The sequence below is a fragment of the Labilibaculum manganireducens genome, from assembly GCF_002843385.1.
Classification (GTDB): Bacteria; Bacteroidota; Bacteroidia; order Bacteroidales; family Marinifilaceae; genus Labilibaculum; species Labilibaculum manganireducens.
The window spans coordinates 1-57,671 of sequence record NZ_MVDE01000023.1; the positions used below are offsets into that span (position 1 = coordinate 1).

Here is a 57,671-nt window from a genome sequence, read left to right on the forward strand (position 1 = left end):
AAAAAATAAAAACGTGTCGTTGCCGTGAAATTAAAAATCATAGTACATCCTTTTTATGTGAATTTTAAGAATGTAAAAATCTAAAATCTTATCGAAAATCCATATGCGCTATTGTGGAGACGGATACATTTCATTCCCAATTGTTAATTATTTGGGGGGCTTCGGGTCAGGTTTTCCGTTGAACTCTACGGCTAGCCTTCGTACCTCAGGCAATCCAATTTGAAGTGAACCCCAAAAGTTGGACGGTTATAAAATAAATTAATAAGATTGAGTAAAGCTGTTCTTTCGTTACAATCCACGTTGTAAAAAGCCTTATACACCCTTTTCTGCTTGTTTAAGCATCATGGCTAGTTTATTGTTTGCGAATCTTATATTTTCAATACTTGGACAACCTCTTTTTATTCTTCCATTATCCCAATATTCTTCTTTAATTGAGTAATTTGCATTTAAATAAGCCATTTTTGTTTTGTGCCGTAAGAATAATTTTATCGGAAATGTTCCGTCTTTCTTGGCTTTTCGGGTGTCTAAGTTGAGATTTATCGCTACCATAATTTGCACGTTTTTATACTTTTAAAGCTACAAAAAGCATCTTAAACCGCAATATTTAAGTAAAAATAAAGCAAAATAAAAGCGGTTACAGAGGATGTAACCGCTTGATAATCATTAATCTTACATCGTCGGGGCGAGAAGATTCGAACTTCCGACCCCACGCCCCCCAGACGTGTACTCTAAACCTGGCTGAGCTACGCCCCGATATTGCAGGCAACAAATATAGTTTATGTCTAAGAATTGTCAAAATGAAAACAGCTGAAAGATTCGAGTTAATTGATGTGAACATCTACTTTTTCTATGAATAAACACACTTGTAGTTATCTGGATATTTTGTAGATTTGCTACTCGAAAACTTATTTAGAAATAGAATAATTAACATATATGGAATTTAAGTCAATGAATCTGAAGGATACCAATCCTTCTACACCTGAAGGGGATATGGAAAATGTAAAATGTCTGATTGTTGGATCTGGTCCTGCCGGATATACTGCAGCAATTTACGCCGCAAGAGCAAATTTGAATCCTGTTTTAATTGAAGGTTTGCAACCCGGAGGACAATTGACAACAACAACAGAGGTTGATAATTTTCCCGGATATGCAGATGGAGTTACCGGCCCGGCTATGATGGCTGATTTAAAAAAACAAGCAGAAAGATTTGGTACAGATTGTCGTTGGGGGTTAGTAACCGAAGTAGACTTTTCTATTTATCCTCACAAGGTAATTGTTGACGGAAAGAAAGTTATCATGGCAGAGACAGTTATTTTGGCAACGGGTGCTACCGCTAAATATTTAGGTTTTCCAACCGAAGAAAAATATATGGGTTCGGGAGTTTCAGCTTGTGCAACCTGCGATGGTTTCTTTTACCGTGGATTGGATGTTGCAGTAGTTGGAGGTGGCGATACGGCGGCAGAAGAAGCAACTTATCTGGCTGGATTGTGCAGGAAAGTATATTTAATTGTACGTAAAAATTATTTAAGAGCTTCTAAGGCTATGCAGGATCGTGTTGCCCGAACAGAAAATATTGAAGTTCTTTATGAGCACAATACCAAAGAGCTTTATGGCGACGGTGTAGTGCAGGGGGCTAAGTTGATAAAGCGAATGGGAGAGGCCGATGAGACAGAAGTGGACATCAAAATAGATGGTTATTTTGTCGCAATCGGGCACACACCTAATTCAAAGATATTTAGTAAGTATTTAAAAACCGATGAGCAAGGATATGTATTGACTGAACCGGATTCGACCAAAACAAATGTTCCCGGAGTGTTTGCAGCAGGAGATTTAAAAGATCCTCACTACCGTCAGGCAATTACTTCAGCAGGTTCAGGATGTATGGCAGCTATGGATGCTGAGAGATTTATTTCTGAAAGAGAATAAATGCAAATTTTGTTAGATATAGATTACCCGATTACTTGTTAGTCGGGTAATTTTTTTACGCAAAAAAAACGACATTCGAAAGAATGTCGTTTTTTTTATTGTTTAGAATACTATTGATTAAAAATATCAGCAAATTTCTCATTGCTGTATTTTCCTTCGCTCAATTTCTTAGCAACTTCTTTAAATGCGTTAACAGTGTACTCAACATCCTCTAAAGTGTGCATTGCAGTAGGAATCAATCTAAGTAGCAATTGTCCTTTAGGAATTACAGGGTAAACAACGATAGAACAGAAAATATTGTAATTCTCTCTTAAATCCATAGTTACCTGAGTTCCTTCAGCCACACTACCCGATAAATAAACTGGTGTTACAGGAGATTCTGTTACGCCAATGTTTAATCCGGCTTTAGTTAAACCAGTTTGCAGAGCATTGGTTACGTTCCAAAGTTTCTCACGCAATTCAGGAGAGTTTTTCAAAAGTTCCAAACGCTTAATAGATCCTTCCACAATAGGCATTGGCAATGATTTTGCAAAAATCTGAGATCTCATTGTGTATCTTAGGTAAGTACCAACTTCTTCGCTGCAGGCGATAAAAGCACCGATACCAGCCATTGCTTTTGCGAAAGTACTGAAATGCAAATCTACTTTATTTTCAACACCGAAATGCTCAATAGAACCAGCACCGGTTTTTCCCATCACACCAAAACCATGAGCATCATCAACTAGTAAACGGAAATTGAAATCATCCTTAAGGGCACAAATTTCATCTAATTTACCAAGGTCACCAGCCATTCCAAACACACCTTCAGTAATTACAAGAATACCACCACCTGTTTTTTCAGTCCATTTAGTGGCTCTGTCTAATTCTTTACGAAGATTATCCATATCGTTATGAGGATAAACGAAGCGTTTTCCAACATGAAGTCTCAAACCATCCATGATACATGCATGCGATTCAGAATCGTAAACAATCACATCATGACGACCAACAAGAGAATCAATAATAGAAACCATACCTTGATATCCAAAATTAAGAAGGAATGCATCTGGTTTTCCAACAAAATCAGCCAATTGAGCTTCTAACTCTTCATGACGGCTTGTTTGTCCGGACATCATACGAGCTCCCATTGGATAGGCTAATCCCCATCTTGCAGCAGCTTCAGCATCTTCTTTTCTTACTTCAGGGTGATTTGCCAATCCGATATAGTTATTCAAACTCCATGTTAAAACCTCTTTTCCTCGAAATTTCATTCTTGATCCAATTTCGCCTTCCAATTTAGGAAATGCAAAATATCCATGAGCTTGCTTAGCGTATTGCCCTAGATTTCCTTTTTTTGAGGTAACTTTGTCAAATATATCCACAGTCTATGCTTTTTTTGAAATGTTTTAATTGCAACTGTGCAAAAGTAATGTTTTTTGGAATTTTAGCAATAAATTATAAAGAATTGTATAATATGAGTGGAAAGTATCCTATTTTTCGCTTGAAAAATATATCTTTGCAAAATGCAAAAAAATGGAGTAGCTATACCTATGAGAAAAATTGTTTATGTTTTTTTACTGTTCACCTTTGTTTTAGGTGGATGCAGTGAGTATCAAAAACTTCTTAAGAGTAACGATAATCCTTTGAAATATAAGAAGGCTGTTGAATACTATAATGCAGAAGAATATGTAAAAGCGTCAACTCTTTTTGAGGAGTTGTTACCAATTTATAGGGGAACAAGTAAGGCGGAAACAATCAGCTACTATATTTCTTACTGTTCGTATGGTTCGGGAGATTATATTTCTGCGGGGTATTTCTTCAGGAATTTCCTGAAAACATTTCCGGATAGTCCATATTCAGAAGAGAGTTTGTATATGAGTGCATATTGCTACTATTTGGAGTCACCAAAACCAAGATTGGATCAGACATCAACAAAAGATGCGATTGATGCTTTTCAATTATACATTAACCGCTATCCGAATTCTACCCGAATTCCAAAATGCAACGATTATATTGATGAGATGCAGGATAAGCTGGTGCTGAAATCATTCCTAAGTGCAAGAAATTATTATGACAGAGAACATTTTCCTGCAGCAATTGTTTCCTTGCAAAATGGATTGAAAGATTACCCTGGTTCTTCTTATCGGGAAGATTTAATGTTTATGTTGTTGGAATCTCGATATGAATTGGCCTTATTAAGTGTTGAAGACAAAAAAAGAGAAAGATACAATCTCGCAAAGGAAGAATATTTTTCTTTTGTTGATGAATTCCCTGAAAGTAAGTATCGAAAGCGTGCTGAAAAAATGATTGAAGGTATAGAAGCCTACTTGAGTAAGTTTAATACGAATATTTAAAATAGATCTAATTCTTTTATAGTATGGATTACAAGAAAACAAATGCAGCAAGTTCTACAATTACCCGTAACATGACTGAGTTAAGTGAAGAAGTGGGTAATGTTTACGAATCTGTGGTGATTATGGCAAAACGTTCTAATCAGATTGCTGTTGAACTGAAAAGTGAACTGAATAAGAAGTTGCAGGAGTTTGCATCTTATACAGATAACTTGGAAGAGGTTTTTGAAAATCGCGAGCAAATTGAAATCTCTAAATATTACGAGAGATTGCCAAAGCCATCATTAATCGCGGTTGAGGAATTTATTAATGGAGAAATCTATTACAGAAATCCTGCAAAAGAGGTACAAACAGAAGATTAATTACAAAATAGTTTATTAGTTCCCTTTGCAGCAAAAGGGAACTTTTTATTTTTAAGTCTGATTTATGTTAAAAGATAAAAACATTATTCTTGGAGTTACCGCAAGTATTGCTGCTTATAAAGCGGCTTCTTTAGTGCGTTTATTGGTGAAAGAAGGAGCAAATGTAAAAGTGATCATGACTACCTATGCAAAGGAGTTTATTTCTCCTGTAACCATGGCCACCTTATCCAAAAATACCGTATTATCAGATTTCTTTAAGCATGATGATGGATCATGGAATAGTCATGTAGATTTAGGTATTTGGGCAGATTTATTGATTGTTGCACCAACTACAGCCAATACAATGGCTAAAATGGCGAATGGTATTTGTGATAATTTGCTTTTAACAACTTATCTTTCAGCCAAGTGTCCGGTTATTCATACACCTGCAATGGATTTGGATATGTTTAAGCATCCTGCCACATTGCGGAATATGGAAATTTTAAGATCCTACGGCGATCTGTTTATAGAACCTTCGAGTGGTGAATTGGCAAGCGGACTTTACGGAAAGGGAAGAATGGAAGAACCGGAAATTATCGTTAAGAAAATTATCGAATTTTTCGAATCTAAAAAAAAAAACTAAGCAATAAGAAGATTTTAATTACCACAGGACCAACTTACGAAAAGATTGATCCTGTGCGCTTTATTGGTAATTTTTCATCTGGGAAAATGGGCTTTTCAATAGCCGAAGAATTGGCTTCCCAGGGAGCTCAGGTTGTTTTGGTAAGCGGACCTACCTCTTTAAGTACTCAAAATTCAAATATTAAACGTATTGATGTTGTTTCCGCTCAGGAAATGTACGAGGCATCGCTAAAGGCATTCCCAAACTGCGATGGGGGAATTATGACCGCTGCTGTGGCCGACTTTACACCTGTAACAACCGAAAATACCAAGGTGAAAAGGGGAAAGGAAAATTATACCATAGAGCTTACTCCCACAAAGGATATTGCAGCATCTTTGGGTGTCATTAAAACAATAAATCAATTTTTGGTCGGATTTGCATTGGAAACAAATGATGAAGAAACCAATGCCAAATTGAAGTTGGAGAAGAAAAATCTGGATTTCGTAGTTCTTAATTCATTGAATGATAAAGGTGCCGGTTTTCAGTACGATACCAATAAGATAACGATAATAAATAAGAGTGGGGAGTGTAAAAAATACGGATTGAAAAGTAAAGCAGAGGTGGCAAAAGATATCGTTAATGAATTGATTGCATATTATGAAGAATAAATATTGGTTCACTTCCGTTTAAATTTTTAACTTTAGCTGGTAACTTTTGAAATCGAATTATGCGAAAACTCATTGTATTGCTATTTGCTTTTATCATCTCCATTCCTTTGTATTCTCAGGAGTTAAGGTGTAATGTTCAGATTGTGAGTCAGCAAATCCAGGGAACCAATAAGCAGGTATTTAGAACGCTTCAGACTGCGGTTTACGAGTTTATGAATACTACCCGATGGACAGATCACGTTTATAGTTACGATGAGAGAATTGAATGTACAATTCTAATTAATTTAACCAATCAAATATCGGCTGATGAGTTTAAGGGCACCGTTCAGGTTCAGGTTAGCCGACCAATATTTAATTCTTCTTACAATAGTGTATTGCTGAATTTTAAGGATGATGATGTTCAGTTCAAGTACGTAGAGTATCAAACTTTAGAGTTCAACGAGGCAACTACACCTACTAGCTTAACTGCATTGTTATCGTACTATGCTTATATTGTTTTAGGTTTGGATTACGATACTTATTCGATGGATGGCGGGAGTGTTTATTACGCAAAAGCCGAGGAGATTGTAAATAAGATGCAAAATTCAAATGTAAAAGGTTGGAAGGCTTTCGAAAGTAGGAAAAACAGATATTGGTTGGTCGAGAACATATTAAACAATGCTTATAGTCCAGTTCGAGAGTGCCTTTATCGCTACCATCGTTTAGGGTTGGATAATATGGCAGAACGTTTAACTGAATCGAGAGCCGAAATAGCAGAAAGTTTACGATTACTTCAGAAAGCATATAGAGCAAAACCAGGATCATTTATTCTTCAAATATTTTTTGATGCAAAAGCCGATGAGTTGGTAAATATTTTTTCAGAATCCTTTACGGATGAAAAGAAAAGGGTTTTTAATATACTCAGCGAAATTGATCCTGCCAATATTTCAAAATACAATAAAATAATAGGGCAAAAAGAGAAGTAATTCTATTTTAGGAATAAGCTTGTTTTGCCGAGTTACCATGATCATTTTTTAGATTCCTATGCTTCAATCCATATCAATTCAGAATTATGCTTTAATTACAAAGCTGGATATTGAATTTTCAGATGGTTTCTCAGTAATAACGGGAGAAACAGGTTCTGGTAAGTCAATACTTTTAGGAGCCTTATCCTTGGTTTTAGGTCAAAGAGCTGAGGTGAATGTACTTAAGGATAAAGAACAAAAGTGCATAATCGAAAGTTCATTTTCAATTGAACGGTATCAATTAGAGAAGTTTTTTGCTGACAACGAATTGGATTACGAAAAGGAAACGCTGCTGCGAAGAGAAATACTTCCTAATGGTAAGAGCCGGGCTTTTGTGAACGATTCACCTGTAAGTGTAAAAATTTTAAAAGAGTTGGGTTTGCGCCTGATTGATGTGCACAGCCAAAATCAGAATTTGGTGATTGGAAGTTTCGAATATCAGGTTGGAATTGTAGATACTTATGCAGGCAATTCGGAGATCTTAAAAAAGTATCAGGAGTGTTTTGATAAATTCCAAAAGCTAAAGCAGGAGTTGCGTAAACAAGAAGAATTGGCTGCCAAGGAAAAGGCTGATTTGGATTATTTTCAGTTTCAGTTGGAACAATTGCTTGAGGCAAAATTAGTTGCCGGTGAACAAGTTGAAATGGAAGCTGAGTTGGAAACTCTGACTCATGCCGAGGAGATTAAGTCGGGTTTGGTTAAAGCGTATGAAAATCTGTCGGAAGGTGAATTCCCGATTGTTACGCAGTTGAAAGAGGCGCGGAATGCAGTAGCTCAAATCAAAAACGTATTTCCGGATGCTGAAAGTTTTTTTGAACGATTGGAGAGTGCATATATCGAATTGAATGATCTTGCGCAAGAATTGGATCGAAGCAATGAGTCTGTTGAATTGGATCCTTCAAGAATTGAATTTTTAAATCAGAAATTAGATGCTATTTATTCCCTGCAACAGAAACATCATGTGAATTCTGGTGAAGAACTAATTCAAATACGGGAAGAATTGATACAAAAGGTGGATAAAATTGTTTCTGGTGATGATTTCATTGAAGATTTGAAGAAGCAATTAAAAGCGCAGGAAGAATTGGTTCTTAAATCAGCTAAAAAGCTTACAGATAGTAGGGTAAAGGTAATTCCTGCTATTGAGAAAACAATCGTTTCGCAGCTGGTTCAGCTCGGAATTCCCAATGCAAACTTTAAGGTCTCTACACAAATTAAAGAAGATTTTCAGTATTTGGGATGCGATTATTTGAGTTTTCTGTTCAGTGCCAATAAGAATGGTCAGCTAGAGGAAGTGCAAAGAGTTGCTTCAGGGGGAGAGTTGTCCCGACTCATGTTGAGTATCAAGTATTTAATATCTTCGTCGACAGCATTGCCATCCATCGTTTTTGATGAAATTGACACGGGAGTTTCCGGTGAAATTGCAGCTAAAATGGGGACTATGATGAATAAAATGGCAGAAAATATTCAGGTAATCAGTATTACTCACCTTCCTCAGATAGCAGGAAAAGGAAAAAATCATTATAAGGTTTATAAGGCAGATGATGAGCTGGAAACCTATTCAAATATTGTACTTCTCGACCAGCAAAGCCGAATAGAAGAGCTTGCTAAAATGCTAAGCGGAGCTGACCTCACTCAGGCAGCTTTGGATAATGCTAAAGTGTTGTTATCTAATTGATTATTTCATATCTGATTGAATTAAAGAATTTATTCAGTCTTAATTAATGAGCTTATTTAGGATCATTCTTAATTTAATGTGTTATCTTTGAAGCTGAAAAAAATGATAATTACTAAGTATGTCGTATAATTTATTAAAAGGAAAAAGAGGGATTATTTTTGGTGCCTTGAATGAAATGTCTATTGCATGGAAAGTTGCAGAACTTGCCGTGGCAGAAGGAGCTGAGATTGTTTTAACAAATACTCTTGTTTCCATCCGAATGGGTACAATTGATGAATTGGCTAAAAAATGTAATGCTCAGGTAATTCCTGCTGATGCTACAAGTCCTGAGGACTTGGAAGTGTTGTTTACAAAATCAATGGAGATTTTAGGTGGTAAGATTGACTTCGTTCTTCATTCAATCGGTATGTCGCCAAATGTTCGTAAAGGACTTGCTTACGATGAATTGAACTACGAATACTTGAAAAAAACATTGGATATTTCGGCTATTTCATTTCACAAAGTATTGCAAACAGCAAAGAAGCTTGATGCAATGGCTGAGTGGGGATCAGTAGTTGCTTTATCTTATGCCGCTGCGCAAAGAACAATGTACGAATACAACGATATGGCTGATGCTAAATCGATGTTGGAATCAATCGCCAGAAGTTTTGGTTACATCTACGGACGTGAAAAAAGTGTGCGTATTAATACTATTTCGCAATCACCAACAATGACTACTGCCGGCAGCGGAGTTAAAGGATTCGATTCATTAATTGATTTCTCGGAACGAATGTCGCCTCTTGGAAATGCTACTGCTGAAGAATGTGCGAATTATTGCATCACTTTATTCTCAGATCTGACAAAGAAAGTTACCATGCAGAATTTATTTCATGACGGAGGTTTCTCAAGTATGGGTATGAGTTATAGGGCTATGAGTCAATATAATAAGAGTTTTAATCCTTGTGATTGTAAAGAATAATAAAAAGCTAAATATTATCTTTTGAATCCGGATTGAAAAATCCGGATTTTTTTTTGCAGAAAATCATGAATTGAAAAATGCGTAGATTTTTAAAATCTACTGATAATATGTACATTTGCCCTTACTTTTCAAAAATCAGAATTGTAAGAAAATAGCAAAACAAAAAATAGTTAATGACCACAAAGGCAACAAATATCCATCCTGTGTTTGATCGGATTTTAGGAAGGGAAGATAAAGAGGGGGTTTTAAATCAGAATTCTAAGGTTATTTGGATGACTGGACTTTCCGGATCAGGTAAAACCACTATTGCTATCGGATTGGAGAAGGAACTTCAGAAGAGGGGTTTTTTAACCCAGATTCTTGATGGAGATAACATCCGAACAGGAATCAATAAAAATTTAGGCTTTTCGGAAGAAGACAGGACTGAAAATATCAGGCGAATTGCCGAGGTGTCTAAGTTATTTTTGAATTGTGGTATCATTACAATTAATTGTTTTGTGAGTCCTACTATTGATATTAGGGATGTAGCAAAGGAAATAGTTGGGAAAGAAGATTTTTTAGAGGTGTATGTAAATGCATCTTATAAAGTATGTGAAGAGAGAGATGTAAAAGGATTGTACAAGAAAGCCAGAAATGGAGAAATTAAAAATTTCACTGGCCTTGATTCACCTTTTGAAGCACCTGAGAATCCTTTTTTGGAAATCAAAACCTCTGAAATGACGCCTGAGGAGTCGGTAGAAAAAGTTGTAAATGCAATTTTACCTCGGTTAATAAGAAATTAGTGAAGTTGAAAACTAAGTAGACTTTATTGTAAATGACTGTTTCAATAAATAGTCTGTTAGAAAGCAAATAAAATATTTTCGAATGAAGGAATACAATATTAATCATTTAAGAGAACTGGAAGCTGAATCTATTTTTGTGATTCGTGAAGTTGCTGCTCAATTTGAAAATCCGGTCATGTTATTTTCCGGAGGAAAAGATTCTATTATCATGTTTCACTTGGCTCGTAAGGCTTTTGCTCCTGCAAAGGTGCCTTTCCCAATGATGCATATTGATACGGGACATAATTTTGCAGAAACCATCGAGTTTAGAGATATGCTGATGGAGAAAACAGGAACCCGTATTATTGTGCGTTACGTTCAGGATTCTATTGATCAGGGAAAAGTTGCAGAAGAAACTGGATTTAATGCCAGTAGAAATAAGTTGCAAACAGTTACACTCTTGGATGGTATCGAAGATTTAAAAGTAGATTGTGCAATGGGCGGTGGTCGTCGCGATGAGGAGAAAGCAAGAGCTAAAGAACGTTTTTTCTCTCATAGAGATGAGTTCGGTCAGTGGGATCCAAAAAATCAGCGTCCTGAATTGTGGAACCTTTTTAACGGGAAGAAACACATTGGAGAACATTTTAGAGTATTTCCTATTTCGAATTGGACTGAAATGGATGTGTGGCAATACATCTATCTTGAAAATATTGAAATTCCTAATCTGTATTTTTCCCACGAACGTGAAGTGTTTCAAAGAAATGGAACTCTTTTGGCTAAAAGTGATTGCATACCGATGCGTCCAGGAGAAAAGACAGAGAAAAGAATCGTTAGATTCCGTACCATTGGAGATGCTACCTGCACCGGAGCTGTTGAATCGGAGGCACATTCTTTAGAAGAAATTATCGAAGAAGTTGCTGCTACAAGAACAACCGAGCGTGGAACAAGAGCCGATGACAGAAGGTCGGAAGCTGCGATGGAAGATCGTAAGAAAGAAGGATATTTTTAAAAATTGAATGTGAGGCTAAAAGCTGGAAGCTGGAGGCTAAGAGAAAAATACAGATATGTCAGAGAAATCAGCAGGATATTTAGATATGGAGCTTTTACGATTCACCACTGCAGGAAGTGTTGATGACGGCAAGAGTACCCTTATTGGAAGATTATTATATGATAGTAAAGCCATTTTCGAAGATCAAATGGAAGCTATCGAAATCAGCAGTAAAAAAAGAGGCGATGAAGAAGTCGACCTTGCTTTGCTGACAGACGGCTTAAGAGCTGAACGTGAACAAGGAATAACCATAGATGTTGCATATCGTTATTTTGCAACGCCAAAACGTAAATTTATTATTGCCGATACTCCAGGACACATTCAGTATACCCGAAACATGGTTACAGGTGCGTCTACTGCGAATGCTGCATTAATTTTGGTGGATGCACGTAATGGTGTAATTGAACAGACACTTCGTCATTCATACATTGCCAATTTACTGCAAATACCACATATTATTGTGTGCATCAATAAAATGGATTTGGTTGACTATTCACAGGAGACTTATGATAGAATTAAGTCTGATTACCAAAAAACGATTGTTGATAAATTGAACATTAAAGATGTTCGTTTTATTCCTATTTCGGCAAAATTGGGTGATAATGTGGTGGATGCATCAACTAAAATGGATTGGTATTCCGGTACTCCATTGTTGGATCTTCTGGAAAATATTAAAATCGTTGATGATCGTAATCACGGAGATTCAAGATTACCCGTTCAGTATGTAATTCGTCCCCAATTAGATGAGTTTCACGATTATCGTGGATATGCCGGTAGGGTAGCAAGTGGTGTTTTTCATCCTGGCGATAAGGTTCGGATTTTACCTTCGGGAATTGAAACTAGTATTGAGGCGATTGATTCTTTTACCGGAGAACAAGAAGTTGCTTTTACTCCTCAATCAGTAACATTACGATTAAGTGATAATATTGATATTTCAAGAGGAGATATGATTGTTGACGCGAATAATGTACCGAATGTTAGTCAGGAATTTGAGGCAATGCTTTGCTGGATGAATGAACGGGCTATGATGCCTCGTGGAAAATATACAATTAAGCACACCACCAACGAAACCCGATGTATGATTCGTGATGTGAAGTTTAAAGTAAATGTTGATACCTTGGATGAAGTGACAGATGATAAGGTGGTTGGATTAAACGATATTGCATGCGTGTCTTTTAAAGCAGCAAAACCATTGTTTTTCGATTCGTATAAAAAGAACCGTTTAACGGGAAGTTTTATTCTTATTGATGAAGGAACCAATGAAACGGTTGCTGCCGGGATGATCTTATAAAATCCAATTGTTGGATTACAAGATGGCTGAGACAATTGTTTCAGCCATTTTTTTGCAATAAAAAAGAGATTGCCATTATAGCAATCTCCTTTTTATAGTAGTAATGTTCTTAAAATTTGAATCCAAAGGTCATTCGAACCTGATGGTTTGTATTGTTTAAACGAACGATATCATTACTGCCTGAGTAGAGAACAAAATCTTCATTGTATTCTTTGTACTGGTAAGCCATATCAAAGAAGAAGTTGTTTTGTTTAATTCCGAAACCGGCTGAGTAGGTGTCAAAACCCTCATCAATATTAAAATTTTTGTAAGGATCTCCGATTTTAGCGTATCCACCGCGTATACTTATATTAGGAGTAAGGCGGTATTCGGCACCAATTCTTAAATTAGAAGTAGAACGGTACGAGTTAGCAATGTCTTGATTTTCGCTCATTAAATCACCTGCATCACTATCGTTAAATTCGGCATTAGAGTAATCAATCATTTCGTAATCAACGCTAAGTACACCTTTTTGGCCAAATAGGTAGGCTGCACTAAGAATTGTTCTAAACGGAGTTTCAAGATCGTAACTGGTTCTTGATACAAACTCCGACTTGAAGGCATGATATGCATCTCCGTCTTCAGGAAATGCATCAGGAATATTTGGATCAAATTCTGAACTTACTGATGTATCATAGGTTTCGTCAAGATTATAAAATGTAGGAGTATGAATTGCTGCACCCACTCTTAAACTGTTTGTGACTTTATAGATCGCTCCAAATTTAAAATTAACACCGACACCAGATGTTGTCATATATTCATTAAAGGTAAATTCATTTAATGATGTAATGTTATCAGCAAGGGAAAATTCTGAATAAGAGGTTGTTGATTTGTGGTATAGATCTTGAATTCCAACAGTTGCACCTAAATATAGCTTGTGCCCATAATTTGCTCCAAATGATAATACATATTCGCCAATGTATCCTTTCTCGTCAATTCGTTTTTGCTGATCCATACGATCATTACCGAAAAGAACAGATTGATAATTTAACTCATCATCATTGTTGATAAGATAAGTATCGTAAGCAAGTTTTTCTTCAAAAGAGTACAGGTTGTCCGGAGAGTTGCCGGCGGCCAAATCTGCCCACTTATCAAGCAATGAAGTTCCTGAATTTAAATTGAATAAATATCCTTCACGATTGAAATTTGCAATTCGGTTGTAGCCAATTCCAAAGTTGAAATTTTGCCATCCTTTCTCAGGTGCTATTCTTGGAATGTAGCTTGCTACATAGCCAACATTTCCCATTGTAAAGCTGTATTTATCCTCTGAAAATCCACTGTTTTTCGATTTAGTATATTCAATCGAAGGAGTGAACGTAAATTCAGAACTTCTGTAAACACCAATACCTGCAGGGTTAATGCTTAGACTTGAAAAGTCGCCACCTAAAGCACCAAAAGCACCGCCCATGGCGGCTGAACGTGCAGTTCCACTAAATTCTTGTCTCGAATATTTAAGAGCATTATCTACACTCTGAGAATAGGTAGTTCCTGCAATTAGGGACAAAATGAGCAAAAAAGTATATCGTTTCATAAAAAAGTATTTTAAAATGTCCTGTGTTATCCTGATTAAAAATTGCAACTATTCAATCTAAAGAGAGTAAACTGAAAAGTTATATCAGATATAGGGTGATCGTAAATATGTTACTATAGGTTTTGTTTATATTCACCGGAATTTGGAGAACGATATTCCGGTGAATATTTTTTTTATCTTCTTCTGGTGCTTCCTGAATTGCTTGAATTCGAACTTCCGCTTGATGATCTGGAGCTTCCACTTGATGATCTTGTTGAAGTTCCTGATGATCCGGAGCTGCTTCTAGAGGAACGAACCGACGATCCTGACGATCCAGATGATCTTCTGGTTCCGCTGTTGCTGTAACCAGAATTGGATTTAGAAGAACCTGATCTGTATGATGGTCTGGACGAATTATTATTCACTTTAGAATAAGACGATCTTGTTGACGATTTTGAATAATTCGATTTGTTCGAATTTGAAGATCGGTTATAAGAAGGTCGTGTATTCGTTTGTGGCTTATTATAACTTGGTGACGAACTTCTACGGGTATTAGAATAACTGTTTCTATTTTGATTGATATTCCCGTTGGAATAATTACTTCTGGTATTTGTCCTTGTTGCAGGAGTAGTTCCATAAGTAGATCTTCTGCCTGATGTGCCATTTAATACAGTTCTTCTTGTTCCGTAAGAATTTCCATTGCCTGAGCTGTAACGAGCCGCGGCATTACTCCTTCTGATATCATTGGCAACTGAGCTTGTTGATCTTCTGCTTGTACTTACAGTACCAGCTTTCGTGCTTGAAGCAGCAGATCTTCGGGTTGACGCCGATGCCGCACTTGCGTTTGTTCGTCTGGAGGCACTTGCATTAGTTGCAGTTCCTGCCTTATAATTATTTGATCTTCTTTTTCCATCATAAGTTGAAGAGGCATAATTATGATATCCGTGGTGGCCATAATATCCATGATGCCCGTAATAACCATAGTGTCCATAGTATGGATAGTAGCTTCCGTAGTAGTGATTTGAGAATCCCCAGCCGAAATTCAAATCCCAATACCAGCTGTCGCCAAAGCCCATGTTAAATCCCCAATAGGAATTATAGCCATAGTTTCCGTATGGATAGTTGTAAGCAAACAGATTGCCGTATCTCATTGTGGAGTAATTATATCCATTGTAAAAGCGGTAATTTGTCCATGTTGGTGTCCACCATACATTGTTTCCGTCTACGTAAACATTCCAGTCAGGATCTCCGGCCAGCCACATGGCGGTATTGTAACCACTGTTATCGTAGTAACCAAATCCCTGAGGATACATGTCCCGTAAACGTTGAGCTTCTTCCTGATCCCGTTCCGAACCAGAAAATCCACCTAAGTAATAACCTGAATCACCTTCGTAAATCACTGTGTCGACACTACCAATTGACTCATCATTTAATATTTCAGTGTATTTTTGTTGTAATGCATCAAAATTACGATCATCAAGAGCTTCCGATTCCATGTTTGGATTGGTTTTTGTTGATGATTGTGTTGCAGTTGACGGAGCTAAAGAATTGCTCTTTTGAACAGCAGGGGAATTGGCTTCAACTTTTTGAACTAATAAAGGAGCCTGATTAGGATTGTAATACAAATCATCTTCGTAAACTGCTGTTCCCACATAAGATGGGGAGCAACTGGTTGCAAAGAATGCTGTAACGAGTAGAATTTTTAAATAGGTTTTCATCGCTTGTCCTCCAATAATGAATTATCTAAGATTATTTTTTACTTTTGTAAGGAATTATAACTACCATAAAAGTAGCAAATACCATACCAAAACAATATATAATGGCAAAAGTTTTAACCAGTAGAAGCGAAAATTACTCGCAATGGTATAATGACTTGGTGATCAAGGCAGATTTAGCAGAAAACTCTCCTGTAAGGGGATGTATGATTATTAAACCTTATGGCTATGCTATTTGGGAAAAGATACAGGCTCAATTGGATAAAATGTTCAAGGAGACGGGTCATCAAAATGCATATTTTCCTCTTTTAATTCCTAAATCATTTTTGAGTAAGGAAGCTGATCATGTGGAAGGTTTTGCAAAGGAATGTGCAGTGGTAACTCATTACCGTTTGAAAAATGATCCGAACGGAAAAGGAGTGATTGTTGATCCTGAAGCGAAATTGGAGGAAGAGTTAATTATTCGGCCTACTTCTGAAACGATTATTTGGAGTACTTATAAAAACTGGATTCAATCGTACCGCGACTTACCAATTCTTTGTAATCAGTGGGCGAATGTTATGCGTTGGGAAATGCGGACCCGTTTATTTTTGCGTACATCAGAATTTCTATGGCAAGAAGGCCATACGGCACATGCAACCAAAGAAGAGGCATTGATCGAGACCAAACAAATGGTTGATATTTACGGTGAATTTGCTGAAAAATGGATGTCTGTTCCTGTGTTAAAGGGACATAAAACAGAATCTGAGCGTTTTGCAGGAGCATTGGATACTTATTGTATTGAAGCCTTAATGCAGGATGGTAAAGCTCTTCAAGCTGGAACATCTCACTTTTTGGGACAGAATTTTGCAAAAGCATTTGATGTGAAATTTACTAACAAAGAAGGCAAAGAGGATTATGTTTGGGCAACTTCATGGGGTGTTTCAACCCGTTTAATGGGTGCTTTAGTTATGGCTCACTCCGATGATAATGGCTTGGTACTGCCTCCAAAACTGGCGCCAATTCAGGTTGTGATTGTACCCATTTACCGAAAAGCTGAAGAGCTGGAAAAAATATCAGAAACTATAAATCCTATTGTTGCAAAACTAAAAGCCAAAGGCATTTCAGTTAAATTCGATGATAGCGATAATCGCAAGCCGGGATGGAAATTTGCTGAATACGAATTAAAGGGTGTACCTGTTCGTTTGGCAATTGGTGCCCGCGATTTGGAGAATGGAACTATTGAGTTGGCCCGTCGTGATACCCTAACAAAAGAAACAGTTTCTATTGAAGGTGTAGAAGATTTGATTGAAAATTTAATGGAAGAAATTCAGAATAGCATTTTCCAGAAAGCATTAGATTTTAGAACAGAAAAAACGACAAAAGTAGATACTTACGAAGAGTTTAAAGAACTTTTGGAAAGCAAAACCGGATTTTTCCTTGCTCACTGGGATGGTACAGCCGAAACAGAAGAGAAAATTCAAACAGAGACTAAAGCAACTATTCGCTGTATTCCTTTCGAAGGAGATGGTGAAGAAGGTTTTTGTATGGTAACCGGTAAGCCTTCTAAGCAACGGGTGGTATTTGCAAAATCCTATTAATTAAGAAAAGTTAAATGTAAATATTATCAAACAGTCATCAGGTATCTGATGACTGTTTTTTTGTATATTTACTTTTCAATTTTAAACAATAATACAATGAATATCTTAAACACAAAAGCTGCTATACTCTCAACAATTATGGACAAAGCTTCATTAAAGCAAATTGTTTATAAAAATACCAAGGAAATATTTGAGGAATTACGGGTTGTAGTTAAAAATTTAATTGAAGAGTATAATTCAGAATTAGGCGAGGTCGATGAAAATATACTTTTATCTTTTGAAGACAAAGGAGAATTTGAATATCAAATTAAAATTGCATCTGATATTTTAGTTTTTAGTTTACATACCAATGTCTTTCAATTTAACAGAGATCATAATGTGTGGAAGCAAGCTTACGTGAAAACAGATCCTGACAATGCTTACTCAGGCATTATTAATGTCTATAATTTTTTGGCAGATTCTTTTAAATATACTCGATATGAGGATTTAGGATATTTGGTTGCCCGGATTTTTATCAACAGAGAAAAGCATTACATTGTTGAGGGGAAAAGACAATTGGGTTTGCTGCAAACGGATTTATCGGTTTCTACTGCAGATCATGATAACCTGCGAAACATTGTGGAAACTGCCATTAATTATTCTTTGAATTTCGATTTATTGGTTCCTCCATACGATAATGTGAAGATCATGTCAGTAGGACAGATGTTCGAGAAAATTCAGAATGCAAGAATACCAACGGGTAAACGATTGGGTTTTCAGTTTAAATCCGATGATGTATAACAGTTAAGATTCGCAATAAGAAAACCTGAATCAAATTCATTTTCAAACATCATTTTAGTAATATTGCAACGCTTCACCAAAAAGTTTTGGGAAGCTTTATTTGTGTATTTTTAATTATAAACACCAGATATGAGTGCCGTAATAGAAAAATTTATACGATACGTAAAATTCGATACCCAATCGGATACCGAAACCGGGTTAACTCCCAGTACACCCGGACAAATGTTTTTGGCAAAAGAATTGACCCGGGAATTGGAAGAGATGGGATTGGAAAATATTAGTCTTGACGAGAACGGATACATTATGGCTGTTCTTCCTTCCAATTTGGATCATGAAGTTCCTGCCGTAGGTTTTGTAGCTCATATGGATACAAGTCCTGATTTTTCAGGAAAACATGTGAAGCCTCAGTTTTGGGAAAACTACAATGGCGAAGATATTGTTTTGAATGAAGAAAAGAATATCGTAATGAAAGTTGCTGATTTTCCGGAATTGAAAAAATACAAAGGTCAAACGATAATAACAACGAATGGCATAACGCTGTTGGGGGCGGATGATAAAGCGGGTGTTGCAGAGATCATGACTGCGATAGAATATCTTACCGAACATCCTGAAATTAAACACGGTCCTGTTCATGTTGGCTTTACGCCTGATGAAGAAATTGGAAAAGGGGCTGATTTCTTTAATGTGAAGAAGTTTGGAGCTGAGTTTGCTTATACGCTTGATGGTGGTGAAATTGGCGAGTTGCAGTATGAGAATTTTAATGCTGCATTTGCAAAAATCAGCTTTCAGGGCCGTAATGTTCATCCAGGAATGGCGAAAGACAAAATGATTAACTCGATGTTGATTGCCAATGAATTTCTGACACGTTTACCTGAAAATGAAGTGCCCGACAAAACAGAAGGTTACGAAGGCTTTTACCATTTAATTTCGATGGCGGGAAATGTTGAGAATTCAAATCTTCAATACATTATCCGCGATTTTGAAATGAAGAAGTATGAAGGGAGAAAACAATTTGTACAATCTCTTTGTGATGAGTTTTGTGAGAAATATGGTGAGGGAAGTGTAAGTCTGGAAATAACCAATCAGTATTACAACATGCGTGAAAAAATTGAGCCGGTGAAATACATTGTTGATATTGCTGAAGAAGCAATGAAGCAAGTAGGAGTTGAGCCAATGATCATTCCAATTCGTGGAGGAACTGATGGAAGTCGCCTTTCCTATATGGGTTTACCTTGTCCGAATATATTTGCCGGCGGACATAATTTCCACGGAAGATTCGAATACGTTCCGGTAGAATCAATGGAAAAATCGGTAGAAGTAATTCTGAAAATTGTAGAATTAATTTCGAAACGATAACTGAATAAATATACAAAGAGAAAGGCAATCGTTTGGTTGCCTTTCTTATTTCATTAATTTTTCGAACATCCTTCCACCTAAAAACATGGCTTTTAAAATAGGATGAATCTCTTTTCCCAAATCGGTAAGGCTGTATTCCACTTTTGGCGGAACTTCAGGATAAACCTTACGGATCACCAAACCATCTTCTTCCAATTCTTTTAGGTTTTTGCTAAGCATTCGGTCGCTGATATCGGGCAAAAGTTTCACCAATTCGTTGTATCGCTTGGTTCCTTGTATCAGATGCAAAATGATGGTTGCTTTTCGTTTTCCTTTAACGAAATTGATAAATGTATCTATTGGACAATCTCCTTTTTTCAAAATAAAAAAGTTTTTACGTGTTGATAATCAGCAATTCCGAACAAATTGTTAGTAGCCTGCCAAAGTGTAAGTTCTTGATTAGTAATTAAAATGCTTGTAGCTTTGGTACAAGATAAGAATTAAATCAGGATAAGATATGGATACAAAAAGAGAATTTAAAGCACTGCGAATTTACGAAGAAGAGGGTAAATTCATCAGAAGGATTGAAAAACGGAAAATTGAAGATCTTCCGGAAGGAGAGGTAATTGTGAGAGTGAAGTATTCTTCTTTGAATTTTAAAGATGCACTTTCGGTATCTGGAAATAAAGGAGTGACTCGAAAATATCCGCATACACCGGGCATTGATGCGGCAGGAGTTGTGGAATATTCATCGGGTGAAAGGTTTAAAGCCGGCGATGAAGTAATTGTAACCAGCTACGATTTGGGTATGAACACCGATGGTGGTTTTGCAGAATACATTCGTGTGCCGGAGGCTTGGGTTGTGGCATTGCCAAAAGAATTGGACTTTAAACAAGCCATGATTTATGGAACTGCTGGATTTACGGCTGCTTTATCGGTGTATAGCTTGTTGTCGGCAGGACAAACTTCAAAAATGGGACCGGTAGTGGTTACAGGAGCCTTAGGTGGAGTGGGTAGTATTGCTATTAGTATATTGGTTAGTTTAGGCTTTGAAGTAATTGCAGCGACTTTCGAAAACAGTGGTGGTGAAGATGAATTACACGAATTAGGTGTTGCTAATCGCATTAGTAGTGAAATTACCGATGATCAATCGGGAAGACCATTATTGAAGCCACTTTGGGCAGGAGCCATTGATGTTATTGGTGGAAATACTTTGCATACACTTCTTAAAGCTTGCAAACCATTGGGAAATGTGACCTGTTGTGGTAATGTTGGCTCAGGAGATTTGGCAATGACGGTTTATCCATTCATTCTAAACGGCATTAGTTTAATTGGTATTGATTCTCAGAATTGCCCAATGGAATTGCGCCAAAAAGTTTGGAACAAGTTGGCTTCTGATTGGAATGTTTACAGCAACAAAGAGCAGGTTATTGAATCATCTTTAGAAGAATTGGATACTTATATTGATTTAATGTTGGCAAAGAAGAGTCGCGGGAGAGTTATTGTGAAACTTTAGTTTTTTTTAATATTAAAAGAGAAAGGGCAGCCAATTGGTTGCCTTTTTTGATTAAAACACAAATAGGCTTTATATGTCTGAGGTAAGGAGTGTTTTTAATGTGTTGTTGCAGGCAATACCAGTCAAATATTAAGCAGAAGAATAGAGATTCATAAAATAATTAATCATTTAAAAGTATTGATTATGCAAGTGATTGAAACATTGGAGTCAAGAGTTTTCAGTCTGAAAGCAACTATTTTTTTGTATCTTGCCCCCTAAATTATTGAGGAAATTAGAATGAGTTCAATTCATACAATAAGTATAGATAATTTGGGGAGGGGTAAATCCCAGCTAAAGCTTGTTGAAGAGGCTGAAAACAAAGCCGTTTTAACTCATTATCTGCATAATTATCAAAATGGTGTGAAAAAGCACTACGAAAAGGATGCTCTGTTAGCTCTAAATAATTTTTTGGAATGCGAACAGCAAAGCGATAATTCTCCTGTATTGCTGGAAAATACATTACAACAACTCTTACTTGAAGTTGAAAATGTGCCATTCCCAACTCCTGAAAATTACAAGTTTAAATTTATTGATCTTTTTGCCGGTATTGGCGGGTTTAGACTTGCATTGCAAAATGCAGGAGGGAAATGTATCTATACCAGTGAATGGAATAGTGGAGCAAAAAAAACTTACCGGGCAAATTTTGGGGAAATTCCATTTGGAGATATAACCAACGGGAAAAATAAAAATTACATTCCTGATCAATTTGATATTTTATGTGCGGGCTTTCCTTGTCAGGCATTTTCAATTGCCGGGAATCGAAAAGGTTTTGCTGATACACGGGGGACTTTATTTTTTGATGTGGAACAAATCATTGAAAGGCATCAGCCTAAGGTTGTTTTTCTGGAAAATGTTAAAAATTTGGTCTCTCACGATAAAGGAAATACGTTTAAAGTAATTCTTGAAACATTAGAAGTAAAGTTAGGATATAAAGTATTTCACAAAGTTTTAAATTCGGCAACACATGCAAATGTTCCTCAAAACAGAGAGCGGATTTTTATTGTAGCTTTTGATCCTGATCAGGTTGAAAATTATTTGAATTTTGAATTTCCCGAAGAGATTAAATTAACAAAGACCATTCATGATTTTATAGAAAAAGGGAAGCAGGATGATATTTATTATTACAAAAAGGGTCATAAATATTACCAGGAATTGGAGAGATCAATGATATCGAAAGATACCGTTTATCAGTGGCGAAGGGTTTATGTAAGAGAAAATAAAAATAATGTTTGTCCGACCTTAACTGCAAATATGGGTACCGGCGGACATAATGTGCCGCTTATTAAAGATGATTTTGGAATACGAAAACTAACTCCAAAAGAATGCTTTGCATTTCAAGGCTATCCTGTTCATGATTATATCTTGCCTAAGCTAGCAAACAGTAATTTGTATATGCAGGCAGGTAATTCGGTTACAACAAGCTTAATTGAGCGAATCGCTAAGCAAATTTGTATGGTTTTATGATATCATTTGCAGGAAAATAATTAATGAAAAAGAATACATATATTGAATTTTGCCAAGATGAATAAAGTACTTTTAAATCAATTAGTTTATTTTAAAAGAGTAAATATCCCTAAATATATAGAAGCTAATATTCAATCAATAGCACTAAAGCATCTTGAATTGCCTGATATGGGAAAATTAAGGGACAGAATGGAAGGGCAGCTATATTATAGTCGGTTAAGAGATGATATATTTTCAGAATATGCTTTTGAGAATCTTATTGGTCTGCGGAAATTTGATTGGGATAAACGAACTAAAAAAAATTACAACAGAAAAAAGTACGTTTTCGAAAATAAGACTCTGAATTTAGTTTTATTCGCGGGCGATTCGTTACCAAAATTCAGTGCTGATCATGTAAGTAATTGCATTTTTGTTCATGTTAATACTGATAGTCGTGTTCTTGTAAGTGGTTTGGCAACAAAGAGTATGATTGATGAAATGACTGTTAAACAGGATTCAAAAATAATTGAGTTTGCTGATTTTAAAGGTTTATTAGAGTACAATTCAATGGAGGAGTTAATCATGAAGATGGAATAAAATATTATTCTTATTACTTTAGTCTTTAATTGATATTTTGACAAAATACTCGTTTATATTAAGAAGGGAAATCAAAAAAAACAGGAATGAAAGAAGTTGAAAAGCTATCAGAAAGTACTAATTACAGTGCAGTTAATTTGGGTGATTTAAAAGATATAATGGATTACTCTCTAATTCATCCTGCAAGTAAAAACTTAATAGAAGGCAAAGTTTTTTTAAAAGATGCGACTAAAGCAACCGGCACTGAAATTTCATTTAATTCGCTTCCACCACAATCTGAGCAATCTTATTTTCACATTCACAGAAAAAATGAAGAAACTTATATAATCCTAAAAGGCTCCGGTTTTTTTCAAGTGGACGAAGATTGTTTTAGTATAAAAGAAGGAAGTACAATACGGGTTGCACCACAAGGGAAACGTGGTATCTGTAATTCTTCTAATGAAACAATGATATATATGGTAATTCAGTCTAAAGAAAATTCTCTGGAAGAGCATACCGTTGCCGATGGAGAAAGAGTTCCTGTTGAACCTAAATGGAGATAAAAACAAATAAGAAATTGTCTAAAGTTGGTAATGACGCGATGAAAATTCTTCGTATGCCATATTGCTGATGATAATCAGACAAAAAGCAAAAAAATATCTTCTACGCAAGATGTAGAAGCCGTCCAAACAAAAAATGATCATATTAAGTTTCAGGAAGATCTCCTTAAATTAATATTCACTTCATATCGTATTGCAGTATTTCTTCTATTTTGTAGAAGAGAAGAGATTCTATGCATCTTTTCTTTAAATTTGCCATATGCGAAAAAGGCTTACTTTCCACATATCCGACACAACAAAATTTAAAGAACAATTGCTTTTTTGGAGCAAGAAGTTTCAGTGCGTATGTATTCTTGACAGTCACGAAGTGAATTTGAAGGAGAATTCGAAAATGGAATACAATACATACGAGTTGGTTGCCGGTATCGATGCCCTTCAAATTATTGAGCCGGAGCAGAATTGCTTCGATAACCTAAAAGCTGAGATCGATTTTGCTAAAGATTGGTGGTTTGGTTATTTGGGTTATGATCTTAAAAATGAGATTGAGAATTTAAGTTCAGACAATCAGGATGGTCTGGACTTGCCGCAAATGAATTTTTTTCGTCCGCGTTGGGTGTTTCTTTTAGATGTGGATACCTTATTGGTTCATTATTTCGAAGAGGAATTTTCCGAAGAGGATATTTATAATTTGGTCATGAATATTCAGAATATATCTGTACCAAAAGAGAAAGAGGTTACTGTTGCGGAAATAAAATCCAGAATCAGCCGGGAAGAGTATTTAAAAGCTATCAGGCAATTGAAGGAGCACATCCGAATAGGTGATATTTACGAAGTCAATTTTTGTCAGGAATTTTATGCGGAGGATACTTATATCCGGCCAAGGCAAATGTTTCGAAAATTAATGAAGGTTTCGCCTACGCCATATTCATGTTTTTACCGAATGGGAGAGAAGTATTTGTTATCGGCAAGTCCGGAACGATATCTTAAAAAAGTGGGGCGGAAAATTATATCTCAACCCATTAAGGGAACGGCTAAAAGAGGTGCGAATGAAGAAGAAGATAAGTTGATTAAAGAGAATTTGTTTTCTGATGCTAAGGAGAGAGCCGAGAACATCATGATAGTGGATTTAGTTCGCAACGATTTGTCGAGAACTGCAGCAAAGGACTCTGTAATTGTTGAGGAATTGTGTGGTATTTATACATTTCCTCAGGTTCATCAAATGATTTCGACTATAGTTTCGGAGCTGAAAGAAGATGTTCATTTTGTAGAAGCAATTCGTCAGACTTTCCCTATGGGATCGATGACCGGTGCGCCAAAGGTTAGAGCCATGAAATTGATTGAGAAATACGAATCAACCAAAAGAGGACTGTTTTCCGGAGCAGTTGGTTATATCACTCCTGATGGTGATTTTGATTTTAATGTTGTAATTCGAAGTATTCAGTATAACGCAATGAATCATTACCTGTCGTTTATGGTGGGCGGGGCTATTACCATGCAGTCAAATCCTGAAAAGGAATATGAGGAATGTATGTTGAAGGCAAAAGCCATTGTAAAAGTATTAAAAGAGTAAGGGATTTTTTATCTTTAAACTTTGAGCAAAAACTCATTGGTTACAATTAAATACTATTTGATGCAACGTAAAATTGTTCGTTTTGTAGAAGAGGAAAATTTATTTTATCGCGACGAAAAAATCTTGGTTGCGGTAAGCGGAGGAGTAGATTCCGTTGTTTTGCTTGATCTTCTTTGCAAAATGGAAGTGGAGTGCGGGGTTGCTCATTGTAATTTTCATTTGCGCGACGAGGAATCAGATGGAGACTTTGAGTTTGTGAAGAATTTGGCCAAAGAGAAAGGTTTGGCGTTTTACTCGATAGATTTTGACACTAAAAAGTATGCTGCCGAGAATAAAATTTCTATCGAAATGGCAGCTCGCGACCTGCGTTACAATTGGTTTGAACAGGTAAGAGAAGTTTCTGAATACAAATACATTGCTGTTGGCCATCATGCTGATGATGTTGCAGAAACAGTGCTGATAAATTTGGCTCGCGGGACGGGGATTCATGGTTTATCGGGAATTAAACCGAAGTTGGGTAAGATTGTGCGTCCACTGCTGCCATTTCCGCGTAAGCAGTTGCTTGAGTATGCAAAAAAGCACTCTATTGATTTTCGTGAGGACAGAACAAATGCGGAAACTGATTATGTGCGGAATAAAATACGACATCAGATAATGCCTGTATTGGAGGAGATTAATCCGGCCATTCGTGCTACCATGACCGAGAATGTGCAGCGTTTTCGTGAGGTGGAGCAGATTTACAACAAGGTAATTGAACAGAACCGTTTGCACTTGGTTTTTACACGTGAGAATCAGTTGTTAATTTCAATTCCAAAGTTGAAAGAGCTTTTGGCTCCTGTGTCTCATTTGTACGAGTTGCTTTCTCCATATGGCTTTCATCATCGTGATGTTCGCAAAATTGCAGAATCTATTCATGGAATTTCCGGTAAGTTGTTTTATTCGGCAAGCCATCAATTGTTACGCGATCGGGAATATTTAATCCTTACCGAGATTTCAGAAGGGAACAATAATGAATATTTAATTGAGGCTGAGGAAGCTAAACTTAAATTACCAGTAGAGCTAAAGGTTTCGTTTTTGGATAGAACGCCCGGATTTCAATTCCCCAACAGCACTAAAATTGCCTGTTTCGATGCGAACAAACTTCAGTTCCCGCTTAAGTTGAGGAAATGGAAAGAAGGAGATTATTTTTATCCTATCGGTATGAAGGGCAAGAAGAAGATTTCCGATTTCTTTATCGATCAAAAATTCTCTCTTCAGGAGAAAGAGAACACCTGGTTGTTGTTGTCAGGCAATAAAATTGTATGGGTAGTCGGGCACCGCATGGATGATCGATTTAAGATTACAGGCAACACCACCAAGATATACCGATTGGAGTTGGAATAGCTTTTAAAAAGAACTTGTTCATTATTGAACAAGCTCTTTTGCTTAGTCTTAGTTTTAAGCCTCAACTTTTTGAAGCAAACTTTCTTTTAAATTTTTGAGTAATGCTTTTTTTACTTTGCGTGGTTTTTCAGCACTAATTTCTTCCAGAGCAATTAATGCAAGATTGCCAATTTCGAAAAGACCAACAGGATTTTTGTCGAAGTTGTAGCTGCCAATTACATACTCTAATTTTGATTTAAGTTCGTTGTATGCATCGTTTCCAGGTTTATTCAAACATTCCAATGCTTCCTGACAAACGTCTCTAAGTTCTTCATTTTTAATATCCATAGCTTTCGGGTTAAATAGTTAATATCTATCTAATTTACGAAATCATTCATTTATTAGAGTTATTTATATGTTAGCTTTTTATTTCTAATTTATATAGATCAATATTTATCTTGTCGAAATTGTTTCCGTTATTGACCAACATCGTTTGCGCTGTTGGTAAACGATGTTGTAGAGGTGGTTTTTAAGAATTTTATAGTTTGCGGGTACTTCAATTTACGAGTAAATCTGAAAAAGAGAAAGCACAGCTAATAGCCGTACTTTTCTTTAAAAGTGTTTTATAATTTTAATTTACAATGGAATGTTACCATGTTTTTTCGGTGGATTCTGTTCGCTTTTGTTTGCGCACATATCCAAAGCCTGCACCAATTTGTGGCGGGTTTGTTTGGGTTGAATAATTTCATCGATGTATCCCAGTTCTGCCGCTTTGTAAGGATTAGCAAACTTATCACGGTAATCTTCAATAGCATCTGCTCTTTCCGATTCTGTAAGTCCTTTGTGCATAATATTAACAGCTCCTTCGGCACCCATAACGGCAATTTCACCAGTAGGATAGGAGTAATTAATATCTGCACCAATGTGTTTCGAAGCCATAACATCATAAGCACCACCATATGCCTTACGGGTGATTAAAGTTATTTTTGGCACAGTGGCTTCTGCGAAAGCATATAATAGCTTAGCGCCATGCTTAATAATTCCACCAAATTCCTGAGCAGTTCCCGGAAGGAAACCAGGCACATCCACGAAAGTGATTAAAGGAATATTAAAGGCATCGCAGAAACGCACAAATCTGGCTGCCTTAACAGAGCTGTTGATATCTAAAACGCCAGCCATAAAAGCAGGATTATTAGCTACAATTCCCACGGGTTTTCCACTTAATCTGGCAAAACCAATGCATATGTTTTGTGCATATAGCGGCATTACCTCAAAAAAGTTGTGATCATCTACAACCGTCTCGATAATATCTTTGATGTTGTATGGTTTGTTGGGATCAACAGGAACCATAGTCTGAAGTTTTTCAGCTTCGCGGTGAATATTGTCTGTACAAGGCTTTATTGGCGGATCTTCCATATTGTTTGACGGAAGAAAACCAATCAGCTCACGAAGCATTATCATGGCTTGTTCGTCGTTATCGGCAGTAAAATGAGCAACACCACTTTTAGAATTGTGAGTGATTGCTCCCCCAAGTTCTTCTTTAGTTACTTCTTCGTGTGTAACTGTTTTTATTACATCGGGTCCGGTTACAAACATATAACTTGTATCCTTCACCATCATAATAAAATCGGTAAGAGCAGGAGAGTATACGGCACCGCCTGCACATGGCCCCATAATTGCTGAAATCTGCGGAATTACTCCGGAACCTCTTACGTTCTGATAAAAGATATCAGCATATCCGGCTAAACTCTGCACGCCTTCCTGAATTCGTGCTCCTCCTGAATCATTCAAACCAATAATAGGAGCGCCCATTTTCATGGCTAATTTTGTAATTTTAACAATTTTATCGGCGTTGGCACTACTCAACGAACCACCAAAAACTGTAAAGTCCTGGGCGAAAACATAAACCAAACGACTGTCGATTTTGCCATAGCCGCAAACAACACCATCGCCAAGTATTTTGTTTTTCTCCATACCAAAATCGGTAGAACGGTGCGTAACCATTTTGTCTACTTCCACGAAAGTTTCGGGATCCATAAGATCCATGATTCTCTCTCTGGCAGTTTTTTTACCACCAGCATGATGTTTTGCAATTCTATCTTGTCCGCCACCAGCTTCGGCGGCCTTATTTAATTCTTCAAACTTTTTAATTTTGTCTTCGAGTGTCAACATTTCTTTATAATTATAAATTTTGAATGATTAATTATGAATGTTATTTCAAGTTGAGGAATTCATAATTAACAACTCATAATTGTTAATTTGTAATTTAAATTAGTCAATAAATACCAAAGGTTGATTTCCATCAATGATATCCTCTTCGTGAACAAAGATTTCTTTTACAATACCATCTTTCATGGCTTTGTACTCGCTTTCCATTTTCATTGCTGACACAATAATTACGGTATCTCCCTTTTTTACTTCACTCCCCAATTCAACAGGAATCTTTACTACTTTTCCAGGCATTGGCGAGGTGATTGTGCTCTCTGCAGCTTCGAGGTTACCCGAATTTCTTGCTTGCAGATATTTGGTTTCAGCATCTATAATTTCCGCATCATAGGAATGGTAAAATGTGTTGACTGAATACTTTTTTGAAGAATCAGTTTCAATTAATTCCACATTATAGGAGCGACCTTTATATAGAACAGAGTACACGCCATTTTCAACCTGCAGCATATCCAGATTGTACTCTTTGGAGTCAACCATTATTTTGATTTGATTTCCCTCTTCGGCTAAAAGTTCAACTTTTGCCATCCGTTCGCCCAATTTTATTTCAATTGCCATTTTATTATTTTTTTGTTTGTCCTTTAGTTTTCACTTGCTCTAAACATTCCCCTTCTGCGTCCAAATTCTTTCCACTTGCTTTGCAGTGATGATTTTGGACAAATTTGAGTGCTTTTCAGTTTGTTGTGATAATTGATAAAGGCGGTAACTATGGCCAGATCTTCAAAAGATTGCTTTGCTTCATCAGGAGCAAGAAGAAAATCTTCGTTATTTTGAATAAAGTGAGTATCGTAGGTGCCTTTTCTAAAGTCAGGACAATCCATGATTTTTTCAAGATATTTGATTGAGGTTTTTACACCCGTAATTTTGTATTCGAAAAGTGCCCGTCGCATTCGTTCGATCGCTTCCTCTCTTGTTTTGGCCCAAATAATTAGTTTGGAAATCATTGGGTCGTAATGAATTGGAATTTCATATCCTTCATAAACGTAGCCATCGGTTCTAACTCCTAAGCCCATTGGTTCAGTAATGTGGGTAATCACACCCGGACTCGGCATAAAGTTATTATCGGTATCTTCCGCGTAAATTCTGCATTCGATTGCATGTCCGAACTGAAAAATATCTTCTTGTTTCATTTTCAATTCGTGTCCTTCGGCAATTAAAATTTGTTGTTTCACAAGATCATATCCGGTTACCCTTTCGGTGATAGGATGCTCGACTTGCAGTCGTGTATTCATTTCAAGGAAATAGTAGTTGTGATCATTATCTACCAGAAACTCAATGGTGCCTGCCCCATGATAATTAACAGCTTTGGCGGCCGCAACGGCATGTTCTCCCATTTGGGCTCTTAACTCAGAAGTCATCAGCGGAGAGGGCGTTTCTTCCACCACCTTCTGATGTCGTCTTTGAACGGAGCATTCTCTTTCGCAAAGATGAATTACATTGCCATGTTTGTCACCAAGGATCTGAAACTCGATGTGATGAGGAGAAGAAATGTATTTTTCGATATAAACAGCGTCATCACCAAATGATGCCATGGCTTCCGATTTTGCAGCTCTTAGTCCTTCCAGAATATTTTCTTCTTTGTCGACCATTCGCATTCCTTTTCCACCACCTCCGGCAGAAGCTTTAATCATTACCGGTAAACCAATTTCCCGAACCGTTTTAAGTATTGTCGATTCATCTTTTAGGTTTTCTTTAGTCCCCGGAACTACAGGAACACCACTCTTAATCATGGTTTGTCGAGCGGTGATTTTGTCACCCATTGTTGCAATTACTTCGGGAGTTGGACCTATAAAAATGATACCTTCTTTCTCGCAGCGTTTTGAGAATTCAGCATTTTCGCTTAAAAATCCATAACCAGGGTGAATGGCGTCAGCCTTTACCAGTTTTGCTGCGTTTATTATTTTATCCATATTTAAATAACTTTCTGCTGATGTTGCAGGTCCGATATGAATGGCCTGATCGGCATATCGCACATGCATAGATGTTCGATCGACATCGGAGTAAACAGCAACAGAAAGAATTCCCAATTCTCTGCATGATCGCATAACGCGCAGAGCAATTTCTCCTCGATTTGCAACAAGGACTTTTGAAATCTTCTTGATCATATTTTGGTCTTCGTTTAAAAGCCTGTAAAGGCTTTGTTTTTAATCAACTAATCCATCTGATAGTTAGAAAAATATTTTTCCAAAAAGAATAATATACAGCATAGATGTGTTGTAGAACATTTAAATGTAATCAAAATTTCGAAGTTTTCAAGTAATTAAATATAAAGATGTGTGTATGTGTTGATCATAAATCACACCTACTTTAATGTGATTAATTTAACTGAAAATCAGTAGTTTATAGGGGTGGTGTTTAGCAGTGTGGGAATTTCAGTTCAAAAAAATTGTAAAATGGGCGAAATCCGCCAATTATGTTGCAGAACAAGGATTGTATTTTTAAGAAATTATGGAATTTAGGCAATAATAAGGATGAAATGGAGTGGTTTTTTAGCCGTTGGCGTAAATATTATTTTTGTCAAATGAATATTTGGAACCGGAGAGGGACTTAGTTTTTGTTTTTTACCTCTCCGCCAAATTCGAAACCAAGGCTTTCCAGTTCTTTTTTTATAATTTCTAAATCGATATTATTTCCTTCTAACTGCAAAAGTTTTTGTTCCAAATTTACTTCTGCCAGAGTAATGTTTTTCATGGCTCCAATGTGTTTTTCCACACTGTTTTTACAATGATTACAGCTCATTCCATTCACTATTACCAGTTTTTTATTGACAGCTATGTCATGATCAGTTGATTTAAGCTTGTTTTTGCCGGAAATATATTTTTGTAAATAGCCGTTGATAATCAATAGAACTAATGCAATACTGCTTCCCCATCTCATCCAGTCAGGAAGCATCCAATGTCCTTCATGTGCCCCCATATGATCATGCAATGCCCCCATAGTGAACCATTCTCGTGGGAATACATTATCAATTAATAGTCCAAAAATTAATGCTCCTAAAATAATTGAGATTAAATAAGACCACATTGTTTTTTTACCGAGAACTTTATTTAGTACTGTAATGGTTGCCGCATTGGTTGCCGGACCGGCCATTAGGAATACCAAAGCGGCTCCGGGCGAAATGCCTTTCATCATTAATATAGCAGCCACAGGCACCGATGAAGTTGCACAAATATAAAGAGGAATGGAGGCCACAAGAATTACCAGCATACCAATAAAATCATTTCCAATATAAGCAGAGAAAAAGTCGTCAGGAATTAGTACTGAAATTACAGCGGCCAAAAGAAGTCCAATAATTAACCACTTCGAAATGTCCTGCAGAAAATCTACAAAAGCATATTTGAACATGGTGTAGAGTGGTGATTTTTTCTTTTTAGTTTCTGTATTGCATTCTCCATCACATCCACAGTCCGATTCTTTTTCCGTAGAGCAGCAAGAATCGGGGCTTTGTACGGGAATTGCTTTTTCATCTTTATCAAAATGATTGGTGAGCATTCCGCCAAACAGTCCGGTTAGTAATGCTATAAAGGGACGAATGATTGCAAAAGGTAAGCCTAATAAGGAATAAGTTACTAAAATTGAGTCTACACCAGTTTGGGGTGTTGAGATTAGAAATGATACAGATGAACCTTTGGAAGCACCGCTCTTATAAAATGAAATACCGGTAGGTATAACTCCGCAAGAGCACAATGGAAGTGGAATGCCCAGAAGTGCGGCATATAAAACGGATTTTCCGTTTTTCTGACCTAAATACTTGTCGATAAATTTCTGAGGAAATGCCACTTTCAAAATTCCTGCAAATAAAAAACCTAGCATTAGGTAGGGTGACATCTCGTTTAAGATATCTATAAAATCTATAAAAAACTGATTGATATATTCCATAGTTGAGCTTCTCTTTAGTATCCGAAATTCTATAAGTAAATAGCAAATCCGGAGCTTTTACAGACTCAAAAGTATTAAAATATTTGGATATATATATAAGGTATATCAGTAATAAAAGAGCTCACAGTCTAAAAATACCAATATGTAGGTATTTATGCTTATTAAGACTTAGTCTAATTTAGTCGTCGAAATAATGCTTGTTATTCGAGCAGAAAAACTAAAACCTAATTGTTTTAAACTGATGAAAAAAGGATTACTATTTGTGGCTGTGATTGCTGCATTTTTTACAACAAAAGCACAGGATGCTCAGGAACCAAAAAGTATTGGAACAACTATTTTGGACAGAGTTAAAGATGAGAAATTAAGTATTGGTGGATATGGTGAGGTTCATTACAATCAGCAAATTAGTGGTAACACTCGTTACAATGGAAATATGGATGTTCACAGAATGGTATTGTTTTTTGGATATCAATTTAATGATAAGACTTCGTTTGTTACCGAAATTGAATACGAACACGTAAAGGAGTTGTACGTTGAGCAAGCATTTCTAAACTATAATGTTCGTCCAAACACAAGTTTGAGAGCAGGTTTAATGTTGGTGCCAATGGGTATTGTAAATGAATATCACGAACCAACTACTTTTAACGGTGTGGAGCGCCCGAGTGTGGATAACAGCATTGTTCCGACTACATGGCGCGAAGTCGGAGTTGGACTTAGCGGGCGCATGCCTTCATTTCCTGTAAAGTATCAATTGTATGTAATGAATGGTTTTATGGGATACAACGGTGCAGGTGTTCTTAGAGGTTCTGATGGATTTAGAAAAGGTCGTCAGAAAGGCGCTGAATCTACATTTACATCACCTTCTTTATCTGCTAAATTGGATTACTATGGAGTAAAAGGCTTAAATATTGGTTTGGCCGGATATTTCGGAAAAACTCAGTCATCTGCCTTTAATGGATTGGATAAGAATGATGATTTTGCTGAGGAAGCTGCAGATTCAACACGTGTTGGAATAAGCATGTTTGGTATGGATGTTCGTTACAAGGTGAATGCTTTACAGTTAAAAGGTCAGTACATTCATTCTTTTATCAGTGATGTTGAAGCGTACAATGATAAAACAGGTAAGGATCTTGGAAAGCAAATGCAAGGTTACTATTTAGAGGCAGGATATGATTTATTAGATGGTAAAGAGCAGGCTTTGGTTCCATTTGTACGCTACGAAAATTATAACACACATCACAAAACGGCTGGGAATATGGTTGCAAACAAAGCTTACGACCGGGAAGAGGTATTCTTTGGAGTAAGTTATCATTTGGCAAAGGGAGCAGTGGTAAAAGCTGATTACCAAATGTCTAAAGATGGTAATGATGTGAAAAATAATTTTGTGAATTTTGGTGTAGGCGTTTGGTTCTAGTACTAACGCAATTAAAATATTTTACTTCAAGGCATTTTGGGTTTCCATTGTGCTTTGAGGTTTTTCAAGTAAAGGAGATTTGTTGATGAAAAGATGGATAAATATTATTCAGCTGGTAGTTGTTTTTGTTTTGATTCATGGAACATTTACTGCAAATGCAAGTGAATTCCCTAAATCCATACAGAAAAAAATAGATAAAGAAGTTCAAAAAATATTCCCCGTTGAAAATTTGATAATGGATGATATTGACAATCTAAATCTGGATGCTTTTAATTGTGAAGGGGTAAGGGATTTACATTTGAGTACACTAAAGAAGGCGGATAAATTAATGGGTTTTGCTTGTTTTGCGTCATCAAAAGGGAAGAATGATTTTTTCGATTATATGGTTCTGTTCAATGAAAATCTCGAAATTCAAAAAGTAGTGGTACTTATTTACAGATCTTCCTATGGCGGCGAAATTATGGCTAAATCGTGGTTGAAGCAGTTTATTGGAAAAATAGGAGGAGAGGAGATGGAATTTGGAAAAGATATTGATGGGATTTCCGGAGCCACAATTTCAGCTCCGGCAATGGCTAAAGGTGTAAAAACTATTAGTCTGCTTTTAAGTCAGCTAAAAGCTAAAGGGGAAATCTAAGCTGGAAAAAATAAATGCTCGATTAAAATTCGTATTCCAATAAGAATTAGAACTATACCGCCGATTGTTTCAAATCGATGACTCATTTCACTACCAATCTTTTTACCCAGCAACATTCCAAGCATAGAAACAATGAATGTTATTATGCCTATTATAATTGCTGGAAACCAAATAACAACATCAATAAGAGCAAGGCTTAAACCTACCACCAAAGCATCTATACTTGTTGCTACAGAAATTCCTATAAGTACCAGCAATTTTAACGGGTTAAAAGAGCAATCTTTTTCTTTGGCAGTTATACTTTCATAAATCATTTTACTTCCCATTCCTGCAAGCAGAATAAAGGCTGCCCAATGATCAAAATCTTTGATTAAATCCTTTAACTCCCATCCGGTATACCATCCTATAATTGGCATTCCTCCCTGAAAAACAGCAAGAAAAACAGCAATTTTAACAGCTTGAAAAAAATGGATTTTTTTAATAGCCAATCCACTGCAAACCGAAGCAGCAAATGAATCAACAGAAAGTCCAAGGGCAAGAAGAAGAATGCTTAATAATTCCATGTAATCGTATTTTTTGGACTGCAAAGATATGTGCTTCGTATTTAAGAGTCGTAAAAAAAGCAATTTCCGGAAAAGAAATTGCTTATTTAAAAGTATTCTAAAAAACTAAGCCGATTTTAAGGAGAAAATGAATTTACTCCCTTTATTTTCTTCACTTTCAACCCAAATTTCGCCACCGTTTTTCTTCACAAATTCTTTACAGAGAATAAGGCCCAGACCACTTCCGGTTTCTTCCTTAGTGCCATTAGTTGTAAAGTTACAATCCAATCGAAAAAGTTTATCCTGATTGTTTTTACTAATTCCGATACCATTATCTTTTACCGAAAGATGAATAAAATCACCATCTAATACAGAAGACAGGAATATTTCGCCATTTTCATCTGTGAATTTTAATGCGTTGCTAATTAGGTTTCTAATTATGGTGTTTACCATGTTTATATCACCAAATGCTACCGTGTTGGGTTGTATATCTGAAAATAATTTTATTGATTTATCTGCAGCTTTTAATTTGAAAAGAGCAAGATTGGATTGAATTAATTCGTATAAATTAATTTGAGTTGGTGTAAATTCAAGTATTCCACGTTGATCATTAGCCCATTGCAAAAGATTTTCAAGTAGTGTAAATAAACTGTTCGCAGATTCATTAATGTTGGCATTATACTCTTCTATGAGCTCTAAATTTTTTCCTTTCTCTACTTCCGATTTTATCAGTTCCGAAAATCCTAATATGGCGTTAAAAGGTGATCTTAAATCATGTGCAATTATTGAAAAGAACTTATCTTTTGTAGCATTCATGATTTTTAATTTGGAATTGGAATCTTCCAATTTGCCGTTTATAATTTTAATTTGATTGTTTATCTTAATTTTAGAGCGAAAAAGGATAATTATTAGAAGGATAACAGCAAGCGCTAAGAAAGAGAAAATATAAAGGTATTTCGCTCTCATTTTTTCTTGTTCCAGTTTTTCTTGAGTAAATTGGTTTTTCACTCTTAAAATTTCATTCTCCTTCTCTTTTTTTTCAGAATCAAACTGCGTTTGAAGTTCAACTATTTTCTCTGTTCTTGATTTTTGTTGTATGCTATCCTTAAGAGAGTTGTATGCTATCATGGAGGAATAGGCTTTTTGGTATTTCCCTGTTTTATTGTAATATTCAGCAAGGAGCTTCAATAAATCACTTCTTTTACCTTTTGTCTTTAATTTCTTAGTTAAAGAAATTCCTTCTTCAAGATACTTATATGCCTGATTAAAATTACCCAAACTTAGGTGAACCTGAGTTAAAGTTTCAAGATTATAAATAATTTCAGTTTCAAGATGTAATTGACGATTGGTAGATAATGATTCGCGCAGGAATACAATTGCCTTATCTGTATTCCCCATTTTAAAATAATTTTCACCAATATTATTCAGACACAATGCAATGTCTGCCTTATTATTTGCCTTTTTATCGATATCAAGACTTTTCTCGTAAAACAGTAATGCTTTATTGTAATCTGAATCGTTCTGGTATATAATTGCTAAATTATTATAAAGAACGGATAGAGTGTCATCATCCTTTAGCTCTATCGCGATTTCCATGGCTTGATTGTAATAGGATATTGCCTTCTTCCTTTGATTCTCATCGGAATAAATATTGGCCATGTTAATGAGAAGACTTAGTCTGGTATCATTGTCGTACTTTACCTCTTCAAATTTAAGCGCTTCTACATATTTACTCAGCGCTAATTCTAAATCGCCTCTTTCATAGTATATTTCCCCGAGTCCGATAAGATTATTAATTTTATTTTTGTTATTCTTGATTGCTTCGCATATTTCCAAAGATTTATTGTATTGGATGATTGCGCTGTCGTATTTGCTGGCTAATACATAATAGTACCCTAAACAGGAATGTACTCTGCCAATACTTAAAGAATCATTTATTATATATGCGATTGATTTGGCTTCATCAATGACTTCTTTCGCATTTGTCAGATCTCTGCTCACAGAATAATTGTAAAAACATTCAATCTGCGAATTGATGATCAATTTTTGGTTATTACTCTTTATAGATAGTTGCAGCGCTTTATCTGAAAAATAAATTGCACTATCAGTTTTTACCGTATAGTACGTCCTTGATTTGGTCAGATATTGTTCTATCTTAATACTATCCTGATTCTTTACGCCATCTGAAACTCTATTTGCAAATAGAGCATTGGAGAAAGAAATAAAAAAAAGCAAAGCAAGTGGTAGGGGAAATTGCATTGTGGTTTTGAATCTTAAGTTTGGATGCTATTATTAAATTAGATTGTTTTTAATTGTTTGGTTAAGGTTTTATTTGTTGATATTATTTATTCTTAATTGTCTAATAATGAGTCGAAATATAGTAATATTAATTAGAATAAACTTGGTTGAAATAATAGTATTATTATTTTGATAGATGACAAACGGAATGTATTAGACACTTTGTTTTTTTTTTGTAAAAAAACGTTTTGAATTGGATAAAGATTGTGATTAATACGTAACCAATTTCTAATATTTTTTTTGATAATAGATCGGTTTAGGCGAAATTGCCCCAGAGACTTTATGCCTTTAATTGTTGGCGTTTAAGTACTTTGCGAAAAGAAAATAAGCCGGAATGCTTTATTGATGTGTAAATTGATTTGGAATGACAGAAAATAAATTATTTAGACGAATTCTGAATTGATAATTCATACAACGGAAACAATTTGCAAGAAAAAATGAATTGCTTTTTTACAGATACTTAATTGTATCGAAATATTTTTTCAGGAAAAAATATTCACACTCAAATTCTTAATTACAGACGTTACTTTCCTTCATCTGCAGTATTTGTAAACGAAGCTAAGATACCATCAAATTGTTTAGAGTTTTAATTTTGAATATCTCTTCCTGTAATACTAAAGAATAATGTTTTGGCTGATATCTAATGCGGTTACAGAATGGGTGAGAGCACCAATTGAAATAAAGTCTACTCCCGTTTTGGAAACTCCGGCAATCCTCTCCAAATTCATATTTCCAGATGCTTCAACCAAAGCTTTGCCATTAATGAAGTCAACAGCTTCTTTCATTAATTCATTACTCATATTATCGAGCATGATGATATCTGCACCTGCAGCAACAGCTTCTTTAACTTCATTTAAGTTTGTTGTTTCTACCTCCACTTTAATATCCGAAGGAATTGCTTTACGAACCTGTTCAACAGCGGAGGTAATGCTGCCGGCAATCTTAATGTGATTGTCTTTAATCATTACCATATCATATAAACCAATGCGATGATTGGTTCCTCCGCCCATTTTAACTGCATATTTGTCGAATGTCCGTAAGCCGGGAACTGTTTTTCTTGTATCCAGTATTTTCACCTTTGTCCCTTTAGCTTCGGCAACATATTTAGCTGTTTCGGTAGCAATACCCGACATTCTTTGCAGTAAATTTAAGGCTAGTCTTTCGCCGGTTAAAAGGGCCCTGAATGTTCCTTTTATTTCAAGAATAACGTCTCCTTTTGATACCCGGTCACCATCTTTAATTTTTGGATTCCATTTTAAATTTGCATCCAATTTACGAAACACCATTTCGGCAATATCCAAACCTGCAACTATACCATCAGCTTTTGCCGTCATACTTGCAGTCGCGGATGTATTTTCGGGGACTATATTATTTGTGGTAATGTCACCACTTCCTATATCTTCCTGAAAAGCATGATTAATGATGAGTTCAATTTCCTGAACGTTGAATCCTGATTCTTTCATATTTGATAATTTAATCTTGAGATCGATGATCTACAGGAACAAAATAAATTTCTTTATTAATTTGTTGAATCGAGTGGGTAAGGAATCTTGATTTTTCTTTTGGGAAATCTTCTCTGTAATGACCTCCGCGACTCTCTTGTCTTGCCAATGCTGCAGTGGTTAGCAGATGACATACTTTTATAAGGTTTTGCAAACGAACGCTGTAATATTCATAAGCTTCAAAAGGAAAACTATTTTCGATTGATTCTAAAAGTGAAATAACTTCCGTTAATTCTGTATGGTTTCGTACTATTCCTGCCTTTAAATTCATCTCATTTGCAATTTCATTGCAATGATTTAGGAATGATTGTTCCAGATCTGCATTAATATGCAGTTCGGTCTTATTTAAGGGAAACGGATCGGTAAGCAAATTAGTTTCCCTGGCATGATCGACAGCTCTCTTGCCAAAAACCAAACACTCAAGCAATGAGTTTGAAGCAAGTCTGTTGGCACCCATAACTCCTGATGAAGCTAATTCCCCACAAGCATACAGTCTCGATATATTGGTTTCAGCGTGTATTCCGGTTTTAATTCCTCCAACCATATAATGCGCTGCGGGAGCAATCGGAATTTCCTGAGTCATATCAACACCTGAAGATTCGCAATTTTTATTAATAGACGGGAAACGATTTTTTATTTTCTCTCCATCAAGATGTTTAAGGTTAAGAATCACATGATTGCTTCCGCTTTGTTTCATCTGATTGAAAATGGACCGGGCAACAATATCGCGGGGAGCTAATTCGGCTAACGGATGAATTGCCGGCATGAATCGTTCTCCTTTTGAATTTAAAAGATGAGCACCTTCACCGCGAACAGCTTCGCTAATCAGAAAAGTATATCCTTCCTTAGAATAAAAAGAACTGGGATGAAACTGAATGAATTCCATATCAGCTATTTCGGCACCGGCCTTATAAGCCAGGTTGATTCCATCACCAACCGTAGTGTGCGGGTTTGTTGTTCTTTGATAGACCGCAGAAGCTCCGCCCGAAGCAAGAATCGTATTCTTAGCTTCAATTAGGAGATTGGTATTGTCGGTGATATTGTAGCTTTTTGCTCCGGCGCAAATTTTATTTTCAACAAGCAATTCAAAAACCATATGGTTTTCAAATATCTCAATGTTGGGATTGTTCACTACTTGTTTAATCAAAAAAAGAGTCATTTCTTTTCCTGTTGAATCACCACCGGCATGAAGTATCCGCCTTCGGTGATGCCCTCCTTCAAGTCCCAAAGCCAGTTTGCCGTTCTCTTTATCGAATTGCATGCCCAAATCGATTATGTCCTGAATACGATCCGGCCCCTCGTTAACGAGAATTTCCACAGGAATAAGGTCACACAAACCACGGCCGGCGGTTAAAGTATCTTCTAAATGATATTGAGGGAAATCTTCAGGATCGGTTACAGCAGCAATGCCTCCCTGCGCATAGTATGAATTGCTAACATCAATCTTCGACTTAGTTAAAATGGCAACTTTCCCAAAGCGGGAAGCATAGTAGGCCGAATATAAACCAGCCAATCCACTTCCGATTACTAAATAATCGAACTTTTTGTGTAGCATTATTAAAAATCTTGGTTCGTGCGAAATTAGGGAATTTCATTTTATTTCGGTGCAAAATTATACGAATTTTAAAGAACAGGAACAGTATTTGTTGATTTTTTATGTGATAATGCTCTTTTAAGATTCATGAAAAGCTAAAAAGAGGATGTCCAAAAAGTTCAATCTTATTGTCATTCTGAGCCTGTCGAAGAATCTTTATCTTTGAAAAACAGATGTTTCGACTCCGCTCAACATGACGTTTTCAAGTGAAATTTTACTTTTTGGACATCCTCTTTGAAAGTTTCTTGCTATTTAATGAATTCCGAAAGTAATTTTCGAACCGAAGCGACAGATTCAACTTTGTATTTTGCTGCTGTGTTTTTAAGTCCAACCTTTATGGTATGAGTCGATTCCGGAAGTTCTCGGAACATGTATTCATCAGTCCAATCATCTCCTATGGCCATCACAAAATCAAAATTCTGGTTTTTAAGAAATTGCATAGCTGCAATCCCCTTGTTTATTCCACCGCTCTTCACTTCAATTACTTTATTGCCTTCTAATATTTCTAGGTTGTGATTGGCGATCATTGTGGTTAACTCGTCCCGAAGCTCATTCGCTCTAAGTTCTCCTTGTTCCGGTTCTGCCTTTCTGAAATGCCAAACCAGCGAATAGTTTTTTTCCTCGATAAAAGATCCGGGTGTTTGGTCAACAAAAGTTTCTAAAGTAGGACGAATATTTGGTTTCCAGATATCCGAAGCATTGCTTAGCATTTTCCACTCTTTTTGATTTTTTCTAAGCCAAACACCATGTTCAACAATCAAATTGATTTTGTGTCCGTCGAACCATTTCTCAAGACTATCCCGATCCCGGCCACTTATAATTGTAATTACATTACGAGGATCTTCTTCCAGTTTGAAAAGAATTTTATGAAGCTCTTCATCCGGTTTTGCATCATTTGGGTTCGATCTGAAGCCGGTTAGCGTTCCGTCGTAATCAAGGAATATGGCTCTTTTTTCTGAAGAATGGTATTTCGAGCTAAGGTTTTCCATGATTTTACTATTAATTTTCTTCGCATAGAATGAGTTTTGGATTTTTTCAACTTTTGCTAAAGATTTTACAAACTCACTGGACCATTTGAAAACATCATATCGTTTTATCCTGTCCTGAAGAAAGATCATTCGTTCCCGCTGCTCATCAAGCGGCATAATTAAGGCCTGATTAATTGCACTTGCAATTTCGTTAATATTGTTGGGATTAATAATCAGAGCTTCACCCATTTCTTTGGCAACACCTGCCATTTCACTTAAAATGATAACACCTGTTCTATTTGTTCTTGATGCTACATATTCTTTCGCAACCAGATTCATTCCATCGCGCACAGGCGTTACCAGAGCAACATCACATGAACTGTATAACTCAATCAGGTTTTCGAAGGGCAGCGAACGGTAAAAATACCAAACCGGCGTGTAATTAATACTCCCGAATTTACCATTTACAGTTCCAACCAATTCATCCACCTCTCTCTTAAGGTTGATATAGTGTTCTACGGTTCCACGGGATGGTACCGCAAGCATTATCAGTGTTACTTTGCCTATAAATTCAGGATAATCTTCTAAGAATTTTGAGAAAGCCCGTAAGCGGTTTGGAATTCCCTTCGAGTAATCCATGCGGTCGATCGAGAGAATTAGCTTTCGTTCAGGCGAAACCAGAAAATATTTTTCCAGCTCACGATGAAGCTTCGATTTTTCCTGAAGTGGTTTTTGAAATGTTTGAGTTGCAGCATCTCTAAATTTATCGTAGTCAATTCCCATTGGAAATGAGTCAACAAGTATAATCCGGTCTTCGATGTGAATTTGGTTGAATGAAATCTCGTAACCCATTAAACGACGCACCGAACTGCAAAAATGTCTTTGATAATCGAAAGTATGAAAGCCTATCAGATCAGCACCCAGAATACCTTGTATCAATTCTTTTCGCCATGGCAAAATTCGAAAGACTTCAAAAGAAGGAAAGGGGATGTGGAGAAAAAAGCCAATGGTAACACCAGGCTTTTTTGATTTTATCATTTCAGGAACCAGTAATAATTGATAGTCGTGAATCCAAATGGTGTCACCTTCCTCTATAGTTTCCAGTGCTTTATCAGCAAATTTTTGATTCACGCTTACAAAAGCGTCCCATAATTCATGATCGTAATCAATATATTGCGCGAAATAGTGAAACAGCGGCCAAATAGTCCGGTTACTAAAACCATCATAGTACAAGTCTATTTCCTGTTTCGACAAATGAACAGACACACAATCTTCTTTAATTAATTCTTCTTCAATTCCTGCAGTTAATTGATCGTCAAGATCATCGCTGGGTAATCCCGGCCAGCCAATCCATTTTCCATTGTATTCTTTGTAAACCGACCTCATACCTGTTGCAAGCCCGCCAACACTCGGAATTAATTCGATGTTGTCATTTTCTACGTTAATACTAAAAGGGAGTCTGTTGGAGACAATGTGAATTCGATTCATAAAAAGGAAATTTAAATTTTGGTTTAAAAACAGTCTAAAGTCATGGAAAATCTTTATTTTCCGTGGAGTTTTTATGGTTAAGCTCTAAAATAGCATTTTTTTATGAAGAATTTAAATTACGGGGTAATAGGAAATTGTAGAAGTGCGGCACTGGTTTCGGAAAAGGGGTCGTTGGATTGGGTGTGTTTGCCACAATTTGATTCATCTTCTGCATTTGCTAAGTTGTTGGATAAGAGTAAAGGTGGTAGTTTTGAAATTTTACCTGAGAGTGCAACAAATATAACACAGGAGTACCGAAAAAATACGAATATTTTAAAAACAAGATTTGAGTGTATCGATGGAGTTTTTGAAGTTTTGGATTTTATGCCCAGATATGTAACAGAGAAAAATGATTACTACATGCCTCCTGATGTAGTTCGTTTTTTTCGATTGGTTTATGGAAAACCAAAGTTTCGGATTAAATACAATCCTCAACTCGATTATGCCCGAAATACAACTAAAAATAAATTGTCCAGTGAGAAATTTATAAAATCGTATACTACATCAGGTAATTATGACTCGTTGTATTTGTATTCCAGTTTTAATGGTTCTGATATATTGAATCAGGAAGTCATTGAATTGGAAAAAGATGAATTTTGCGAGGTTAGTTACAATCAGAAGTTACTGGAACAAACACTTGACCGCATTTATTTAAAATTGCAGCGGACAAAAACATATTGGCTGAATTGGAGCGAAAAAACCAAAGTGCTGCCGAAATACAATGAAGAATCCAATCGGAGTGCACTGGTGTTAAAATTGTTGAGTTATCAGAAAAGCGGGGCTGTTCTGGCAGCATTAACAACTTCTTTACCCGAAACAATTGGGGAAGTTAGAAATTGGGATTATCGCTTTTGCTGGATTCGCGATGGCTCTATGGTTGTAAAGATTCTCACCCAATTGGGACATTATAATGTGGCGAAACGATACCTGAATTTTATTATGAATATTATTCCTGAGAAGAATGAGAAAATTCAGATCATGTATGGTATTAATGGTGAGAAAAAGCTTTCGGAATACGAGTTGGAACACCTTGCAGGTTATGAAGGTTCCAAACCCGTAAGGGTTGGGAATGCTGCCTACAAGCAAAAGCAGAATGATATTTATGGAATTTTGGTCGATCTGATTCATCAGCATTTCGAAATGTTTGAAAATTCTCTCGACCATAGTGAGGAATTATGGACCATTGTGAGAAGCATTGTGAAGGTTGTAGAGGAGAATTGGAAAAAGCCGGATCGGGGAATTTGGGAAATTCGTGGTAAAAGTCTTCATTTTACTTTTAGTAAAGTGATGTGCTGGGTGGCTTTCGACCGGGCAGTTAAAATCGCAACCCTTTTAAAGCGCGATTATTATGTAGGAAAGTGGACTGTGCTTCGACATTCGGTGAAAGAAGATATCATGAAAAAGGCATGGAGTGAAAAGAAACAGGCGTTCACCCAATTCTATGGCTCTGAGGATATGGATGCATCTGTATTGTTAATGGAGAGTTATGGTTTTATCAATGCCGCAGATGAGAAGTATAAATCGACAGTACTAACCATTCAAAACGAATTGGAACATGACGGTTTAATGTATCGTTATAAAAACAAGGACGATTTTGGGACGCCAAAGTCTGCCTTCACAATTTGTTCTTTCTGGTTGATAAACAGTTTGTATAAAATTGGCAGGAAAAAGGAGGCGAAAGAGAAATTTGATAAGTTATTAACCTATTCAAATCATTTGGGTTTGTTTGCTGAGGATATCGATTTTGTATCAAAACGAATGCTAGGTAATTTTCCACAGGCTTATTCGCATTTGGCGATAATCGAAACAGCATTAAATTTTTCAGATTCTACTTTCGATGATGAGGATAGTTTGTTGGATCAGTTGAGTAGTTAAGAAAATTTTAAATGATTGTTTGAACAGCACCATATTGACATCGGTTATTTGGTGCTGTTTTTATTTTCTGATTTAGCCTTTCAGTAAACTGATTACCTCTTTTAAGGTCTTGTTTTCGTTTTCGAGTAACTCGATTCTTTTTTTAAGGCCATCTACTTCTGCATCTATCTGAGATAGTTCCATGCCTTTTTCTACCGCCTTTTGTGATTGATTCTCTCTCTCCAGTCTATTCGCAATTTCCTGAAAAATATTTAATTCAAGAGCCTGACAGATACTCCATAGTCTGTTTACCTGAAGTGTTGATCTGTCCAGTTGTTGGTGAAGTGAAATAGGGCGGATATTAATTTTCCGTGCTAACCAGCTTACCGTTAGGTTTCGTTTCGATAAGTTTTGTCGAATCATTCGGTGAATGCTAAAGGGGATTTTTTCTGATTTTGGGTTCATGCGTATGCGGCGGGTTTAAAAATTAATATTCTTCCTGATTCAGTTTTACAGAAATTGTAAACCTGAGAGCAAATATGCTTCCTACAAGTATAAAGTTAAACCTTATAGATAGTAAAATCAATAGTTTAGTCATTAAAATACATCTTTTAAGATGTAAAAAACGTAATAATTTAAGTAAGAAAGATAATATGAGATGTAAATTACTTATCAGATTAGGTAAAAAAGATAATAAAAGATGTAAAAAACGATTTACAGTAAGTAAAATACCTGATTTATGATGTAAAACTCATCATATAAATAGTAAAATATATATCAGGAGATGTAAAGTACGTCATAGGGAGATCGTGTCCAGCTAAGAAGCTTTGTTGGTGACTGAGGAGAAAAAAGAGCTTGCCGAATTACGACAAGCTCTCACTAAAATACCTGTTTGATCTTCTTATTTCACCAATAGTTTTCCCTTGTATATTTTTTCACCCGAAAGGTTGATGATATGCACACCGGGTTTCAATTGTTCCCGGTTTATAATTACGTTGTCTCCTGTAATGTTTTCAATAATCCGAACTACACGGCCACTTGCATCCACAACCACCAACCGGTATTTCTGATTGGTTTTGTTAGGGAAGACTACATTACTTTTGTTTACCAGTGGGTTAGGATATATCATTAGCTTTTCAACTTCTTCGCCCAGTTCATTAATTGCTGTAGCTATCTCAACGGTTATATAATTTTCTTTGGTATTGGTATTTGATGTACCATTTGTGCCGATTACTTTTAACGTTACGTCATAAATCCCTGCTTCACTATATGATACAGTAGGATTCTGCATCGTATTATCGTCAGCAGTACCACCTGCAAAATTCCATTCCCACGATGCAATTTCGCCTGTTGATAAATCAGTAAAGCTAATATTATCTGCTGTTGTTGTGGTAGTTGAGTTTGCGGTGAAATCAGCCTTCAATGGAGGTGCAATATTTTCTTCATATCCAACTAGTGCTTTAATGGCTAATGCTGAATTGGCAGCATAGATATTTCCATCCGAGAAACTTTTCCATTCACCTTCATAGGTAAGGTAGGCTGAATTGTCCCAAGTAATATCTCCATCTAAAGGAAGGTGATAAACTGCAAATGTATCAACTGGATTTTCATAAAAGACTTCGTAGCCAACAAAAAAGCTGGAGTTGACTTCAATAGGAGAGTCAAGAATAATTTCATTAAACTGTTGAGCCTGCAATTCGGAAAAAGCGATTTCTTTTGAATAAATTTCAGTTTCCGGTAAGCTTTCACCATTCCATATTTTTAAAGCTATTTTAGGATCTGAAGATTTCTGTTCTATTATAACTGGATTTAACTGAATACTCCGAACAACGTTTAAGTTTGGATTAACCATCTCAAATTTCTCAGCAAATTGAGACATATTATAACTGTTGTGTCCTGCTGTATATCCCCAAGATGTTGCTCCATTGAAAGAGTAAATTGAAAGTTTGGATTCATCTGTGTCTGTAACATTATAAAGTAACTGATCTCCGAAATCATCAGCATCCAGAACGGTAATATAAGCTGTTTTTGTTTCTGTGTCATTAAATGATTCACCGCCGACAGTCAATTTGACATTATAAGTACCAACAGTACTGTAGGTAACAACAGGATTTTGCTCTGTTGAGCTTTCAGGTGCTCCTCCCGGAAAACTCCAATTCCAGGAAGTTGGGGTGCCTGCAGATTGATCAGTAAAAGTAACTTCGGTTCCTACATTAACATTTGTGGAACTGGCTGTAAATGCAGCCTTAACCGATTTTACAACTATTGCAGATACAATTTCTTGTATGTTTTCACCGACGCTGTTCTTTGCTTTTAAGGATACTTTGAAAGTACCGGCAGTATTGTATGCGATATCGCGGGGGTGTTCCTCTACAGAAGTATTGGGCGTTGCACCTTCGAAAGTCCATTCCCATGAAGTAATTCCATCACCAATGGTACGATTCATGAAATTAATGGCATCATCTTTATAAATTGTGTCCTGAGTCATTCCAATAAGTGCAACTGGCGCAGCAGAGCTAAAATCATCATCAGCTGTAAATACCCCATTGCCATGAGTTGCAACAGCAAAGAATCCATCTCTACGAGCTTTTATCATTGAAACAACGCTGGTTCCGATTTGGTTAATTGCTTGCTGTGTCCAGATAGTAGAGCTTCCCTCAAGTTTTGTTGTACTGTACAAACCGGTACTGGTACCCGCATAATAAGTAGTATCTGTAGGCGAAACCATAAATGCAACCGATCTTACAGACGGACCATTGTTAGTTCCGTTTATTTCTTCCAGATTTCCACTAACAGGAGTCCAGCTGGTTCCACCATCAGTCGTATTAAATATACTTTCAATTCCGTAATTGGAAAATCCGACCAATACTTCATTCGCATTTAAAGGGTTTGCATCAATAGAAATTACATTTCCAGCTGGCATATTTGTTCCTGTAATGTCGGTCTTCTTTGCCCATTTCGAGTGCGAATTTTCAATTTTATAAACTTTTCCTGTTGATGTTCCATAATACAGAATGTGAGCAGGGAAGGTTGAGGATTCCATTGCCGATACAGTTCCGCTTGCTTTTGAAATTTCCAGTTTTTCCCAATTTTTCGTGGCTTCATTGGGTTGTAGTTTTGGAATCTCAAATACATTGGAATTTCTCCAGATGTATTGTCCTGCAGCATAGTATAAAATTTCACTGTTGTTGGCATCCTCAATAAATGGATTGATAAACAATTGTCCGGTTGCACCCTCTGGATCAACACGGGTCCAGTAGTAACTTGCCTCATCTGTTACGTTATCTTCAAGGTAGGTGGTGCCGCTTTGCGATGAGGTGAGCAGGCTGTTGCCCAAATTAAAAATACTGCAGTAACTGCCGTCGCCAGACCCCCAGGCTAACCAATCTTGATCTGAATCGGAAGTTTCAGCAAGCCAGGTACCGTTGTCCTGAAATCCGGAAAGTAATACTTTGTTTGTTCTTATATCGTTATCAACAGCAACTGTATAAGCTTGTGTTGTTAAGTAGCCATTGTTCAGAAATTCCCAATCAACAGGCATGCTTTTGTCTCCTTCCGATGCTGGTTCAGAAAATGTATCGTCTGTTTGTTTATAGTTGTTCGTAATGCTTATTCCACCATCGTGTCCACATAGTAATGTTGCATTATCATTCTTAAATACTAATGCATGTACATCCGGATGATGATTTGGATATTGAGTAACGTTGTTTTCTGTTGCATAGCCTCCAATCCAGTAGGTTTTTGATTTATCAGTCGATTTCCCAACACTTAAAGGACTTGCTTTTGTGGCAAAAGCATCATCGGAACGAAGCAGATTAGTGCCGCCGATAAAAACCATATTTTCATTATCCGGAGCAACTTTTATTACCATATTGTAAGAACCCTGCGAGTTGTAACCATTTACATCCGTGTCTCCGTCGCCGCCTTCCGGCAGATTTTGTGACCGGTCTACCCATGTTGCCGGAGTTGTTGCGGAAGAATTATAAGTCAATTTCCAAAAACTGTGATTTTGAAAACCTGCTCCTGTTGTTTCACCTAAAATATAAACAATATCATTGGTCGTATTACTTGTTGCATGTGCAAGTACCACTCTGTTATAATCTGCAGGAAATCCACTTGGAGTAATGTCTTCCCAATCATTTAAATTTCCCGTTGAGGATCTGTAGATTCCTTTTGTTGTACCATCGGCACTTAAAGAAGCGTACTTAATCCCGCCGGGAGTACAGATAATATCTTCATAATAGGAATCAGATTCGATAACATCAGTCCAGCTGGTTCCGCCATCCGTTGAGCGCTTAATTCCATCAGCAGTTGCAACGTATACATCGCTGTTGTTCGGGTCAACGCATATGTTCCAGGCATAATCGAAAGGGTCATATATTTCAGATGTATTGGAAGTAGTAGATGTTAAAGATGTCCAGTTGTCGCCGTTATCGGTAGATTTAAACAGTCCGTTTCCCCGGTAAGGAGCACCACCTTCCGATGCTGAATTACCTATTAGTTCTCCGGTTGTATAATACCAGATTGCAGTGTTGTTTGGATCTTGTGCAATAGAAGTTACACTAGGGTGGTCTTCAAGCTTTGTTGTACGGGTCCAACTAACACCGTTATCGGCTGATTTCCACATTCCGCCGGTTATTCCTCCAGCAAGAATTATATTTTCATTTGCTATGTCAACAGCCAGAGCCCTGGTTCGTCCACCAACATTTCGAGGTCCGCTGTTGGTATAGCTTAATCCTCCTGTTTTTAACCTGCTCTGTAAACCTGAGGCTGAGGAAAGGACATATGCCTTTTCCAGTTCTTTAATGTTTAATGGGATCTGTCCCGTAAGAGGGTTTTTTAATATATTTCTTTCGTACAAGGCTCTGGCAATAGGATCATCCGCACGTTTTGGTTTTCCTGCTTCTTTATCAGCAATTTTAGCAAGCTTTCTTTTGTTTAGTGTTCTATTGGTTAATTCGTTGTACGTTTTTTCTGTAATTACGATATTTTTCACTCCTAACACAGAGTGTTTTTGTACTGTTAGTTTTCTATTTTGCGAAAGTATCGGAAAAGAGATTGTTATTGCGAGTAATATGGTGAAAATTGATTTCATCTGTTTATAATTTTTATTTTATGGTCAGATGGAACTTCCCATATAATGATCTCCCTTTGTGCAGAAAGCTTTATACATGGACGTTTCATATGTTTTGACTATTATAATGCAGAATACCTGCAAATTAAGTTTCCTTATTAAATTAGAGATATTTCCTGGCATTAATCATTTTAGGGCAGTTCTCCTGTATTCCAGGAACCAATATGATAAGGACTGCATTGAAATTAATTTTATTGTTTTATTTCTGATTGATAATCTACCAGTTTGTAAAGGGGCGTGTTGTGCACTCCTTCGATGCAGGATATTAAACAAGAAATGCTTTTTGCAGATTTCAAATTCATAAATTGTTGTTCTGTAATTTTTATTTGAATGCTTTGTTCCTTTTCGAAAGTCGAAGTAAAGCCTGCACCATAAGCTTTTATGGAAATCACTTTTCCGTTTAGCAGGAATTTATTGTTCTCTGATAAAAATTTAAAGTCACTTATTACAAGAGAACAAGTACCAGGGGCAATTTGTTTTTCCAAATGAATTGGTTTTTCTTTTTGATTAGAACCGGAGGTTTTCTCCGCTTGGCTGATTTTATTCGGGGGAGCACACGCTAATGTTAATCCCAGAATGGCAATAAGGGGTAAAAAATGTTTCATATAAGTTGTGATTTTGTTAGTTGTCACAAGTTATGAAAAATGTATTAGTTTTTACGTTGCACTTAAGCAAAAAAAAATACCCCCTTAAAAAGGAGGTATTCTATATTTAAGTTATTGATATTATTTGTGTTCCATGATCCATTTTTTTGCATTTACAAATGCTTCAATCCATGGTGACACTTCGTCATCAATACGGTTTTCATTGTAATGAGCCCAGTTCCAAGGGTAAGTTGCTCTTTCCAGGTGAGGCATCATTGCTAAATGGCGGCCATCATTTGATGATATTGCAGCCGTTGCAAATGGCGAGCCGTTTGGATTGGCAGGATACTTATCAATGTTGTATCTCATAGGAATCTGATACTTGTCTTGTCCGTATGGTAAATCAAATTTACCTTCCCCGTGAGCAACCCAAATACCTAATTTACTTCCGGCTAAAGACGAAAGCATAATTGAGTTATTTTCCGGTATTGATACACTTACAAATCCTGATTCGAATTTGTGTGATTCGTTATGAAGAAGTTTTGGATGTTTTTCATGATCAGGATAAATTAATCCCAGTTCAGAAATTAACTGACATCCATTACAAACTCCAAGACTTAAAGTATCTTTTCGGGCATAGAAATTATCAAGAGCTTTTTTAGCTTTTTCATTGTAAAGGAAAGCTCCGGCCCATCCTTTTGCAGAACCCAATACATCTGAGTTAGAGAAACCTCCAACAAAAACAATCATGTTGACATCGGAAAGATCTTCACGTCCGGCAATCAGGTCAGTCATATGAACATCCTTAACATCCATTCCTGCCAAATGCATCATCCAGGCCATCTCACGATCTCCGTTTACACCTTTCTCACGAATAATAGCAGCTTTAACACCTGATTTTTCTTTTCTTTTTGGATCAATTCCGAATTGTTTAAATTTCCCTGTGAAGTTCTCATCGAATTTGAATTCCAGTTCATTCTCTTTATAAGATTTGAATCTTTCCAAAGCCAATTCTTTGCCTGATTGACTTCTATCCAAAAGATAAGAAGTTTTGAACCAAAGATCACGTAAGGAGGCGATATCAAGATCAATAACCTGATCTTCTTTTGATATTTGCATCTTTCCTGCCTCGCCAAGAGTTCCAATTACATGGAATTTAATTCCTTTAACGGCCAGATCCTTTGAAATAGTTTCAAGATCTTTCACCTGGAAAATAACACCTGGGTTTTCGCTAAATAAGACTTTAACCAAATCGCTTTCGTCAATCGATGAAAGATCAATATCAGCACCAAGTCTGTTGTCTGCAAAACACATCTCCAACAATGCTGTAATCATACCACCAGCAGAAATATCATGACCGGCAAGTACTTTGCCTTCCAATATTAATTGCTGAAGAGTTTCAAATGCTTTTGCAAAATATTTTGAATCCTTAACATCAGGAGTCTGTGTTCCTAATTTATTTACAATCTGAGCAAAACTGCTTCCTCCCAATTGGAAATCATCTTTCGAGAAATCCATATATATTAAATGAGAATCAGCTTCGTTTTTCAGAACCGGAGAAATCATTTTATTGATGTCTGTTATTTCGCCAACAGTGGAAATGATAACTGTTCCAGGAGAATAAACAACATCGTCTTTTCCATATTTTTGGGTCATGGAAAGTGAATCTTTTCCTGTTGGGATATTGATTCCCAATTCAATGGCAAAATCGCTAATTGACTGCACAGCCTGATACAAACGGGCATCTTCACCGGCATTTTTACAAGGCCACATCCAGTTTGCAGATAATGAAACACCTTTAAGTCCCTGCTCAATTGGAGCCCAAACCATGTTGGTTAATGATTCGGCAATAGATAGGCGACTGCCATTTTCGGAATTTACCAAAGCGGCAATTGGTGTATGACCAATAGAGGTTGCAATTCCTTTTTCACCTTGGAAATCAATTGCTACAGCACCTAGATTATTCAAAGGCAATTGAAGAGGTCCGGCACATTGCTGCATAGCAACTTTACCGGTTACCGATCTGTCAACTTTGTTGGTCAACCAATCTTTACAGGCAACAGCTTCCAATTGAAGAACATTTTCGATGTATTCTTCTATTTTATTAGTATCGTATTCAACAGCTTCAAATTTTTCGTCTAAAGTTGAATCTGTCAAGACTGTTTTTGGCGGTTTTCCAAACATTTCAGAAAGACCAAGATCAATTGGGTTCTGTCCTGTTTTTTTATCCTCAAAAGTGAATCTCATATCACCGGTTGTTTCACCAACCTGGTAAATAGGAGCTCTTTCTCTATCTGCAATTCGGGTTAAAAGGGCAACATCTTTTTCTTTAATAACCAATCCCATTCTTTCCTGAGACTCGTTACCTACAATTTCTTTAGCTGAAAGGGTAGGATCACCAACAGGAAGAGCATTCAAATCAATTTTACCACCGGTTTCTTCAACCAATTCCGATAAGCAATTTAAGTGTCCGCCTGCTCCATGATCATGAATAGAAACAATAGGATTCTCATCTATTTCAGCCATTGCTCTAATCGCATTGCAAACTCTTTTTTGCATTTCAGGATTAGAACGTTGAACTGCATTTAACTCAATAGAGTTTGTGAATTCACCGGTTGCAACAGAGGAAACAGCTCCACCGCCCATTCCAATTCTGTAGTTGTCACCACCTAAAAGAATTACTTTATCGCCTTTTTCAGGAATATCTTTTTGAGCTTGTTCCAATCTGCCGTATCCAATTCCTCCGGCCTGCATAATAACTTTATCGTAACCGTATTTTTTATTGTTTTCGAAGTGTTCGAAAGTAAGAACAGAACCACAAATAAGAGGCTGACCAAATTTATTTCCGAAATCACTGGCTCCGTTCGATGCCTTAATTAAAATTTCTTCAGGAGTTTGGTACAACCATTTTCTGGCATCAGTAGCATTTTCCCAAGAGCGTGAAGCTTCCAGTCTAGGATAGGAAGTCATATAAACAGCAGTTCCGGCCATAGGAACTGAAGCTTTTCCTCCTGCAATTCTATCTCTGATTTCACCTCCTGTACCAGTTGCTGCACCATTAAATGGTTCAACAGTGGTTGGGAAATTATGTGTTTCCGCTTTAAGCGAAATTACAGTGTTAATGTCTTTGGTTTGAAAGAAATCTGCTTTATCATGAGTAACAGGAGCAAACTGTTCCATTTTAGGTCCTTCTAAAAAGGCACAATTGTCTTTGTAGGCAGATACAATTCTGTTGTGATTTAATTGGGAAGTTTTTTTAATTAATTGGAAAAGTGAAGATTCTTTTTCCTCACCATCAATAACAAACACTCCGTTAAAAATTTTGTGACGACAGTGCTCCGAATTAACCTGAGAGAAACCAAACACTTCTGAATCAGTTAATTTTCTGCCTATTTTTTCTGAAACTCCATTTAAATAATCAACCTCTTCGCTGCTGAGAGCCAAACCTTCTTTTTGGTTGTATGCAGTAATGTTTTCAATATTTATAATTGGTTCCGGTTGCTTTTCAATGGTGTAGATGTCTTGACCAATTTTTTTATAAGAAGCTTGCAGCATAGGATCGTATGCTGCTTTTTCGTTTTCCGCTTTATGAAATTCTTCAATGCGCAAAATTCCTGAAATTCCCATGTTTTGGGTGATTTCAACAGCATTAGTACTCCAAGGAGTAATCATTTCCTTTCTTGGGCCAATAAAAAATCCCTCTATCTCATCTTCTTGAATTTTTTCGGCATCTCCGAATAGCCAGGAAAGCTTTTCAAAATCCAATACATTCAATTGGTTAGTTGTCTGAACAACAAAGTGTACTTCGTCTTTTTTGAAGAATAGTATCATCTTAGAGTCTGCTTATGAAATTTATAATAATGGTTGAAACCTGTTTCAAAATGCAAATATAGGTAAAAGACTTTACACAATGTAACAAAAGGATCCTCTAAGCTTGTAGAATTGCTCTTTGCCCTTGAATGCAAAAAAAGTATGAAATGAGAATTGTGTCAAGCAACAGTTGTGGACGTGGTTTTTTGTACGGGTTAACTAAAAAAATCATGAAATATATTTGTGTCCGGATATGTTGAGGAATAGTAAAATATATTTCTGTTTTATCGGAAAAGAGATTTTCTTTGATCTCGCAAATGCAGGAAGTGTTATGTGAGTTCATTAATTATGCAAAGGTTTGCATGAAGTGATTTCTAAATAAGAATTTAAGAAAGTAGTTTTTTTGTTATTTGTTTGATTATTAGGAGGAAAGTGAGAACTTGCAGTTTTTAATACATGTTGAAAAACAACTTTTATAATGTTACAGATCATTGATTACCGTTTTTCAAATCGATATTTTTGTAACCTTATAATTTAAAATATATCTATAATGAAACCATCCCATATTGAACATATCGGTATAGCCGTAAAAAGTTTAGAAGAAGCAATTCCATTCTACGAAAAGGTATTAGGATTAGAATGTTATGCAGTTGAAGAGGTAGTTGATCAGAAGGTTAAAACAGCTTTTTTCAAAGTTGGAGATACCAAAATTGAGTTGTTGGAATCAACAGATCCTGAAGGTCCGATAGGTAAGTTTGTTGCGAAAACAGGTGGAGGAATGCATCACATGGCATTCGCAGTAGAAGATGTTCAGCAAGCATTAACTGAAGTTCAGGAAGCTGGTTGTGAAGTAATCGATAAAACACCCCGTAATGGTGCAGAAGGTTTAAAAATTGGATTTTTACATCCAAAATCAACTCAGCGTGTGCTGACTGAAATTTGTGGCAATAAATAAGGAATACTCAATAAATAATAATAACTCAATTAGTTATGGCTAGTCAGGATAAAATTAAAAAGTTAATTGATTTAAGAGCAGAGGCTAAGCTTGGTGGAGGTGTGAAAAGAATAGAATCTCAACACAAGAAAGGCAAGTTTACAGCTCGTGAAAGAATCGATATGCTTCTTGATGAAGGAAGTTTCGAGGAATTTGACATGTTTGTATCGCACCGTTGTACTAACTTCGGTATGGAGAAAACGAAATTTTTAGGCGATGGTGTTGTTACCGGTCAGGGAACAATCGACGGACGTTTGGTATTCGTATTCTCTCAGGATTTTACTGTTTTTGGCGGATCGTTATCTGAAACTTTTGCACAGAAAATTTGTAAAATCATGGATATGGCAATGAAAATGGGTGCACCGGTTGTGGGTCTTAATGATTCAGGAGGAGCTCGTATTCAGGAAGGTGTAACTGCTTTGGCAGGTTATGCTGAGATTTTCCAGAGAAATATTATGGCTTCTGGTGTAATTCCTCAGATTTCAGCAATTTTCGGTCCTTGTGCGGGTGGTGCTGTTTATTCTCCGGCTCTTACCGATTTTATCATGATGACAGAAGAAAAGTCATACATGTTCGTTACTGGTCCTAAGGTTGTTAAGACAGTTACCGGTGAAGATATTTCTGTTGAAGATTTGGGAGGTGCCAAAATGCATGCAAGCAAATCAGGTGTATCTCACTTCATGGTAGAAGACGAAGAAGAAGGTATCATGATTGTACGTAAGTTGTTATCTTACATGCCGTCAAATAACTTGGAAGAAGCTCCAATTACAGCTTGTTCAGATCCTATTGATAGAATGGATGATGTTCTTAATGAAATCATTCCTGCAAATCCAAACATGCCTTATGACATGAAGGATGTAATTTATACGATTGCTGATGATGCTGAATTTCTTGAAGTTCACCGTCATTATGCAAAGAATATTATTGTAGGTTTTACTCGTATGGGTGGAATGTCTGTAGGTGTTGTTGCCAATCAGCCTAGTTTCCTTGCTGGAGTACTTGATATTGAGTCTTCAAGAAAAGCGGCCAGATTCATTCGTTTCTGCGACTGTTTTAATATTCCAATTTTAACCTTGGTTGACGTTCCTGGTTTCTTGCCTGGATCAAGTCAGGAATTTGGTGGTATCATTACTCATGGTGCGAAATTAATGTTCGCTTATGGTGAGGCTACAGTTCCAAAAGTAACTATTACTCTAAGAAAATCTTACGGTGGTGCTCATGATGTAATGTCTTGTAAGCAACTTCGTGGTGATTTGAATTATGCATGGCCTACAGCTGAAATTGCTGTTATGGGTGCAAAAGGTGCAATCGAAGTACTTCACGGAAGAAAAATGGCTGAATTGTCGGATGATGAAAAAGTAAAATTCATCGCAGATACTGAGCTTGAGTACAACGAGGCATTTGCAAATCCATACAATGCAGCGTCATATGGTTATATCGATGATGTAATTGAGCCACGTAATACACGTTTCAGAGTGATTCGCGCATTCCAGTCTCTTCAGACTAAGAAGCAAATGAATCCACCTAAAAAACATTCTAATATTCCATTATAAAAAAAACGTTCTATGTTAATGAATATTTTATCTATAGGAAGTCAAGGTGGATGGACTGTTGCTATTGTAGGTTATTCCATTGTATTTGTTGCATTGGTACTACTGGTAATTGTTTTTGTCAATTTGCCGAAACTCTTACACCTTAACTTAAGAAAAAAGTTGGTGAGAGAAGGTCGATCTGGCTCTGAAACTGATGATTTAAACATCGAGGGAGGTGTTAATGCAGCTATTGCAATGGCCTTGCACATGCACTTTAACCAGAATCACGATGATGAAAGCAATATCATTACAATTAAAAAAGTTACTAAGAATTATTCTCCATGGAGTTCTAAGATTTATGGAGTAATGAATCAACCAAGATAAGCAAAATGAAGAAGTTCAAATTTACAATACGTGGGCAGGAATACGATGTTGAAATCAAGGATTTTGAAGGATCGAATGCCAAAATTGAAGTGAACGGAACGAGTTATGATGTGGATGTGCATGTTGCAGATAAATCATCAAAAACTCCT

At 36.5% G+C, this 57,671-nt stretch carries 46 protein-coding genes and 1 tRNA gene (1 of these 47 running past the window's edge); 27 read left to right on the forward strand and 20 right to left on the reverse strand.

Features of this window, described 5'->3' with window-relative positions; translation table 11 throughout:
* Positions 1 to 312: 312 nt before the first annotated feature.
* Positions 313 to 549 (reverse strand): Arm DNA-binding domain-containing protein, encoded by a 237-nt coding sequence (locus BZG01_RS14330; protein WP_101310534.1) that lies wholly within the window; start codon positions 547 to 549, stop codon positions 313 to 315.
* A gap of 128 nt (positions 550 to 677) precedes the next feature.
* Positions 678 to 753, reverse strand: a tRNA-Pro gene (locus BZG01_RS14335).
* A gap of 180 nt (positions 754 to 933) precedes the next feature.
* Here BZG01_RS14335 and trxB point away from each other — a divergent pair.
* Positions 934 to 1,926 carry a thioredoxin-disulfide reductase gene (trxB, locus tag BZG01_RS14340; RefSeq protein WP_218973116.1) on the forward strand — a complete coding sequence of 331 codons (993 nt, stop codon included), beginning with the start codon at positions 934 to 936 and terminating at the stop codon, positions 1,924 to 1,926.
* A gap of 110 nt (positions 1,927 to 2,036) precedes the next feature.
* Here trxB and BZG01_RS14345 read toward each other — a convergent pair whose 3' ends face one another.
* Positions 2,037 to 3,287 (reverse strand): aminotransferase class I/II-fold pyridoxal phosphate-dependent enzyme, encoded by a 1,251-nt coding sequence (locus BZG01_RS14345; protein ID WP_101310535.1) that lies wholly within the window; start codon positions 3,285 to 3,287, stop codon positions 2,037 to 2,039.
* Positions 3,288 to 3,455: 168 nt separating this feature from the next.
* Here BZG01_RS14345 and BZG01_RS14350 point away from each other — a divergent pair, with 168 nt between their 5' ends.
* The 10 genes from BZG01_RS14350 to BZG01_RS14390 all read left to right on the forward strand — a co-directional run bounded on the left by BZG01_RS14350 (position 3,456) and on the right by BZG01_RS14390 (position 12,624).
* Complete coding sequence (locus BZG01_RS14350) at positions 3,456 to 4,259, forward strand: outer membrane protein assembly factor BamD (protein ID WP_101310588.1); 804 nt, start codon at positions 3,456 to 3,458, stop codon at positions 4,257 to 4,259.
* 23 nt (positions 4,260 to 4,282) lie between these two features.
* A complete protein-coding gene (locus BZG01_RS14355; protein WP_101310536.1) occupies positions 4,283 to 4,618 on the forward strand; it encodes a DNA-directed RNA polymerase subunit omega in 336 nt (111 codons plus the stop codon).
* Positions 4,619 to 4,682: 64 nt separating this feature from the next.
* A complete protein-coding gene (locus tag BZG01_RS21895) occupies positions 4,683 to 5,240 on the forward strand; it encodes a flavoprotein (protein WP_225441296.1) in 558 nt (185 codons plus the stop codon).
* Positions 5,241 to 5,293: 53 nt separating this feature from the next.
* Positions 5,294 to 5,887 (forward strand): phosphopantothenoylcysteine decarboxylase domain-containing protein, encoded by a 594-nt coding sequence (locus BZG01_RS21900; protein WP_245870383.1) that lies wholly within the window; start codon positions 5,294 to 5,296, stop codon positions 5,885 to 5,887.
* Positions 5,888 to 5,946: 59 nt separating this feature from the next.
* Positions 5,947 to 6,852 carry a type IX secretion system protein PorD gene (porD, locus tag BZG01_RS14365; protein WP_101310537.1) on the forward strand — a complete coding sequence of 302 codons (906 nt, stop codon included), beginning with the start codon at positions 5,947 to 5,949 and terminating at the stop codon, positions 6,850 to 6,852.
* Positions 6,853 to 6,910: 58 nt separating this feature from the next.
* Positions 6,911 to 8,566 (forward strand): DNA repair protein RecN, encoded by a 1,656-nt coding sequence (gene recN, locus BZG01_RS14370; protein WP_101310538.1) that lies wholly within the window; start codon positions 6,911 to 6,913, stop codon positions 8,564 to 8,566.
* A gap of 118 nt (positions 8,567 to 8,684) precedes the next feature.
* Positions 8,685 to 9,524 (forward strand): enoyl-ACP reductase FabI, encoded by an 840-nt coding sequence (locus tag BZG01_RS14375; RefSeq protein WP_101310539.1) that lies wholly within the window; start codon positions 8,685 to 8,687, stop codon positions 9,522 to 9,524.
* A gap of 173 nt (positions 9,525 to 9,697) precedes the next feature.
* Entirely contained in the window at positions 9,698 to 10,306 is a 609-nt protein-coding gene (gene cysC / locus BZG01_RS14380) for an adenylyl-sulfate kinase (RefSeq protein ID WP_101310540.1), read from the forward strand.
* Between the two features lie 82 nt (positions 10,307 to 10,388).
* Positions 10,389 to 11,294 (forward strand): sulfate adenylyltransferase subunit CysD, encoded by a 906-nt coding sequence (gene cysD, locus BZG01_RS14385; protein WP_101310541.1) that lies wholly within the window; start codon positions 10,389 to 10,391, stop codon positions 11,292 to 11,294.
* Between the two features lie 55 nt (positions 11,295 to 11,349).
* Positions 11,350 to 12,624 carry a sulfate adenylyltransferase subunit 1 gene (locus BZG01_RS14390; protein WP_101310542.1) on the forward strand — a complete coding sequence of 425 codons (1,275 nt, stop codon included), beginning with the start codon at positions 11,350 to 11,352 and terminating at the stop codon, positions 12,622 to 12,624.
* A 109-nt stretch (positions 12,625 to 12,733) separates the two neighbouring features.
* Here BZG01_RS14390 and BZG01_RS14395 read toward each other — a convergent pair whose 3' ends face one another.
* On the reverse strand, positions 12,734 to 14,194 hold the full coding sequence (locus BZG01_RS14395) for an OmpP1/FadL family transporter (RefSeq protein ID WP_101310543.1): 1,461 nt from the start codon (positions 14,192 to 14,194) through the stop codon (positions 12,734 to 12,736).
* A 173-nt stretch (positions 14,195 to 14,367) separates the two neighbouring features.
* Positions 14,368 to 15,891 carry a hypothetical protein gene (locus BZG01_RS21420; protein WP_143470921.1) on the reverse strand — a complete coding sequence of 508 codons (1,524 nt, stop codon included), beginning with the start codon at positions 15,889 to 15,891 and terminating at the stop codon, positions 14,368 to 14,370.
* Positions 15,892 to 15,992: 101 nt separating this feature from the next.
* Here BZG01_RS21420 and proS point away from each other — a divergent pair, with 101 nt between their 5' ends.
* The 3 genes from proS to pepT all read left to right on the forward strand — a co-directional run bounded on the left by proS (position 15,993) and on the right by pepT (position 19,604).
* A complete protein-coding gene (proS, locus tag BZG01_RS14410) occupies positions 15,993 to 17,468 on the forward strand; it encodes a proline--tRNA ligase (protein WP_101310546.1) in 1,476 nt (491 codons plus the stop codon).
* Between the two features lie 96 nt (positions 17,469 to 17,564).
* Positions 17,565 to 18,248, forward strand: a complete 684-nt coding sequence (locus BZG01_RS14415; RefSeq protein ID WP_101310547.1) for a hypothetical protein — start codon at positions 17,565 to 17,567, stop codon at positions 18,246 to 18,248.
* Positions 18,249 to 18,377: 129 nt separating this feature from the next.
* Positions 18,378 to 19,604 (forward strand): peptidase T, encoded by a 1,227-nt coding sequence (gene pepT / locus BZG01_RS14420; RefSeq protein WP_101310548.1) that lies wholly within the window; start codon positions 18,378 to 18,380, stop codon positions 19,602 to 19,604.
* 45 nt (positions 19,605 to 19,649) lie between these two features.
* Here the strand turns inward: pepT and BZG01_RS14425 are convergent, their stop codons facing one another.
* Positions 19,650 to 19,964, reverse strand: coding sequence for a winged helix-turn-helix transcriptional regulator (locus tag BZG01_RS14425; protein ID WP_101310549.1), 315 nt, complete (start codon positions 19,962 to 19,964; stop codon positions 19,650 to 19,652).
* 136 nt (positions 19,965 to 20,100) lie between these two features.
* Here BZG01_RS14425 and BZG01_RS14430 point away from each other — a divergent pair, with 136 nt between their 5' ends.
* The 6 genes from BZG01_RS14430 to tilS all read left to right on the forward strand — a co-directional run bounded on the left by BZG01_RS14430 (position 20,101) and on the right by tilS (position 26,670).
* Positions 20,101 to 21,099, forward strand: a complete 999-nt coding sequence (locus tag BZG01_RS14430) for a YhdH/YhfP family quinone oxidoreductase (protein WP_101310550.1) — start codon at positions 20,101 to 20,103, stop codon at positions 21,097 to 21,099.
* Between the two features lie 276 nt (positions 21,100 to 21,375).
* Entirely contained in the window at positions 21,376 to 22,602 is a 1,227-nt protein-coding gene (locus BZG01_RS14435; protein WP_101310551.1) for a DNA cytosine methyltransferase, read from the forward strand.
* Between the two features lie 57 nt (positions 22,603 to 22,659).
* A complete protein-coding gene (locus tag BZG01_RS14440) occupies positions 22,660 to 23,178 on the forward strand; it encodes a hypothetical protein (RefSeq protein ID WP_101310552.1) in 519 nt (172 codons plus the stop codon).
* A gap of 86 nt (positions 23,179 to 23,264) precedes the next feature.
* A complete protein-coding gene (locus BZG01_RS14445; protein WP_101310553.1) occupies positions 23,265 to 23,720 on the forward strand; it encodes a cupin domain-containing protein in 456 nt (151 codons plus the stop codon).
* A 256-nt stretch (positions 23,721 to 23,976) separates the two neighbouring features.
* Positions 23,977 to 25,287 carry an aminodeoxychorismate synthase component I gene (gene pabB / locus BZG01_RS14450; protein ID WP_101310554.1) on the forward strand — a complete coding sequence of 437 codons (1,311 nt, stop codon included), beginning with the start codon at positions 23,977 to 23,979 and terminating at the stop codon, positions 25,285 to 25,287.
* Between the two features lie 60 nt (positions 25,288 to 25,347).
* Positions 25,348 to 26,670, forward strand: a complete 1,323-nt coding sequence (gene tilS / locus BZG01_RS14455) for a tRNA lysidine(34) synthetase TilS (RefSeq protein WP_101310555.1) — start codon at positions 25,348 to 25,350, stop codon at positions 26,668 to 26,670.
* A 54-nt stretch (positions 26,671 to 26,724) separates the two neighbouring features.
* On the opposite strand, the gene BZG01_RS14460 is transcribed toward tilS, so the two are convergent.
* The 5 genes from BZG01_RS14460 to BZG01_RS14480 form a co-directional block, all read right to left on the reverse strand.
* Complete coding sequence (locus BZG01_RS14460; RefSeq protein WP_101310556.1) at positions 26,725 to 26,997, reverse strand: hypothetical protein; 273 nt, start codon at positions 26,995 to 26,997, stop codon at positions 26,725 to 26,727.
* 288 nt (positions 26,998 to 27,285) lie between these two features.
* Positions 27,286 to 28,821 (reverse strand): acyl-CoA carboxylase subunit beta, encoded by a 1,536-nt coding sequence (locus tag BZG01_RS14465; protein ID WP_101310557.1) that lies wholly within the window; start codon positions 28,819 to 28,821, stop codon positions 27,286 to 27,288.
* A gap of 99 nt (positions 28,822 to 28,920) precedes the next feature.
* Complete coding sequence (locus tag BZG01_RS14470; RefSeq protein ID WP_101310558.1) at positions 28,921 to 29,430, reverse strand: biotin/lipoyl-containing protein; 510 nt, start codon at positions 29,428 to 29,430, stop codon at positions 28,921 to 28,923.
* A 23-nt stretch (positions 29,431 to 29,453) separates the two neighbouring features.
* Positions 29,454 to 30,977, reverse strand: a complete 1,524-nt coding sequence (gene accC / locus BZG01_RS14475; protein ID WP_101310559.1) for an acetyl-CoA carboxylase biotin carboxylase subunit — start codon at positions 30,975 to 30,977, stop codon at positions 29,454 to 29,456.
* 442 nt (positions 30,978 to 31,419) lie between these two features.
* The gene (locus BZG01_RS14480) at positions 31,420 to 32,751 is read right to left on the reverse strand and encodes an SO_0444 family Cu/Zn efflux transporter (protein WP_101310560.1); all 1,332 of its coding nucleotides are present in this window, start codon (positions 32,749 to 32,751) and stop codon (positions 31,420 to 31,422) included.
* Positions 32,752 to 32,992: 241 nt separating this feature from the next.
* Between BZG01_RS14480 and BZG01_RS14485 the strand changes: the two genes are divergently transcribed.
* Positions 32,993 to 34,165 carry a porin family protein gene (locus BZG01_RS14485; RefSeq protein ID WP_101310589.1) on the forward strand — a complete coding sequence of 391 codons (1,173 nt, stop codon included), beginning with the start codon at positions 32,993 to 32,995 and terminating at the stop codon, positions 34,163 to 34,165.
* Positions 34,166 to 34,250: 85 nt separating this feature from the next.
* Complete coding sequence (locus tag BZG01_RS14490; RefSeq protein WP_101310561.1) at positions 34,251 to 34,799, forward strand: FMN-binding protein; 549 nt, start codon at positions 34,251 to 34,253, stop codon at positions 34,797 to 34,799.
* Here BZG01_RS14490 and BZG01_RS14495 read toward each other — a convergent pair.
* The 5 genes from BZG01_RS14495 to BZG01_RS14515 all read right to left on the reverse strand — a co-directional run bounded on the left by BZG01_RS14495 (position 34,796) and on the right by BZG01_RS14515 (position 43,191).
* A complete protein-coding gene (locus BZG01_RS14495) occupies positions 34,796 to 35,362 on the reverse strand; it encodes a manganese efflux pump MntP (RefSeq protein WP_101310562.1) in 567 nt (188 codons plus the stop codon). The two genes, BZG01_RS14490 and BZG01_RS14495, sit on opposite strands and share 4 nt — an antisense overlap.
* Positions 35,363 to 35,467: 105 nt before the next feature.
* Positions 35,468 to 37,600, reverse strand: coding sequence for a tetratricopeptide repeat-containing sensor histidine kinase (locus BZG01_RS14500; RefSeq protein ID WP_101310563.1), 2,133 nt, complete (start codon positions 37,598 to 37,600; stop codon positions 35,468 to 35,470).
* Positions 37,601 to 38,253: 653 nt separating this feature from the next.
* Positions 38,254 to 39,102, reverse strand: coding sequence for a carboxylating nicotinate-nucleotide diphosphorylase (gene nadC / locus BZG01_RS14505; RefSeq protein ID WP_101310564.1), 849 nt, complete (start codon positions 39,100 to 39,102; stop codon positions 38,254 to 38,256).
* A gap of 10 nt (positions 39,103 to 39,112) precedes the next feature.
* On the reverse strand, positions 39,113 to 40,696 hold the full coding sequence (gene nadB, locus BZG01_RS14510; protein ID WP_101310565.1) for an L-aspartate oxidase: 1,584 nt from the start codon (positions 40,694 to 40,696) through the stop codon (positions 39,113 to 39,115).
* 287 nt (positions 40,697 to 40,983) lie between these two features.
* A complete protein-coding gene (locus BZG01_RS14515) occupies positions 40,984 to 43,191 on the reverse strand; it encodes a bifunctional alpha,alpha-trehalose-phosphate synthase (UDP-forming)/trehalose-phosphatase (RefSeq protein WP_101310566.1) in 2,208 nt (735 codons plus the stop codon).
* Between the two features lie 102 nt (positions 43,192 to 43,293).
* On the opposite strand from BZG01_RS14515, the gene BZG01_RS14520 reads away from it, so the two are divergent.
* Entirely contained in the window at positions 43,294 to 45,105 is a 1,812-nt protein-coding gene (locus BZG01_RS14520) for a glycoside hydrolase family 15 protein (RefSeq protein WP_101310567.1), read from the forward strand.
* 72 nt (positions 45,106 to 45,177) lie between these two features.
* Here BZG01_RS14520 and BZG01_RS14525 read toward each other — a convergent pair whose 3' ends face one another.
* The 4 genes from BZG01_RS14525 to purL form a co-directional block, all read right to left on the reverse strand.
* On the reverse strand, positions 45,178 to 45,549 hold the full coding sequence (locus tag BZG01_RS14525) for a hypothetical protein (protein WP_101310568.1): 372 nt from the start codon (positions 45,547 to 45,549) through the stop codon (positions 45,178 to 45,180).
* Between the two features lie 436 nt (positions 45,550 to 45,985).
* Positions 45,986 to 50,179, reverse strand: a complete 4,194-nt coding sequence (locus BZG01_RS14535) for a PKD domain-containing protein (protein ID WP_101310570.1) — start codon at positions 50,177 to 50,179, stop codon at positions 45,986 to 45,988.
* A 230-nt stretch (positions 50,180 to 50,409) separates the two neighbouring features.
* Positions 50,410 to 50,823: a hypothetical protein gene (locus tag BZG01_RS14540; protein WP_101310571.1), complete on the reverse strand. Its 414-nt coding sequence runs from the start codon at positions 50,821 to 50,823 to the stop codon at positions 50,410 to 50,412.
* Positions 50,824 to 50,943: 120 nt separating this feature from the next.
* Positions 50,944 to 54,633: a phosphoribosylformylglycinamidine synthase gene (purL, locus tag BZG01_RS14545; RefSeq protein WP_101310572.1), complete on the reverse strand. Its 3,690-nt coding sequence runs from the start codon at positions 54,631 to 54,633 to the stop codon at positions 50,944 to 50,946.
* Between the two features lie 529 nt (positions 54,634 to 55,162).
* Between purL and mce the strand changes: the two genes are divergently transcribed.
* The 4 genes in view from mce to BZG01_RS14565 are tightly spaced (at most 35 nt apart) and all read left to right on the forward strand, a layout consistent with a single transcriptional unit that may run on beyond the window.
* Entirely contained in the window at positions 55,163 to 55,567 is a 405-nt protein-coding gene (gene mce, locus BZG01_RS14550; protein WP_101310573.1) for a methylmalonyl-CoA epimerase, read from the forward strand.
* A gap of 35 nt (positions 55,568 to 55,602) precedes the next feature.
* Positions 55,603 to 57,159, forward strand: coding sequence for an acyl-CoA carboxylase subunit beta (locus BZG01_RS14555; protein ID WP_101310574.1), 1,557 nt, complete (start codon positions 55,603 to 55,605; stop codon positions 57,157 to 57,159).
* Positions 57,160 to 57,171: 12 nt separating this feature from the next.
* Complete coding sequence (locus tag BZG01_RS14560; RefSeq protein WP_101310575.1) at positions 57,172 to 57,522, forward strand: OadG family protein; 351 nt, start codon at positions 57,172 to 57,174, stop codon at positions 57,520 to 57,522.
* Positions 57,523 to 57,527: 5 nt separating this feature from the next.
* Positions 57,528 to 57,671: the start of a biotin/lipoyl-containing protein gene (locus BZG01_RS14565; RefSeq protein ID WP_101310576.1), read on the forward strand. Its footprint extends 279 nt past the window's final position; only the first 144 of its 423 coding nucleotides appear in the window; its start codon is at positions 57,528 to 57,530; the stop codon falls past the right edge of the window.

Coding starts and splice junctions, on each gene's coding strand:
- BZG01_RS14330 (WP_101310534.1), bottom strand. CDS start 549: ATGGTAGCGATAAATCTCAACTTAGACACCCGAAAAGCCAAGAAAGAC.
- trxB (WP_218973116.1), top strand. CDS start 934: ATGGAATTTAAGTCAATGAATCTGAAGGATACCAATCCTTCTACACCT.
- BZG01_RS14350 (WP_101310588.1), top strand. CDS start 3,456: ATGAGAAAAATTGTTTATGTTTTTTTACTGTTCACCTTTGTTTTAGGT.
- BZG01_RS14355 (WP_101310536.1), top strand. CDS start 4,283: ATGGATTACAAGAAAACAAATGCAGCAAGTTCTACAATTACCCGTAAC.
- BZG01_RS21895 (WP_225441296.1), top strand. CDS start 4,683: ATGTTAAAAGATAAAAACATTATTCTTGGAGTTACCGCAAGTATTGCT.
- porD (WP_101310537.1), top strand. CDS start 5,947: ATGCGAAAACTCATTGTATTGCTATTTGCTTTTATCATCTCCATTCCT.
- recN (WP_101310538.1), top strand. CDS start 6,911: ATGCTTCAATCCATATCAATTCAGAATTATGCTTTAATTACAAAGCTG.
- BZG01_RS14375 (WP_101310539.1), top strand. CDS start 8,685: ATGTCGTATAATTTATTAAAAGGAAAAAGAGGGATTATTTTTGGTGCC.
- cysC (WP_101310540.1), top strand. CDS start 9,698: ATGACCACAAAGGCAACAAATATCCATCCTGTGTTTGATCGGATTTTA.
- cysD (WP_101310541.1), top strand. CDS start 10,389: ATGAAGGAATACAATATTAATCATTTAAGAGAACTGGAAGCTGAATCT.
- BZG01_RS14390 (WP_101310542.1), top strand. CDS start 11,350: ATGTCAGAGAAATCAGCAGGATATTTAGATATGGAGCTTTTACGATTC.
- BZG01_RS14395 (WP_101310543.1), bottom strand. CDS start 14,194: ATGAAACGATATACTTTTTTGCTCATTTTGTCCCTAATTGCAGGAACT.
- BZG01_RS21420 (WP_143470921.1), bottom strand. CDS start 15,891: ATGAAAACCTATTTAAAAATTCTACTCGTTACAGCATTCTTTGCAACC.
- proS (WP_101310546.1), top strand. CDS start 15,993: ATGGCAAAAGTTTTAACCAGTAGAAGCGAAAATTACTCGCAATGGTAT.
- BZG01_RS14415 (WP_101310547.1), top strand. CDS start 17,565: ATGAATATCTTAAACACAAAAGCTGCTATACTCTCAACAATTATGGAC.
- pepT (WP_101310548.1), top strand. CDS start 18,378: ATGAGTGCCGTAATAGAAAAATTTATACGATACGTAAAATTCGATACC.
- BZG01_RS14430 (WP_101310550.1), top strand. CDS start 20,101: ATGGATACAAAAAGAGAATTTAAAGCACTGCGAATTTACGAAGAAGAG.
- BZG01_RS14435 (WP_101310551.1), top strand. CDS start 21,376: ATGAGTTCAATTCATACAATAAGTATAGATAATTTGGGGAGGGGTAAA.
- BZG01_RS14440 (WP_101310552.1), top strand. CDS start 22,660: ATGAATAAAGTACTTTTAAATCAATTAGTTTATTTTAAAAGAGTAAAT.
- BZG01_RS14445 (WP_101310553.1), top strand. CDS start 23,265: ATGAAAGAAGTTGAAAAGCTATCAGAAAGTACTAATTACAGTGCAGTT.
- pabB (WP_101310554.1), top strand. CDS start 23,977: ATGCGAAAAAGGCTTACTTTCCACATATCCGACACAACAAAATTTAAA.
- tilS (WP_101310555.1), top strand. CDS start 25,348: ATGCAACGTAAAATTGTTCGTTTTGTAGAAGAGGAAAATTTATTTTAT.
- BZG01_RS14460 (WP_101310556.1), bottom strand. CDS start 26,997: ATGGATATTAAAAATGAAGAACTTAGAGACGTTTGTCAGGAAGCATTG.
- BZG01_RS14465 (WP_101310557.1), bottom strand. CDS start 28,821: ATGTTGACACTCGAAGACAAAATTAAAAAGTTTGAAGAATTAAATAAG.
- BZG01_RS14470 (WP_101310558.1), bottom strand. CDS start 29,430: ATGGCAATTGAAATAAAATTGGGCGAACGGATGGCAAAAGTTGAACTT.
- accC (WP_101310559.1), bottom strand. CDS start 30,977: ATGATCAAGAAGATTTCAAAAGTCCTTGTTGCAAATCGAGGAGAAATT.
- BZG01_RS14480 (WP_101310560.1), bottom strand. CDS start 32,751: ATGGAATATATCAATCAGTTTTTTATAGATTTTATAGATATCTTAAAC.
- BZG01_RS14485 (WP_101310589.1), top strand. CDS start 32,993: ATGAAAAAAGGATTACTATTTGTGGCTGTGATTGCTGCATTTTTTACA.
- BZG01_RS14490 (WP_101310561.1), top strand. CDS start 34,251: ATGAAAAGATGGATAAATATTATTCAGCTGGTAGTTGTTTTTGTTTTG.
- BZG01_RS14495 (WP_101310562.1), bottom strand. CDS start 35,362: ATGGAATTATTAAGCATTCTTCTTCTTGCCCTTGGACTTTCTGTTGAT.
- BZG01_RS14500 (WP_101310563.1), bottom strand. CDS start 37,600: ATGCAATTTCCCCTACCACTTGCTTTGCTTTTTTTTATTTCTTTCTCC.
- nadC (WP_101310564.1), bottom strand. CDS start 39,102: ATGAAAGAATCAGGATTCAACGTTCAGGAAATTGAACTCATCATTAAT.
- nadB (WP_101310565.1), bottom strand. CDS start 40,696: ATGCTACACAAAAAGTTCGATTATTTAGTAATCGGAAGTGGATTGGCT.
- BZG01_RS14515 (WP_101310566.1), bottom strand. CDS start 43,191: ATGAATCGAATTCACATTGTCTCCAACAGACTCCCTTTTAGTATTAAC.
- BZG01_RS14520 (WP_101310567.1), top strand. CDS start 43,294: ATGAAGAATTTAAATTACGGGGTAATAGGAAATTGTAGAAGTGCGGCA.
- BZG01_RS14525 (WP_101310568.1), bottom strand. CDS start 45,549: ATGAACCCAAAATCAGAAAAAATCCCCTTTAGCATTCACCGAATGATT.
- BZG01_RS14535 (WP_101310570.1), bottom strand. CDS start 50,179: ATGAAATCAATTTTCACCATATTACTCGCAATAACAATCTCTTTTCCG.
- BZG01_RS14540 (WP_101310571.1), bottom strand. CDS start 50,823: ATGAAACATTTTTTACCCCTTATTGCCATTCTGGGATTAACATTAGCG.
- purL (WP_101310572.1), bottom strand. CDS start 54,633: ATGATACTATTCTTCAAAAAAGACGAAGTACACTTTGTTGTTCAGACA.
- mce (WP_101310573.1), top strand. CDS start 55,163: ATGAAACCATCCCATATTGAACATATCGGTATAGCCGTAAAAAGTTTA.
- BZG01_RS14555 (WP_101310574.1), top strand. CDS start 55,603: ATGGCTAGTCAGGATAAAATTAAAAAGTTAATTGATTTAAGAGCAGAG.
- BZG01_RS14560 (WP_101310575.1), top strand. CDS start 57,172: ATGTTAATGAATATTTTATCTATAGGAAGTCAAGGTGGATGGACTGTT.